General features: G+C 64.6%; 50 protein-coding genes. 22 read left to right on the plus strand and 28 right to left on the minus strand.

What is annotated here, in order from left to right; all coding sequences use genetic code 11:
- Window positions 1-338: 338 nt before the first annotated feature.
- Window positions 339-641, plus strand: coding sequence for an HU family DNA-binding protein (locus ACXJMY_RS31560; RefSeq protein ID WP_008139488.1), 303 nt, complete (start codon window positions 339-341; stop codon window positions 639-641).
- A gap of 230 nt (window positions 642-871) precedes the next feature.
- Here ACXJMY_RS31560 and lon read toward each other — a convergent pair whose 3' ends face one another.
- From lon to ACXJMY_RS31575, 3 genes are all read right to left on the minus strand, one after another.
- Entirely contained in the window at window positions 872-3,253 is a 2,382-nt protein-coding gene (gene lon, locus ACXJMY_RS31565; RefSeq protein WP_456623252.1) for an endopeptidase La, read from the minus strand.
- An 8-nt stretch (window positions 3,254-3,261) separates the two neighbouring features.
- On the minus strand, window positions 3,262-3,645 hold the full coding sequence (locus tag ACXJMY_RS31570; protein WP_456623253.1) for an Hsp20/alpha crystallin family protein: 384 nt from the start codon (window positions 3,643-3,645) through the stop codon (window positions 3,262-3,264).
- Between the two features lie 177 nt (window positions 3,646-3,822).
- On the minus strand, window positions 3,823-4,389 hold the full coding sequence (locus tag ACXJMY_RS31575; protein WP_456623254.1) for a YciE/YciF ferroxidase family protein: 567 nt from the start codon (window positions 4,387-4,389) through the stop codon (window positions 3,823-3,825).
- A gap of 143 nt (window positions 4,390-4,532) precedes the next feature.
- On the opposite strand from ACXJMY_RS31575, the gene ACXJMY_RS31580 reads away from it, so the two are divergent.
- From ACXJMY_RS31580 to ACXJMY_RS31595, 4 genes are all read left to right on the plus strand, one after another.
- Window positions 4,533-5,159 (plus strand): MarC family protein, encoded by a 627-nt coding sequence (locus tag ACXJMY_RS31580; RefSeq protein ID WP_456623255.1) that lies wholly within the window; start codon window positions 4,533-4,535, stop codon window positions 5,157-5,159.
- 158 nt (window positions 5,160-5,317) lie between these two features.
- Window positions 5,318-5,971: a class II aldolase/adducin family protein gene (locus ACXJMY_RS31585; RefSeq protein WP_456623256.1), complete on the plus strand. Its 654-nt coding sequence runs from the start codon at window positions 5,318-5,320 to the stop codon at window positions 5,969-5,971.
- A 12-nt stretch (window positions 5,972-5,983) separates the two neighbouring features.
- A complete protein-coding gene (locus ACXJMY_RS31590; protein ID WP_456623257.1) occupies window positions 5,984-7,771 on the plus strand; it encodes a chloride channel protein in 1,788 nt (595 codons plus the stop codon).
- Window positions 7,772-7,889: 118 nt separating this feature from the next.
- The gene (locus ACXJMY_RS31595) at window positions 7,890-9,209 is read left to right on the plus strand and encodes an alpha/beta hydrolase (RefSeq protein WP_456623258.1); all 1,320 of its coding nucleotides are present in this window, start codon (window positions 7,890-7,892) and stop codon (window positions 9,207-9,209) included.
- Window positions 9,210-9,272: 63 nt separating this feature from the next.
- On the opposite strand, the gene ACXJMY_RS31600 is transcribed toward ACXJMY_RS31595, so the two are convergent.
- Window positions 9,273-9,530, minus strand: a complete 258-nt coding sequence (locus tag ACXJMY_RS31600; RefSeq protein ID WP_456623259.1) for a DUF2798 domain-containing protein — start codon at window positions 9,528-9,530, stop codon at window positions 9,273-9,275.
- Window positions 9,531-9,835: 305 nt separating this feature from the next.
- On the opposite strand from ACXJMY_RS31600, the gene ACXJMY_RS31605 reads away from it, so the two are divergent.
- Window positions 9,836-10,276 carry a hypothetical protein gene (locus ACXJMY_RS31605; protein WP_456623260.1) on the plus strand — a complete coding sequence of 147 codons (441 nt, stop codon included), beginning with the start codon at window positions 9,836-9,838 and terminating at the stop codon, window positions 10,274-10,276.
- A 139-nt stretch (window positions 10,277-10,415) separates the two neighbouring features.
- On the opposite strand, the gene ACXJMY_RS31610 is transcribed toward ACXJMY_RS31605, so the two are convergent.
- Entirely contained in the window at window positions 10,416-10,835 is a 420-nt protein-coding gene (locus tag ACXJMY_RS31610) for a hypothetical protein (protein ID WP_456623261.1), read from the minus strand.
- 21 nt (window positions 10,836-10,856) lie between these two features.
- Here ACXJMY_RS31610 and ACXJMY_RS31615 point away from each other — a divergent pair, with 21 nt between their 5' ends.
- The 4 genes from ACXJMY_RS31615 to uraD all read left to right on the plus strand — a co-directional run bounded on the left by ACXJMY_RS31615 (window position 10,857) and on the right by uraD (window position 13,470).
- Window positions 10,857-11,135, plus strand: coding sequence for a hypothetical protein (locus ACXJMY_RS31615; RefSeq protein ID WP_456623262.1), 279 nt, complete (start codon window positions 10,857-10,859; stop codon window positions 11,133-11,135).
- A 90-nt stretch (window positions 11,136-11,225) separates the two neighbouring features.
- Window positions 11,226-11,639 (plus strand): DUF3830 family protein, encoded by a 414-nt coding sequence (locus tag ACXJMY_RS31620; protein ID WP_456623263.1) that lies wholly within the window; start codon window positions 11,226-11,228, stop codon window positions 11,637-11,639.
- Entirely contained in the window at window positions 11,640-12,575 is a 936-nt protein-coding gene (gene puuE / locus ACXJMY_RS31625; RefSeq protein ID WP_456623264.1) for an allantoinase PuuE, read from the plus strand. It begins immediately after the preceding gene.
- A 7-nt stretch (window positions 12,576-12,582) separates the two neighbouring features.
- Window positions 12,583-13,470: a 2-oxo-4-hydroxy-4-carboxy-5-ureidoimidazoline decarboxylase gene (gene uraD / locus ACXJMY_RS31630; protein ID WP_456623265.1), complete on the plus strand. Its 888-nt coding sequence runs from the start codon at window positions 12,583-12,585 to the stop codon at window positions 13,468-13,470.
- Here the strand turns inward: uraD and ACXJMY_RS31635 are convergent.
- Genes ACXJMY_RS31635 through ACXJMY_RS31645 form a run of 3 tightly spaced genes read right to left on the minus strand, consistent with a single transcriptional unit; the run spans window position 13,467 to window position 18,434 of the window.
- Window positions 13,467-14,864, minus strand: coding sequence for a nucleobase:cation symporter-2 family protein (locus ACXJMY_RS31635; RefSeq protein WP_456623266.1), 1,398 nt, complete (start codon window positions 14,862-14,864; stop codon window positions 13,467-13,469). The genes uraD and ACXJMY_RS31635 overlap by 4 nt on opposite strands.
- A gap of 22 nt (window positions 14,865-14,886) precedes the next feature.
- Window positions 14,887-17,610, minus strand: a complete 2,724-nt coding sequence (locus tag ACXJMY_RS31640; RefSeq protein WP_456623267.1) for a molybdopterin-dependent oxidoreductase — start codon at window positions 17,608-17,610, stop codon at window positions 14,887-14,889.
- Complete coding sequence (locus tag ACXJMY_RS31645) at window positions 17,607-18,434, minus strand: FAD binding domain-containing protein (RefSeq protein ID WP_456623268.1); 828 nt, start codon at window positions 18,432-18,434, stop codon at window positions 17,607-17,609. The genes ACXJMY_RS31640 and ACXJMY_RS31645 overlap by 4 nt, the downstream gene beginning before the upstream one ends.
- A 152-nt stretch (window positions 18,435-18,586) precedes the next feature.
- Here ACXJMY_RS31645 and ACXJMY_RS31650 point away from each other — a divergent pair, with 152 nt between their 5' ends.
- Window positions 18,587-19,936, plus strand: coding sequence for an 8-oxoguanine deaminase (locus ACXJMY_RS31650; protein WP_456623269.1), 1,350 nt, complete (start codon window positions 18,587-18,589; stop codon window positions 19,934-19,936).
- A 106-nt stretch (window positions 19,937-20,042) separates the two neighbouring features.
- On the opposite strand, the gene ACXJMY_RS31655 is transcribed toward ACXJMY_RS31650, so the two are convergent.
- From ACXJMY_RS31655 to ACXJMY_RS31670, 4 genes are all read right to left on the minus strand, one after another.
- Complete coding sequence (locus tag ACXJMY_RS31655; RefSeq protein ID WP_456623270.1) at window positions 20,043-21,119, minus strand: BMP family ABC transporter substrate-binding protein; 1,077 nt, start codon at window positions 21,117-21,119, stop codon at window positions 20,043-20,045.
- A gap of 78 nt (window positions 21,120-21,197) precedes the next feature.
- Window positions 21,198-22,115: an ABC transporter permease gene (locus tag ACXJMY_RS31660; RefSeq protein WP_456623271.1), complete on the minus strand. Its 918-nt coding sequence runs from the start codon at window positions 22,113-22,115 to the stop codon at window positions 21,198-21,200.
- The gene (locus ACXJMY_RS31665) at window positions 22,102-23,193 is read right to left on the minus strand and encodes an ABC transporter permease (RefSeq protein WP_456623272.1); all 1,092 of its coding nucleotides are present in this window, start codon (window positions 23,191-23,193) and stop codon (window positions 22,102-22,104) included. Before ACXJMY_RS31665 ends, ACXJMY_RS31660 begins: the two co-directional genes overlap by 14 nt.
- Window positions 23,177-24,748 carry an ABC transporter ATP-binding protein gene (locus ACXJMY_RS31670; protein ID WP_456623273.1) on the minus strand — a complete coding sequence of 524 codons (1,572 nt, stop codon included), beginning with the start codon at window positions 24,746-24,748 and terminating at the stop codon, window positions 23,177-23,179. The genes ACXJMY_RS31665 and ACXJMY_RS31670 overlap by 17 nt, the downstream gene beginning before the upstream one ends.
- Window positions 24,749-25,330: 582 nt before the next feature.
- Here ACXJMY_RS31670 and ACXJMY_RS31675 point away from each other — a divergent pair.
- Complete coding sequence (locus tag ACXJMY_RS31675) at window positions 25,331-26,437, plus strand: hypothetical protein (protein WP_456623274.1); 1,107 nt, start codon at window positions 25,331-25,333, stop codon at window positions 26,435-26,437.
- A gap of 190 nt (window positions 26,438-26,627) precedes the next feature.
- Here the strand turns inward: ACXJMY_RS31675 and ACXJMY_RS31680 are convergent, their stop codons facing one another.
- The 6 genes from ACXJMY_RS31680 to ACXJMY_RS31705 are packed head-to-tail and all read right to left on the minus strand — an operon-like array spanning window position 26,628 to window position 32,511.
- Complete coding sequence (locus ACXJMY_RS31680; protein WP_456623275.1) at window positions 26,628-27,113, minus strand: nucleoside deaminase; 486 nt, start codon at window positions 27,111-27,113, stop codon at window positions 26,628-26,630.
- Window positions 27,114-27,123: 10 nt separating this feature from the next.
- Window positions 27,124-28,656 carry an ABC transporter ATP-binding protein gene (locus ACXJMY_RS31685; RefSeq protein WP_456623276.1) on the minus strand — a complete coding sequence of 511 codons (1,533 nt, stop codon included), beginning with the start codon at window positions 28,654-28,656 and terminating at the stop codon, window positions 27,124-27,126.
- Complete coding sequence (biuH, locus tag ACXJMY_RS31690; RefSeq protein WP_456623277.1) at window positions 28,653-29,336, minus strand: biuret amidohydrolase; 684 nt, start codon at window positions 29,334-29,336, stop codon at window positions 28,653-28,655. Before biuH ends, ACXJMY_RS31685 begins: the two co-directional genes overlap by 4 nt.
- A gap of 25 nt (window positions 29,337-29,361) precedes the next feature.
- A complete protein-coding gene (locus tag ACXJMY_RS31695) occupies window positions 29,362-30,288 on the minus strand; it encodes an ABC transporter permease (protein WP_456623278.1) in 927 nt (308 codons plus the stop codon).
- Between the two features lies 1 nt (window position 30,289).
- Window positions 30,290-31,402, minus strand: a complete 1,113-nt coding sequence (locus ACXJMY_RS31700; protein ID WP_456623279.1) for an ABC transporter permease — start codon at window positions 31,400-31,402, stop codon at window positions 30,290-30,292.
- Window positions 31,399-32,511: a BMP family ABC transporter substrate-binding protein gene (locus ACXJMY_RS31705; protein WP_456623280.1), complete on the minus strand. Its 1,113-nt coding sequence runs from the start codon at window positions 32,509-32,511 to the stop codon at window positions 31,399-31,401. Before ACXJMY_RS31705 ends, ACXJMY_RS31700 begins: the two co-directional genes overlap by 4 nt.
- A gap of 400 nt (window positions 32,512-32,911) precedes the next feature.
- Here ACXJMY_RS31705 and ACXJMY_RS31710 point away from each other — a divergent pair, with 400 nt between their 5' ends.
- Window positions 32,912-34,186: an allantoate amidohydrolase gene (locus ACXJMY_RS31710; protein ID WP_456623281.1), complete on the plus strand. Its 1,275-nt coding sequence runs from the start codon at window positions 32,912-32,914 to the stop codon at window positions 34,184-34,186.
- Window positions 34,187-34,297: 111 nt separating this feature from the next.
- The gene (locus ACXJMY_RS31715; protein ID WP_456623282.1) at window positions 34,298-35,671 is read left to right on the plus strand and encodes a hypothetical protein; all 1,374 of its coding nucleotides are present in this window, start codon (window positions 34,298-34,300) and stop codon (window positions 35,669-35,671) included.
- 10 nt (window positions 35,672-35,681) lie between these two features.
- Here the strand turns inward: ACXJMY_RS31715 and ACXJMY_RS31720 are convergent, their stop codons facing one another.
- Together ACXJMY_RS31720 and ACXJMY_RS31725 are read right to left on the minus strand one after the other, a co-directional pair.
- Entirely contained in the window at window positions 35,682-37,001 is a 1,320-nt protein-coding gene (locus ACXJMY_RS31720; protein WP_456623283.1) for a dicarboxylate/amino acid:cation symporter, read from the minus strand.
- An 85-nt stretch (window positions 37,002-37,086) separates the two neighbouring features.
- Window positions 37,087-38,100, minus strand: a complete 1,014-nt coding sequence (locus ACXJMY_RS31725; protein WP_456623284.1) for a formamidase — start codon at window positions 38,098-38,100, stop codon at window positions 37,087-37,089.
- A gap of 239 nt (window positions 38,101-38,339) precedes the next feature.
- Between ACXJMY_RS31725 and ACXJMY_RS31730 the strand changes: the two genes are divergently transcribed.
- From ACXJMY_RS31730 to ACXJMY_RS31740, 3 genes are read left to right on the plus strand one after another with little or no spacing between them, the layout of a single operon-like run.
- Complete coding sequence (locus ACXJMY_RS31730; RefSeq protein WP_456623285.1) at window positions 38,340-39,002, plus strand: TetR/AcrR family transcriptional regulator; 663 nt, start codon at window positions 38,340-38,342, stop codon at window positions 39,000-39,002.
- Between the two features lie 13 nt (window positions 39,003-39,015).
- Window positions 39,016-40,881, plus strand: a complete 1,866-nt coding sequence (locus ACXJMY_RS31735) for an adenine deaminase (protein WP_456623286.1) — start codon at window positions 39,016-39,018, stop codon at window positions 40,879-40,881.
- 13 nt (window positions 40,882-40,894) lie between these two features.
- On the plus strand, window positions 40,895-42,286 hold the full coding sequence (locus ACXJMY_RS31740) for an NCS2 family permease (RefSeq protein ID WP_456623287.1): 1,392 nt from the start codon (window positions 40,895-40,897) through the stop codon (window positions 42,284-42,286).
- Between the two features lie 21 nt (window positions 42,287-42,307).
- Here ACXJMY_RS31740 and ACXJMY_RS31745 read toward each other — a convergent pair whose 3' ends face one another.
- The 4 genes from ACXJMY_RS31745 to ACXJMY_RS31760 form a co-directional block, all read right to left on the minus strand.
- A complete protein-coding gene (locus ACXJMY_RS31745) occupies window positions 42,308-42,529 on the minus strand; it encodes a hypothetical protein (RefSeq protein WP_456623288.1) in 222 nt (73 codons plus the stop codon).
- Window positions 42,530-43,072: 543 nt separating this feature from the next.
- Complete coding sequence (locus tag ACXJMY_RS31750) at window positions 43,073-44,449, minus strand: vWA domain-containing protein (protein ID WP_456623289.1); 1,377 nt, start codon at window positions 44,447-44,449, stop codon at window positions 43,073-43,075.
- A gap of 5 nt (window positions 44,450-44,454) precedes the next feature.
- Window positions 44,455-45,402 carry an AAA family ATPase gene (locus ACXJMY_RS31755; protein WP_456623290.1) on the minus strand — a complete coding sequence of 316 codons (948 nt, stop codon included), beginning with the start codon at window positions 45,400-45,402 and terminating at the stop codon, window positions 44,455-44,457.
- Window positions 45,403-45,548: 146 nt separating this feature from the next.
- Complete coding sequence (locus ACXJMY_RS31760) at window positions 45,549-45,749, minus strand: hypothetical protein (RefSeq protein WP_211384855.1); 201 nt, start codon at window positions 45,747-45,749, stop codon at window positions 45,549-45,551.
- Window positions 45,750-45,971: 222 nt separating this feature from the next.
- Between ACXJMY_RS31760 and ACXJMY_RS31765 the strand changes: the two genes are divergently transcribed.
- Window positions 45,972-46,946, plus strand: coding sequence for a quinone oxidoreductase family protein (locus ACXJMY_RS31765; protein WP_456623291.1), 975 nt, complete (start codon window positions 45,972-45,974; stop codon window positions 46,944-46,946).
- Between the two features lie 40 nt (window positions 46,947-46,986).
- Here the strand turns inward: ACXJMY_RS31765 and ACXJMY_RS31770 are convergent, their stop codons facing one another.
- Window positions 46,987-47,262, minus strand: a complete 276-nt coding sequence (locus ACXJMY_RS31770) for a hypothetical protein (protein WP_456623292.1) — start codon at window positions 47,260-47,262, stop codon at window positions 46,987-46,989.
- Between the two features lie 110 nt (window positions 47,263-47,372).
- Entirely contained in the window at window positions 47,373-47,981 is a 609-nt protein-coding gene (locus ACXJMY_RS31775) for a S24 family peptidase (RefSeq protein ID WP_018644790.1), read from the minus strand.
- Between the two features lie 168 nt (window positions 47,982-48,149).
- On the opposite strand from ACXJMY_RS31775, the gene ACXJMY_RS31780 reads away from it, so the two are divergent.
- Together ACXJMY_RS31780 and ACXJMY_RS31785 are read left to right on the plus strand one after the other, a co-directional pair.
- Window positions 48,150-48,683 carry a GcrA family cell cycle regulator gene (locus ACXJMY_RS31780; RefSeq protein WP_456623293.1) on the plus strand — a complete coding sequence of 178 codons (534 nt, stop codon included), beginning with the start codon at window positions 48,150-48,152 and terminating at the stop codon, window positions 48,681-48,683.
- Between the two features lie 47 nt (window positions 48,684-48,730).
- A complete protein-coding gene (locus ACXJMY_RS31785; RefSeq protein ID WP_456623294.1) occupies window positions 48,731-49,306 on the plus strand; it encodes a hypothetical protein in 576 nt (191 codons plus the stop codon).
- A gap of 43 nt (window positions 49,307-49,349) precedes the next feature.
- Here ACXJMY_RS31785 and ACXJMY_RS31790 read toward each other — a convergent pair whose 3' ends face one another.
- Window positions 49,350-49,706, minus strand: a complete 357-nt coding sequence (locus tag ACXJMY_RS31790; protein WP_456623295.1) for a hypothetical protein — start codon at window positions 49,704-49,706, stop codon at window positions 49,350-49,352.
- Window positions 49,707-50,626: 920 nt separating this feature from the next.
- Here ACXJMY_RS31790 and ACXJMY_RS31795 point away from each other — a divergent pair.
- Window positions 50,627-50,812 carry a hypothetical protein gene (locus ACXJMY_RS31795; RefSeq protein WP_456623296.1) on the plus strand — a complete coding sequence of 62 codons (186 nt, stop codon included), beginning with the start codon at window positions 50,627-50,629 and terminating at the stop codon, window positions 50,810-50,812.
- Window positions 50,813-50,962: 150 nt separating this feature from the next.
- Window positions 50,963-51,304 carry a phasin gene (locus ACXJMY_RS31800; RefSeq protein WP_456623297.1) on the plus strand — a complete coding sequence of 114 codons (342 nt, stop codon included), beginning with the start codon at window positions 50,963-50,965 and terminating at the stop codon, window positions 51,302-51,304.
- A gap of 210 nt (window positions 51,305-51,514) precedes the next feature.
- Here the strand turns inward: ACXJMY_RS31800 and ACXJMY_RS31805 are convergent.
- On the minus strand, window positions 51,515-51,657 hold a 143-nt coding region (locus ACXJMY_RS31805; protein WP_456623298.1), incomplete at its 5' end, for a transposase.

Consider the following 51,657-nt stretch of genomic DNA (forward strand, 5'->3'; position numbering starts at 1 on the left):
CCCCGTAAGAACGGGGAGAGGGAGAGCACCTGCAAACGCGGCGGCGATGCAATCTAGCCTTATTTTCCAGGGTGAATCGCGCTGCTCCTCGCACAAAGAGGCCGGTCGTCGCTTGTCGAAAGCATCGAATCAGCTTTAGCAAGGCTGCTTGCGGGCCTTTGAAACAAGGCAAAAACCGCTGACCCAGGCCTCTTCCGCTCAGGAAGTAGCTAAAAAGCAGGGTTTTTTGCCACAGGGGGCCAAAAAAGCCCGTAAAATCGCGACAAAACTGTGCAGAAGGCTATAGGCCTTCGCCGGTTGGTCTAATATGCAACCGGCAACGAATCAGAGGAGACACGATGCCAGCCCAAATGTCCAAATCGCAGTTGATCGAAAAGATTGCGACCGCCACCGAGCTTTCCAAGCGCGACGTCAAGAGCGTCATGGAGACGCTGACCGACGTCGGCCACAAGGAGCTCAAGAAGAACGGCCTGTTCCTGGTGCCGGGCTTCGCCAAGTTCGTGGTCATCAAGAAGCCCGCGACCAAGGCGCGCAAGGGCACCAACCCGTTCACGGGTGAAGAGATGATGTTCAAGGCCAAGCCGGCCCGGAAGATCGTCCGCGCCCGCCCCGTCAAGGCCGCCAAGGACGCTGTGGCCTGATAAAGCAAAGGCCCCCTCGCAGGAGGGGGCCTTTTGTCTTGAGCGACTGCGAGGGCTGAAACGGAGGGGTCAGCCCTTGCGGCGCTTCACCCGCACCGGAACCGGCTGAAGCCGCGGTCCCGGTGGCGCCAGTGCATCACGCACTTGGTCGATCACGCGATCGAGCAATTGGCGCAATCGCTGTGCCTTCCGCGATCTCTTCGCTCTTTCCAACAATCCACGCATTGCCGTCACTCCGCCGCTTCGACATTGGCTTCGGCCGGCTCGAGCGCTGCGGCGATGGCCTCGTCGACGCGTTCGAGCCAGATGAATTCGAGGTTGTCCCGCGCGCTCTGCGGGATGTCGTCGTAGTCCCGCTTGTTGCGCGCCGGCAGCATCACCCGCTTCAGTCCGGCAGCGGCCGCAGCCACCACCTTCTCCTTGATGCCACCGACCGGCAGCACCAGGCCGCGCAGGGAGATCTCGCCGGTCATCGCGGTGTCGCTGCGCACCGTGCGGTTGGTGAGCAGGGACGTCAGCGCCGTGAACATCGCGACCCCCGCGCTCGGCCCGTCCTTCGGGGTTGCGCCCGCCGGCACGTGAACGTGGATGTCGTTCTTCTCGAACAGCGATGGATCGATGCCGAGCTGCGTGGCCTTGCTCTTCACGAGCGTCATCGCAGCCTGCACGCTCTCGCGCATGACGTCGCCGAGCTGGCCGGTCAGGATCATGCCGCCCCGGCCGGGCACGCGCGAAGCCTCGATGAACAGGATGTCACCGCCGACCGGCGTCCAGGCGAGCCCGGTGGCGACGCCCGGAATGCTGGTGCGCTGCGCGATCTCGCCTTCGAAACGCGGCTGGCCGAGCACGGTGGCGACGTCTTTTGCCGTCACCACGACCTTGGCAGCCGTGCCCTCGGCGACCTGCACCGCGGCATGGCGGAATATCTTGCCGATCTCGCGCTCCAGGTTGCGCACGCCGGCTTCCCGGGTGTAGCCCTTGACGACCAGCTTCAACGCGTCCGGCTCGATCTCGGCCTGCTCGGCCGTCAGGCCGTTGGCCTCGAGTTGACGCCGCACCAGGTAGCGGCGTGCGATCTCCAGCTTCTCCTCCTCGGTGTAGCCGGCGAGGCTGATCAGCTCCATGCGATCCAGCAGCGGGCCCGGAATCTGGTCCAGCATGTTGGCGGTCGCGATGAACACCACGCGCGACAGGTCGAACGGCACGCCGAGATAGTTGTCCCGGAACGTTCCGTTCTGCTCGGGGTCGAGCACCTCCAGCATCGCAGCCGAGGGATCGCCCTGCACGCCGCGGCCCATCTTGTCGATCTCGTCCAGCATCATGACGCAGTTGCGCGTGCCCGCCTTCTTGATGCCCTGGATGATGTTGCCGGGCAGTGCGCCGATATAAGTGCGCCGGTGACCGCGGATCTCGGCCTCGTCATGCACGCCGCCGAGGCTGACGCGCACGAAGGGGCGATCCATCGCGCGTGCGATGGATTGGCCGAGCGAGGTCTTGCCGACGCCGGGCGGGCCGACGAAGCACAGGATCGGCGCCTTGCCCTGCGGAGCAAGCTTGCGCACCGCCAGATATTCGATGATCCGGCTCTTGATCTTTTCCAGGCCGAAATGGTCGGCATCCAGGATGCGGCGCGCCTCCTTGATGTCGATCGGCTTCTCCGCGGGCAACGCCCAGGGCAGCTCGATCAGCCAGTCGAGATAGGTGCGGACCATGCCGGATTCGCCGGCGGCATCGGGCATGCGCTCGTAGCGGCGCAGCTCCTTCTTGGCGTGCGCCTCCGCTTCCGGCGGCATGTTGGCCTTGGCAATGGCAGCCGTCAGCTCGGCGACCTCGGCCGCCTTGCCGTCGCCTTCGCCGAGCTGGCGCTGGATGGTCGCCATCTGCTCGCGCAGGATCGCCTCGCGCTGCCGCTCGTCGAAGCTGGCGCGGGTCTTCTGGCCGATCTCGTTGGAGATGCGCAGCACCTCCAGCCGCTCGGCCAGATGCTTCGACACCTTCTCGACCCGCAAGGCGAGATCGATGGTCTCCAAGACCTCCTGCTTGTCCTGCGGCTTGATGTCCATGAACGAGGTCGCGAGATCCGCCAGCGCGCCGGGCGCGGTGGTGCCCTGGAACATCGCGGCCAGTTCGGGCGGCGCCTGCGGCAGCAGCTCGATCGCCTCGATCGCCTGGCGCTGCAGGTTCAAGGCACGCGCCTCGATCTCGGGCGAGGTCGTGGTCGGCTCCGGAATCTGCTGGATCCGCGCAGCCGGGAACGGCGTGCCCGGCAGGAAGTCGAGGATCCGCGCACGCTGCACGCCCTGGCAGACGATGTGATGGGTGCCGTCGGGCGCGGTGATGTAGCGCACGATGTTGGCGATGGTCGCGACCCTATAGAGGTCGTCCGGCCCGGGTTCTTCGGTCTCCGGGCTGCGCTGCAGGACGATGCCGACCGGCCGCTGCTCGCGCAGCGCTTGCTGCGCCGCGGCGACCGACTTCGGCCGCGCGATAGCGATCGGCGCGATGGCGCCGGGGAACAGGACCATCTCGCGCACGGGGATGATGATCAGCGCATCTTCGGGGATCTTCACGTCGGAATTGTTTTGCGTGGCATTCATCTGTTCGGTGGCCATGATCGACCTCAGGATTTGGCGAGGCGCAGCGCGACGCAGCCGTCCATCACGAAGCGGCTGATGGCGTAGCGGCCAACGGGAAGCGCGATGCGCCGCTCAAAGCGGCCCTGCGGCAGCTCGAGCCGGTGGATGCGGGCGTTGCGCAGCTCCGGCGGCAGCGTGCGCTGGCCGGAGATGACGAGCACGCCGTCATGGATCACCGTCTCGACATTGTCGGGATTGACGCCGGGAAGGGCGACCAAAATCAGGAGCTCACGCTCGGTTTCGAGCACGTCGATCGGGGGTTCCCAGCAAGCTTCCTGGCGGCCGAACTGCTGGCGCAGCCGTTCGGCGCGGGTCAGCGAGTCCAGGGCTTCGGACAGCATCCAGTCGAGGGGATTTTTGGGTTGCATGGCAAACTCGGGGAAAGGCGCTGCGATTGGAAGATCAGCATATGGGGATGGTTCCCCGGAAATCCAGCAGCGCGCATTCGGAGCATGCCTGGCCCTCTGACTGGAGAGCATCCTCGCAGTCAAGCGTTTCGGCGCCGCGAATATGTTCCGCGGCGCCAACAGTTGGGCCGGCTCGGCTCAGGCCGCAGCGCGGTATTCCTCTTCCGCCTCAATGTTGATCACGGAGGTGGCGAGCTCGGTCAGGGTTTGATCGGTCGTTTTTTCCTCGTCGAGCGTCGCCTGGAGCAGCCTGGCGGCGTCCGGCATGCCGAGCTCTTCGGCCCAGGTGCGCAGCGTGCCGTAGCGGGAGATCTCGTAGTGCTCGACGGCCTGGGCTGCGGCGAGCAGGCCGGCGTCGAGGGCAGGGGCATTCTTGAAGTCCTTCATGATCTCAGCCCCCTCATCGGTGATGCCGTTGATGGCCTCGCACGGCTTGCCGCGCGCCGGCTTGCCCAGCATCTTGAAGATCTGGTCCAGCCGTTTGACCTGGCCCTGCGTCTCACGCAGATGCTTGGTGAAGGCCGCGGAGAGCTGCTTGGAGTGAGCCGCCTTCGCCATCTTCGGCAGCGTCTTGATGATCTTGTTCTCGGCGAAATAGATGTCCTTCAGCGTCTCGAGGAACAGGTCGCTCAACATCTTCGGCGCCTGACGCGTGCGGCGCGCCGCGGTCTTCTTGGTCGTACGTTTCTTTGCTCGTTTAGCCATAAATCCTCCTCTTGAGGGGCACGGGAAGGCGCTCCCGTCCTCAATCCTCGCGCGACCAAGACTCTGCGAGGGCAAATGTTCCTCGCGAAGGCCGCCTCGAGCCGTTATGGATTGCGGCTGCACCTCGCGTGAGACCGATCCGCATGCTCGATTTCGCCCTGTCCGCCTTCGTGACGCTGCTGCTGGTGGTCGATCCTGTCGGCCTTGCGCCGGCCTTCCTCGCCGCGACCGGAGGCATGCCCGACAAGGTCAAGCGGACCATCGCGCTGCGCGCGCCGCTGATTGCGGCGTCGATCCTGGTGGTGATCGCGCTGGTCGGAAACTGGCTGCTGCGCCAGCTCGGGATCGGCATCCCCGCGTTCCAGATCGCCGGCGGGCTTCTCCTGTTCGGCGTATCCTATCAGATGATCTTCGGCGATCGCCCGCATCGCGAGGCGCGCGAGGCTGACAAGGCGACCGCGGAGCACGCCTCCGACGTCGCGGTGTTTCCGCTGGCCATCCCCATGATGGCCGGCCCTGGCGCGATCGCGACCACACTGCTGTTGACGGGCGATGCCGGCTATGGGGCGAGACTCGCGATCATCATCGCGGTCGTCCTCTCGGTCTGCCTGCTCTGCATGCTCTGCTTTGCCTCCGCGAGCCTGATCGCGCGCACCCTCGGGCGCACCGGCAACGCCGTGCTTTCGCGCGTGCTCGGCATGCTGCTCGCAGCCTATTCGGTGCAGTTCGTGATTAACGGCATCGCGGCCGTCCGGATGAGCCTGTCATAGGGCTGCGACAATCTGTTAATTTATTGATTTTACGGTGGATTTCGTGGTCTGCCGGGGCGCCGGCAAGGCGGAGCGCGATCCGGCCCGCTTTCTCTTGCGCTGCCATATTGCTTTGACGTACTCCCCATCTCACAAACGCCCGTCGCCAGGAAATCGGGATGTCGATGACAGCGGACGAACTCGACAAGAGACAGGCCATCATCGACGCCTGCCGCCGCATGAATGCGCTCGGCATCAACCAGGGCACCTCGGGCAATATCAGCGTTCGGCACAAGGACGGGCTCCTGATCACCCCGACCAGCGTGCCCTATGACGCCATGACACCGGATCAGATCGTGTTCATGGCGATGGACGGCTCGCATGCCACCAACCAGAAGCCGTCGAGCGAGTGGCGCTTCCACCGCGACATCCTGAAGTCGCGCGACGACGTCAGCGCGATCGTGCACGCTCATCCGACCTATTCGACGATCCTGGCGATCATGGGCATGGAGATCCCGCCGGTGCACTACATGATCGCGGCCGCCGGCGGCGACAGCATCCGGTGCGCGCCCTATGCCACCTTCGGAACAGTGGAGCTGTCCGAGCACGCGGTACGGGCGCTGGAGGGGCGTCTCGCCTGCCTGCTCGACCATCACGGCATGATCGCTGTCGGCAAGACGCTGGACAAGGCGATGTGGCTCGCCGTCGAGGTCGAGACGCTGGCGCGGCAGTATCACGGCTGCCTCCAGATCGGAAAACCGCCGCTGCTGTCGAGCGCCGAGATCGAGCGGGTCCGCCAGCGCATGGCCGGCTACGGCATGTCGGACGGGTAGGGCAGGCAGGCGGTGTTCGCGCGGATCAGGCATATCGTCGATCGCAAGGGATCGAACCGCGTCATGGTTCGCCTGCGCGCGCTGCTGCGCAGCAACGAGTTCTACCTGATTCCGCTTGCGCTCGTGATCGGCACGCTTGCCGGCGCCATCGTGACGCTGATGGCCGAGATCGCGCAGATCGCCCACGTCGTGATCTACGGCATTCCCATCGATGTCCGCCTCTCCGCCAACGCCCGCATCAGTCCCTGGGCGGCGCTGATCGCGCCCGCGCTCGGCGGGCTGGCGCTCGGCATCATGGAATGGTCGCGGCGGCGGCTGAAGATCTCGAACGCAGTCGACCCGATCGAGGCCAACGCGCTGCGCGGCGGCAATCTGTCGATGCGCGACAGCATGGTGGTGTCGAGCCAGACGCTGATCTCGAACGGCTGCGGCGCTTCGGTCGGCCTCGAGGCCGGCTATACCCAGATCGGTTCGGGCATCGCCTCGCTGCTCGGCAAGTTCTTCAATCTTCGCCGCACCGATCTCCGTCTGATCGTCGGCTGTGGTGCCGCCGCGGCGATCGCAGCAGCCTTCGGCGCGCCGATTACCGGCGCCTTCTACGCCTGCGAGCTCATCGTCGGTGTCTATTCGGTCGGCAGCGCGGCGCCGATCCTGGCGGCCTCGCTTGCCGGCGCCCTGACTGCGCAATGGCTCGGCGGCGCGCCGTACTCCATCGAAATACCCAAGGTCAGCGCCGTCGGCGTCGAGCAATATCTGGCGTTGATCGGGCTTGCGCTCGTCACCAGCGGCGTCGGCATCGCGGTGATGCGGTCGTCTTCGATGTTCGAGCGCCTGTTTGCCTGGCTGCCGGTCTGGCTGCGCCCGGTGATTGGCGGCCTCATCGTCGGCAGCTTTGCCATCGTCACGCCGCAGGTGCTGGCGGCCGGCCACGGTGCCATGGTGCTCGATCTCTTTCACGACATGACGATCGGCCTGATCGCGGTGATCATCGCTTTGAAGCTGACGGCCTGCCTGATCTCGCTGGCCTCGGGGTTTCGCGGCGGTCTGTTCTTTGCCTCGTTGTTCGTCGGCAGCCTGATCGGAAAGTTCTTCGCCGCGGTCCTTTTGCTCATCAGTCCGGAATTCGTGATCGATCCGCTGGTCGCAATGCTGACGGGCATGGCGACGCTTGGCGTCGCCATCGTCGGCGGTCCCTTGACCATGTCGTTCCTCGTGCTCGAGATGACCCGCAACGTCGACGTTACCGCGGTGGTGCTGGCCGGCTGCATCGTCACCTCGATCTGCGTCCGCTTCATGTTCGGCCACTCCTTTTCGACCTGGCGCCTGCATCTGCGCGGCGAGACCATCCGTAGCGCCAACGACGTCGGCTGGCTGCGCAACCTCACCGTCGAGCGCCTGATGCGCTCGGATGTCGGCAAGGTCCCGTCGACCACGACGATCGCCACGGTCCGCCGCGAATTCGCGCTGGGATCGCGGCCCGGAATCGTCATTGTCAACAATGCGGACGAATATGTCGGCCTCGTCCTGCTGCCCGACCTGTTCTCAGGCGACCTCGACACCATTGCCGACGACATCCAGGTGATCGAGCTGGCGCGCCTGACCGAAATCGTGCTGATCCCGGAAATGAACGTGAAGTCGGCGATGGCGGTGTTCGACGAGGCGGAGGCCGAAATGCTGGCGGTGGTCGATTCCACCGATAGCCGCAAGGTGGTCGGCTTCCTCACCGAGAACTTCGCCCGCCGCCGCTATGTCGAGGAGATCGACAAGGCGACGCGCGGCGTGCTGGGCGCGCTGTCGTAAGGACATCCGCCGGGCCGTTCGCACGCGCGACGGACTTGCCAGATCGCCCACAACCTCTAGTCTGGAGACAGGCGGCGGGGCGACCGCCCTGGCCGCGCTCAGCGACGAGGGACGTGCGATGTCCGACACGCTTCGCCTGTTGCTTGCCTTGCTCGACCTTGGGCCGCAGTTGAAGTCCCTGCTCGGCGAAAGCTGGCCCACCTACAGCGACGAATTGCTAGAGCTGGCCGGCCGTGCCGGCCGGGGCGATGACCCCGATGAGGTCCGCCGCGCGCTCGACGCCCTGGTTCAGCGTCTGCTCGCGGAGGCCCCGGCCGCGGAGCTCGTGCGGCGCGCCGTGCAGCAGACAGCGCCGGCTGCCGCCAAGGAGGTCGTGATCCGCCGCGGCCGCGTTACGCCGCCGCCCATTGCCTCGGAGATTGTACGGCCGACCACAGACGAGGCGACCGGGATCGTCGCGATCCCCATCTTCTACGGCACGGACCGGGCACGCGGAGACAATACGCCGGCGAGGTACTTTGGCGGCGCGCGCGGCGCTCTCGCGTTCGGGATCGCGGAGGTCAGCGTGCCCACGCGCGGGCGCACTCTCGGCGAGCTGACCGGTCCGAGCTGGTGGCGCCTCTCATTTTCGGCCAATCCGGAAAAGCATGTGATCCTCAAGAGCGTCGGGCCGCTCGGTCGGGATGTTTTCGTCACGCGCCTTGCGGACTCGCTTGCCGCGGCCGACGAACGCGACGTTCTCGTCTTCGTGCACGGCTACAACGTGTCTTTCGAGGATGCGGCGCGGCGGGCCGCGCAGATCTCCGTCGACCTGAAATTCGCCGGCAGAACGCTGCTGTATAGCTGGGCGTCGGCGGCGGACGCGAAGCAGTACACCGTCGACGAGAGCACGATCGACTGGTCGCGCGATTATTTCGAGGCATTTCTCCAGCTTGCGCTGAACGAAATCGGCGCCCGCGAGGTTCATGTCATCGCTCACAGCATGGGCAACCGGGCTCTGGTCAACACGCTCGAACGCATGGCGTCATGGCAACTGCCGGCGGGCGCCGCAAAGCTCGGTCAGGTCATCTTTGCCGCCCCCGACGTCGACCGCGACCGCTTCGTCCAGCTCGCCGCGAAATTCAAGGGCTGCGCCAGGCGCTGCACGCTCTATGCCTCGTCACGCGACGTCGCGCTGCTGGCCTCGAAATTCGTGCACGGCTATCCGCGGGCGGGCGAGGCCGGCGAAGCGCTGCTGGTCGTCGACGGCGTCGATACCATCGATGCATCGCTCGTCGACACCAGCCTGGTCGGTTTGCGCCATTCCTATTTCGGCGACAAGCGCTCGATCCTGAACGATATGTTCAACCTGATCATGCAGCAACTCGCGCCTGACCAGCGCTTCGACCTTCAGGCCGCGGGCGATGCGCTGAAAAAATACTGGAGGTATCGGGCCTAGCGGTCACGCAGCCACGTTCATGGAAGCGGGACGGCGAGCGCCATGCGCCGCCGCCCACGCCGGCTACTGGCCTGGTTGAGAGGGTGACGCGACGAGGCAGGCGACGATCCGGCGGACCATCGGTAGCACCACGAGCAGCGTCGGAAAGGCGACGAGCCATGACAGCCCCCAGGCGCCCGGCCATGTCGCGAGGAATGCCGGCGTTGCGCCGAGGCTCCTGAGTGTCGAAATGACCGACACCACGGCCGTCATGAGAATGGAAAGCACGAATGGCATGACGATCGGCGCATAGCGCGCCGGCAGTTTGCGAACCGCAATCATCTGATTTCTCTTGGGGAAAAAGACGCGTCAGTCACGTTGAACCTGCGAAAATGGCATCGATCCCGACGACGTCGGTTGATGCGTTGGTTCACGTGAAACGCTTACGGCGACCGAAAAACGGCGCGGCTGTTCACTAACCGCTCAGGTTGAATGGATCAAGCTGGATCTGGAAGTTCGGTTTACAATCGTTCAAAGCGTGGCAGATTGCCGCGATCATGAAACCATTTCAGTGGTTTGCGCATTATAGATCGTTTGCATATCTCTTTTTTGGGCGAGAACAGAGGAAGATTGAGATGATTGGACCTATGACTTCGGCAGCCGGCCGCAATGCGGTGCTGGCCGCGTTCGCAAGCCTCGCCCTGGTCGCGGCCTCCGCGACGCCGTCCGCTGCAGCCTCGTCCGGGACTCCTTCCAGGGCGGCCGTCGCTGGCCAGGCTGCGTCCGACGCCACCGATTTCAGCGCGGCCAAGCGCCGTTACTATCGCCGCGGACCGAATGCTGCAGCCCTCGCCATCATGGGCGCGGCGACCGGCCTGGCCGTCGGCGCGATCGCCGAAAGCCGGCGCCGCGACTATTACGAGGACCAGTACTATTACGATCGCGGCCCAGGCTATTACGGTGGTCCAGCCTATTACGGCGGTTCCCACTATTACCGGGGGCCGAACCGTCCTTCGGCCCCTTACATCCCTGGAGGCTATTGTGCCGGCGGAGGCCCCTCGGCCGTCTGCGGCAATTACGACCATTGAGTTCGGACGCAGCTGTCGGGCCCGACAGCTTCGCAGGTATTGCCATGGAGTGGGTTAGCGAAAGCGTAACCCACTCCTTTTTGTTTGCCGCTTCGCAGTCGTGTCGCGAAGCCAGGTCCGCAGCATTCCCACTTTCACATCATCGTCCTGCAGGCGCCGACAATGCGCCGTTGGCATAACGCGACCAGTCCGGCTCGGTCGGCTGCGACGGCCAGATGGCGGCGTTGGAGTCGCGCACCGATTGGGTGATGTGGGCGGGGTGCGCCTTGCGGACGTGACGGCGGTCGCTTGCGGCGGCGGCCTGAATCGTGATGGCGGCAATCAGCGTGACGCCGAGAATGGTGAGGGCCTTTTGCATTGTTGTTTCTCCCGTGACGACGGCCAGGTTGTGAGACATGTGTTCGTCGTCTCGGCTGACATGGCGACACGCCCCGCCCAATATCAGCCACGCTCGCATCACGATGGGGCGAGCAAATTTTTTGGTCTCGGCTAAATATTCGGCAATCGCCCGGTTGGCCCCGATGGACTTGACCGGCGCAATCCGGTTGAATGGAGCCAATTGAGGTTTTAGGCGACAACGATGTCGAGATATCTGCTGGTCCTTCTGCTGATCGCCTCGCCGGCTGCGGCGCAGGTCAAGCTGGCCCCAAAAACCTCGGCGGCTCATCCCGATCCCTGCGCCCCGATCGGGCGGACCGCGGACGGCAAGCTGGTCTATTCCATGAAATGCGAGAACCTGCCCGCACCGCCTCCGCCGCCGCCGCAGGCGGAACTGAAGGAGGCGCCGCAGCCTGCCGCCGAGCCGGAGCCGGAGGTGCGCCGGAGCGGCATTTTCGGCTGGTCCTACGACCGCAGGTGACGGGCCGCGCCACTTGCGCGAAGCCCTCTGGAATGCTCTTTGCTTGAAAGTTCCCCGTGGGGCCTTTAGCCCCCGATCCAGAGAGATGAGATGAGCAAACTCGTTATCCGCGCCGGTGATTTCACCTTCGATGCCCGCTTCGAGGAGCAGCTGGCGCCCAAGACTGTCGCTGCGTTCCGTAAAGCGCTGCCGTTCGAAAGCCACATCATCCACGTGCGCTGGAGCGGCGAGGCGGTGTGGATGCCGCTCGGCGACCTCGATTTCGGCGTCGGCTATGAGAACCACACCAGCTATCCCGCGCCGGGCCAGATCATCCTCTATCCCGGCGGCATCAGCGAGACCGAGATCCTGATGGCCTATGGCGGCGTGAGCTTCGCGAGCAAGATGGGCCAGCTCGCCGGCAATCACTTCATCACGGTGACCTCGGGGTTGGAGAATCTGGCGACGCTGGGCAAGAGCGTGCTGTGGAAGGGCGCGCTGCCGATCCGCTTCGAGGAAGTCTGAGTGACTGATACCCGCTACCCGCGCGATCTCCGCGGCTACGGCCGCAACCCGCCGCATCCGCAATGGCCGGGCAACGCGCGGGTTGCGGTGCAGTTCGTCGTCAATTTCGAGGAGGGCGGCGAGAACAACATCCTGCACGGCGACCGCGCCTCGGAAGCCTTCCTGTCCGACGTGCTCGGCGCGCAGCCCTGGCCGGGCCAGCGCCACGCCAATATCGAATCGATGTTCGAATATGGCTCGCGCGCCGGCTTCTGGCGGCTGTGGCGGATGTTCAACGAGCGCAAATGGCCGACCACCGTGTTCGGCGTCGCCACTGCGCTGAAGCGCAATCCGGAAATCGTTGCGGCGATGAAGGAGTCCGGCTGGGACATCGCCAGCCACAGCCTGAAATGGATCGAGCACAAGGACATGACCGAGGCGCAGGAGCGCGCCGAGATCGCCGAGTCGATCCGCGTCCACTTTGAGGCGACCGGATCGCGGCCGCTCGGCTGGTACACCGGGCGCTCCTCGATCAACACCAACCGCCTCCTGATGGAGGAGGGCGGCTTCCTCTATCTCTGCGACTCCTATGCCGACGACCTGCCCTATTGGGTCAAGGGCGCGAACGGCAAGCAGCTCATTATTCCCTACACGCTCGACGCCAACGACATGCGCTTCATCAACCCACAAGGGTTTGCCGAGGGCGAGCAGTTCTACACCTATCTGAAGGATGCGTTCGACGTGCTCTATGCCGAGGGCGAGACCGCGCCGAAGATGATGTCGGTGGGGTTGCACTGCCGTCTCGCCGGCCGGCCCGGCCGCGCCGCGGGGCTGATCCGCTTCCTGGATTACATCGGCAAGCACGAACGCGTCTGGGTGCCGACGCGGCTCCAGATCGCGCAGCACTGGCACGACAAGCACGCGCATCTTGCCGCCGACGCCTTCGAGATCGGGTGAAGACGTGATGTCGCAAATCTCGCTCGCCGATCTCAACGCCGCCGACAAAGCCGACTTCGTCGCGGCCCTCGCCAATGTCGTCGAATATTCGCCGTGGATTGCGGAGAAGCTCGCCGGGCAGCGGCCGTTCACCGGCATCAACCCATTGCACACCGCGCTGATGGCCGCGATCCAGAGTGCCGAGCCCGATGTCCAGATGGCGCTGATCCGGGCGCATCCCGATCTCGCCAACAAGACCCAGCGCGCCGCGGGCCTGACGGCGGAATCGACCGACGAGCAGAACAGTGCCGGCCTCGACCGGCTGTCGGACGCCGAATATGCCGCGTTCGAGCGCGTCAACAATGCGTACCGTGAAAAGTTCGGCTTCCCCTACATCGTCTGCGTGCGCCGCCACACCAGGGATTCCGTGCTGGCCGACTTCGAGACGCGGCTGCTCAATATTGCCAAGACCGAGACGCGACGTGCGATCGAGGAGATCGGCCGCATCTCGGCGCTGCGGCTCGACCAGCTCGTTGTCGCCGACGACAAGCTCAAGGTGCACGGCCGGCTCTCGACCCATGTGCTGGACAATCACGCCGGCAAGCCCGCGCCGGGCATTCCGGTCGAGCTGATTGAGCTTGCGAATCTCGGCGAGAGCCGCGTCGTCGCGCGCACCGTCACCAATGCGGATGGGCGTACCGATCAACCGTTGATCGGCGGCCGTCCGCTTCCGATCGGCCGCTACGAGCTTCGCTTCCGCGTCGCCAAATATTACGCCGAGCGCAACGTGCCGCTGTCGGAGCCGCCGTTCCTCGACGAGATCCCGCTGCGCTTTGCGATCAGCGAGCCGGAAAGCCACTACCACGTGCCGCTGCTGGTCACGCCCTGGAGCTATTCGACCTATCGCGGCAGCTAGACATGCTGCGCGGATGACGCGACTGCCGCTGCATCTGCCTCAGCCGCAGCACCGCCGCTCAAGCCGTTGAAGAAGGCGTTGAGCAGCACCGAGACCACCGCACAAAGCAAAATGCCGGACTCCAGCAGCGGCTGGAGATCATGCGGCAGGTTCCGGAAGAAGCCGGGCGCGGCGAGCGGGATCAGGCCGAAGCCGATCGAGATCGCGACGATGAAGAGATTGTAGCGGTTGGTGCGGAAATCGACCGAGGTGAGGATGCGCGCGCCTGTTGCCGCGACCATGCCGAACATCACGAGGCCCGCGCCACCGAGCACGACCAGCGGCACCGCCTCGACCAGCGCGGCGAGCTTCGGCAGCAGGCCGAGCCCGAGCATGATGCAGCCGCCCGTCACCGTCACCCAGCGCGACCGCACGCCGGTGACCGAGACCAGGCCGACATTCTGCGAGAACGAGGTGTAGGGAAAGGTGTTGAAGATGCCGCCGAGCAGCGTGCCGACGCCGTCGGCGCGCAAGCCCCGGCTCAGGGCTTCGCGGTCGATCGCCTTGCCGGTGATGTCGCCGAGCGCGAGGAACATGCCGAGCGATTCGATCATCACCACGATCATGACGACACTCATCGTGATAACCGGCACGAGGTGGAATTGCGGCATGCCGAAGCGGAAGGGGATCACCAGCGCGCCCCAGGAGGCGGCAGTGACCTTGTCGAAATGCATCACGCCCAGAATGGTTGCGAGTACGGCGCCGGCGACGATGCCGAGCAGCACGGAAACGTTGGCGAGGAAGCCGGTGCCCCATTTGATCAGGCCGAGGATGAAGAGCAGCACGAACAGCGAAATGCCGAGCCCCTGCAATTGCCCATAGGCCGGATTGGGAAAGCTGCCGGCGACGCCGTCAACTACCTTCGTCAGCGTCGGCAGGCCGCCGCCGGCCCAGTTGATGCCGACCCGCATCAAGGAGATGCCGATGACGAGAATGATGCTGCCGGTGACCACTGGCGGAAACAGCGGCAGCAGCCGGCTGACGAAGGGCGCGGCGACGATGCCGAAGATGCCGGCGGCGATGACGGAGCCGTAGATGCCGAGCAGGCCGATATCGGGCGCGGCCGCCATCGAGAGCATCGGTCCGACTGAGGCAAACGTCACACCCATCATCACCGGCAGGCGGATGCCGACGCCGGGAAAGCCGAGGCATTGCACCAGCGTCGCAATCCCGCAGGCGAACAGGTCGGCGCTGATCAGGAAGGCGACGTCCTCCGGCGGCAGCTTCAGCGCGCGTCCGATGATCAGCGGCACCGCGACCGCGCCGGCATACATCACCAGCACGTGCTGGAGCCCGAGCGCGAGCAGGCGCGGGACCGGCAGGACCTCGTCGACGGGATGGACCTCGCTGCTCATGAATGAATCCCCCGAAATAGGCCTAACCAAATTTGTCGTGCAGGGCCGGAAACAGCCGGTCCGGCTTGAAAGGCGGCGCCGTGAAGCGGATGCCGGTGGCGTCTGCAATCGCGTTGCCGAGTGCGGCGGCGACGGGATTGTACGGGCTCTCGCTCATCGACTTCGCGCCCAGCGGCCCGATCGTGTCGGAGGTATCGGCGAAGAAGACCTCGCTGCGCGGCACGTCGGCGAAGGAGGGCAGGTGATAGTCGCGGAATTTCGGGTTGGTGACGCGGCCGTCCGCGTCGATCACCATCTCCTCGTAGAGCGCTGCACCAAGCGCCTGCGCCACGCCGCCCTCGACCTGGCCGCGGCACTGCATGGGGTTGGCGACGACGCCGGCGTCCGCCGCCTGAACGCTCCTGAGAATCTTGAGCTCACCCGTGCCCTTGTTCACCGCGACGCGAAAGCCATGGACGTTGAAGCCGACCGAGCGCGGCGTGCCGCCGGAATTGCCGCTGGCGGTGAGCGGCTGCCCGCGCTCGCGCGCGAGTTTCGCCAGTTCCGTGAATGACATTCGCCGGACACCGCTGACGACGAATTCGCCTTCGAGCACACAAGTCGCGACATCGCAAAGCCAGGCGGCAGCGGCCGCTGCCTTCAGTTCGGCCGCAAGCCGCACGGCCGCCGCGTGCGTCGCCTTGCCGGCAACAAAGATTCCCGCGCTGCCATAGGCGCCGGTGTCGTGGCCGCCATGGGCGGTGTCGGACTGGCGCAGGCAAATCCTGTCCACCGTCGTCGCCAGCGTCGTCGCTGCGATCTGCCGGTGCACGGTGCTGGTGCCGTTGCCGAACTCGGCGGTACCGACGGTGAGGTCGAAGCCGCCGTCGTCGTTGAGCGCGATCATGGCATCCGCGATGTGGCCGGCCGGCGGCACCGTGTCGATCATGGTCAGCGCGATGCCTTCGCCGATCAGCCACTCCGGCGACAGCTCGGGCTGCGGCGTGTCGGCTTGCATCGCGCGTTCGACGAGGTCGAGGCACTGGTCGAGCCCGTAAGAGCCATAGAGCACATCATGGTATTCGGACGGCGGCGGTGACAGCATGGGATCGCCGGGCTTGACGATGTTGCGGCGGCGCATGTCGTAGGGACTGATGCCGAGCTGCCTTGCCAGTTCATCGATTGCGGCCTCCACCGCGATCAGCGTTTGCGGCAGGCCATAGCCCCGAAATGCGCCCGCCGGCACCGTGTTGGTGTAGACGGCGACGCCGTCGACCTTTTTGTTGGGGCAGTTGTAGACACTGATGGACTCGGACACCGCGTGAAACATCACGGGGCCGGCGTGATTGCCGTAGGCGCCCGTGTTGGAGAGCACGTCGAGCTGGAGTGCGGTGAGCTTGCCGTCCGCATCAGCGCCCGCCTTGATGTGAACCCGCATCGGGTGCCGGGTCGAGGTCGCGATGAACTGCTCTTCGCGGGTGAGTTCGAGCTTCACGGGGCGTCCAGTCTTCAGCGCAGCGAGCGCCAGAATGTCCTCGACGAACATCTCCTGCTTGCCGCCAAAACCGCCGCCGACGCGCTCGCAGAACACGCGGACCTTGTCCATGGGAAGCGCGAAGATGCCCGACAGCGCACGCCGGGTCAGGAACGGCACCTGTGTCGAGCAGCGGACGTTGAGCACGCCGGAATCGTCGAGCCAGGCAAGGCCGCCATGGGTCTCCAGCGCGGCGTGCTGCACGCGGTGGCTGTGGAAGGTGCCTTCGAAGGTGACGGCGGACGTCGCGAGCGCGGCGGCCACGTCGCCGAACTCGCCATGTGTCTCCGCGACGAGGTTGCGCCGGGCGTCGGCAACGCGGTTCTCGGTGGTTCGATCGGGATGAACGATGGAGGCCCCCGGCTCCATTGCCCGCTCGGGGTCCACCAGCGCGGGCAGGATCTCATATTCGACCTTCAGCCTGCGACATGCTTCCTCGGCGGCGGCTTCGCTCTCGGCGACGACCGCGGCGACCCTCTGGCCGATGAAGCGGACGACGTCATCGAGGATGCGGGTGTCCTCGGGATCCATCCAGTCCTTCTCGTGCCGCGCGGTCGAGAACAGCACCGGCGGCCCGTCTTCATGGGTCAGCACCGCTTGCACGCCGGGGACGGCCAGCGCCGCCGCTTTGTCGATCGCGACGATTTTCGCGTGTGTGTGCGGCGAGCGAAGCAGCTTGATGTGCAGCAGGCCGTCGATGGCGGTGTCGAAGGTGTAACGCGCCTTGCCGCAGACAATGTCAGCGCCCGCGGGCGCCGGCAGACTGCGGCCGAACGCAGCGCCGGCCTCGATGCTCTCCTCGACATTGGTCTTGCCGAGGATCGCGTCCTCGATCGCACGATAGCCGGTGCAGCGGCAGATGTTGCCCTTCAGCGCAACTCCGAGATCCGTGCGCTGGGCCTGGTTCAGCGAGGCGCAGGTCAGGATCATGCCGGCGGTGCAGAAGCCGCATTGGAACCCTTGCGCGTCGAGAAAGGCCTGCTGCATCGGGTGCGTGCCACTGTCCCCGCCAAGCCCTTCGATCGTGGTAATGGCGCGGCCCTCGGCGCGGAAGGCAGGGATCAGGCAGCTATGCACCGGCTCGCCGTCGAGCAGTACCGTGCAGGCGCCGCAATCGCCGGCGTCGCAGCCCTTCTTGACGCCAAAATGGCCGAGCTCACGCAGGAACGTGCGCAGGCACTGGCCTGCGCGCGGCTCTTGCGAAAACGGCTTGCCGTCGATCTCGAAGCTCATGGCCGTGCCGTATCCAGCAATTCGCCGCGGATTTCCTCGGCCAGCCGCAGCGTCATGTGCTTGCGCCAGAGCGGCTTGCCGTGGATGTCGGTGTGGTACAGGTCGTCGGTGATCTCGTCCGAGACGGCTGCGCGGAGCGCGCTCGCATCGGGCAGCCCGGGAAATGACAGTTGGATCGGCCGCACGGTCGACGCGGTCACCGTCAGCGTCAGCGCACCGTCGCCATCGAGGCTCCCGATCAGAAGCGCCCCGGAGCGGCCGACCGGCGCGAGCGAGATCTGGCGAAACGCCGAGCGACGCTTCAGTGCAGCGATGGGAATATCGATCTGTCGCAAGAGGTCGCCCGGCGCCAGGCGGTTGCGCTGGTTGCCGGTGACGAAGTCGGCGACGGGGATCTTCTGCTCGCCGCCACCGGCCTTCCAGATGGTGCAGACGCCATTGAGCGCGGAGGTGAGCGAGATCATCGGTCCCGCCGGCAGCGACATGCAGAGATTGCCGCCGACCGTCGCGGTCTTCCAGATCTTGAAGGAGGCGAGGAAGGCGCGGCAACACTGGCTGATCAGCGGAGCTGCGAGCCAGTCGGCCGGGCAGGCGAGGCCATCGAGCTGCGCGATGGTGCAGGTCGCGGCAACGCTGAGATGGCTTTCGGTGATCGTCAGTGCGGGCCATTTCAGATCGGTGAGATCGACCAGCCGCGTCAGGTGCGCCTGTGGTTCTGAGAACAGCCAGGTGCCGCCCGCGAGCCAAGCATCACCTGGCGTCCAAACGGGCAGTTGGGAACGCGTTTGCGGATGCGCCACCGCCGTGATGGTATTCAAGTCCATGGCTGCGCCAGTGCCTCGATCGGAGGAACTACTCTACCGGAAAGTCTTGCAAGAGGGGCGCCAAGTCGCAACAACAAGTCGCACAAGAGTGCGATTGGGCTGGCCCCTGCCTTGCAGGCGTGTCGCCAGAGAATGTGAGGAGACGCGGCATCATGAGCGACGCAAAGCCGATCTGGATCAGGGATCCCCTGGCCATCCTCGCCGACAGCGCCGAGCGCGGGATCGTGGTGAAAGACGGCCGCATCATCGAGATCGTCCCGGCCGGCGGCACGCCCGCGACCGCGGATGCCGTGGTATTCGACGCCGGCGAGCATGTCGTGCTGCCGGGCCTCATCAACACGCATCATCATTTCTACCAAACGCTGACGCGGGCATTGCCGGCGGCGATGGATCGCGAGCTGTTTCCCTGGCTCCAGGCGCTGTACCCGGTGTGGGCGAAGCTGACGCCGGAATCGCTCGAGCTCGGCGTCACGGTGGCGATGTCCGAGCTGCTGCTCTCGGGTTGCACCACCACGACGGATCATCACTACGTATTCCCGGCGGGGCTCGAGGAGTCCGTCGATATCGAGGTTGCGGTTGCAAGACGGCTCGGTGTTCGTGTGCTGCTCACGCGCGGCTCCATGAACCTGTCGCAGCGCGACGGCGGCTTGCCGCCGGACAGCGTTGTGCAGGACGAGGACACGATTCTCGCCGACAGTACGCGGGTGGTCGCCAAGTATCACCAGCGCGGTGCGGATGCGATGGTGCAGATCGCGCTGGCGCCATGCTCGCCCTTTTCGGTAACGACGTCGTTGATGCGCGCCACCGCCGATCTCGCCGGGAAGCTCGACGTGCGTCTGCACACCCATCTGGCGGAGACCGAGGACGAGAACAGGTTTTGCCAGCAGATGTATGGCTGCCGTCCGCTCGACTATCTCGAACAGTGCGGCTGGCTCAATGCGCGGACCTGGCTCGCCCACGGCATCTTCTTCAACGCCGACGAGATCAAGCGTCTCGGCAAGGCGAAGACGACCATCAGCCATTGTGCCTGTAGCAACCAGCTCCTGGCGTCGGGCTGCTGTCCGGTATGCGAGATGGAGGAGGCCGGCGTTGGCATCGGGATCGGTGTCGACGGCTCGGCCTCGAACGACGGATCGAACCTGATGCAGGAGGTGCGGGCGGCCTTCCTGCTGCAACGGGCGCGCTACGGCGTAACGAAGGTCAGCCACAAGGATGCGCTGCGCTGGGCTACCAGGGGATCGGCGGCCTGTGTCGGCCGTCCGGAGCTCGGCGAGATCGCCGTCGGCAAGGCGGCCGATCTGGCGCTGTTCAAGCTCGACGAACTGCGCTTCTCCGGCCATGGCGACCCACTGGCCGCGCTGGTGCTGTGCGGGGCGCAGCGGGCGGATCGGGTGATGGTGGCAGGAAAATGGGCCGTGGTCGACGGCGCGATCCCGGGACTGGACGTCGCTGACCTCATCCGCCGCCACAGTTCCGCGGCGCGGGCGATGCAGGCGGGATAGGGGCGGAATAAAAAGAGGGGGCAACCACAAGTGCCGGGTGCTTGTGGCTACCCCCTCCGAACCTCCTCCGGGAGGAGCAGGTGTTTTCAGCAATGCAAGAAGCGTGCTACTTGCCCGGCAGCTTGTCGTCGATGCCCTTGACGTAGAAATTCATGCCGAGGATCTGGCCGTCAGCAAGATTGGCGCCGCCCTTGCACTCGACCTCCTTGCCGTCCTGCCCAATGACCGGGCACTTGAACGGGTGGAGTTTGCCCGCCGTGATCGCGGCCTGGGCATCCTCGGCGATCTTCTTCACGTCGTCAGGCATGTTGGTATAGGGCGCCATCGCGAACATGTGGCTGTCGAGGCCGCCCCAGGTGTCCTCTGACTTCCAGGTGCCGGCGAGCTCCGCCTTGACGCGTTCGATGTAGTAGGGGCCCCAGGTGTCGAGGATCGAGGTCAATTGGGTCTTCGGTCCGAACTTGATCATCTCGGAATCCTGGCCGAAGGCGAGCTTGCCGCGTTCGCTGGCGATCTGCATCGCTGCCGGCGAATCCGTGTGCTGCATGATGACGTCGGCGCCCTGGTCGATCAGCGCCTTGGCGGCGTCGGCTTCCTTGCCCGGGTCGAACCAGGTGTTGGCCCAGATGATCTTGACCTTGATGTTCGGGTTGATGGTCTGTGCCGCGAGGATCGTCGCGTTGATGCCGGAGACGACCTCGGGGATCGGGAACGAGCCGATATAGCCGAGCACACCGGACTTCGACATCTTGGCCGCGATCAGGCCCTGGATGTAGCGGCCCTGGTACCACTTGGCCGAATAGGTCGACATGTTCTTGTCGCGCTTGTAGCCGGTGGAATGCTCGAAATGCACGTTCGGATACTTCTTCGCGACCTTTAGCGTCGGATCCATGTAGCCGAACGAGGTGGTGAAGATCAGCTTGTTGCCGGCGCGGACGAGCTGCTCGATGGCGCGTTCGGCGTCGGGACCTTCAGGCACGTTCTCGAGATAGGTGGTCTCGATCTTGTCGCCCAATTCCTTCACCAGCGCCTGGCGCCCGACATCGTGCTGGTAGGTCCACCCGAGGTCTCCGATCGGGCCCAAATAGATGAAACCGACTTTCAGCTTGTCGGCGGCGGAGGCTGCACTGACGCTTCCGGCAAGTAAAAGCCCTGCAGCCAGCACAAGAAGTGTTTTCCTCATCATCAATCTCCAAACAGTCGGGGAAAGCCACGATCCGCAACATGCGCGCCCCATCGCGCACGCCGCGGAAATGAAACGTTAGCGGTCAGGCACGAACACGGTGCCGAGCGCGGCCGGCGCGGTCGAGCCGCCGGTGCGCGCACGGGAGAGCAGGACCAGGACGATGACGGTCGCGAGATAAGGCAGCGCCGACATGAACTGCGAGGGAATGCCGACGCCCCAGCCTTGCGCGTGCAGTTGCAGGATCGTCACCGCGCCGAACAGGTAAGCGCCGACGACGAGCCGGCCCGGCCGCCACGACGAGAACACCACCAGCGCCAGCGCGATCCAGCCGCGGCCTGCGGTCATGCCGGGAATGAAGAACGGTGTATAGGCGAGCGGAAGATAGGCGCCGGCAAGCCCGGCGCAGGCGCCGCCGAACATCACGGCGAAGGTGCGGATGCGCAGCACGGGATAGCCGAGCGCATGCGCGGAGACGTGATTATCGCCGCAGGCGCGCAGGATCAGCCCCGGCCGGGTGCGGTACAGGAACCACCAGACGCCGACGATCAGTGCCAGCGAGAAATAGACGAAGGCGTCCTCGCCGAACAGCACGCGGCCGATCAGCGGGATGTCGGTGAGGCCGGGAATGTAGAGATGCACCGCAGGCGTGATGCGTTCGCCGACGAAGCCGGCACCGATCAGGCCGGAGAGTCCGACGCCCAGGATGGTCAGTGCGAGCCCCGTCGCAACCTGGTTGACGGCGAGCCCAAGCGCCATCAGCGCGAAGATCAGCGACATCAGCGTGCCCGCGACGATGCCGAACAGCGCGCCGACGAAGATCGAGCCGGTCAGCCACGCGCCGGCGAAGCCGCAGGCCGCGCCGACGATCATCATGCCCTCGACGCCGAGATTGAGCACGCCGGAGCGTTCGGTCACGAGCTCGCCGGTCGCCGCGATCAGCAACGGCGTCGACGCGGCGAGCACCGCCAGGATGATGGCTTCAACCAGTTCCACCGGCCACCTGACGGTTCGGGAAGACCAGCTTGAAGCGGTAGAGGATGAGGGAATCGCAGGCGAGCACGTAGAACAGCAGGATGCCCTGAAATACCTTGGTGACGTCCAACGGGATCTTCATCGCGATCTGCGCCTGCTCGCCGCCGATAAAGGTCAACGCGAGAAAAAGGCCTGCAATTAATATTCCAAGCGGGTTCAACCGGCCGAGGAAGGCAACGATGATCGCGGTAAAACCGTAGCCCGGCGAAATGCCGGGCTGGAGATGGCCCACGGGACCCGCGACCTCGATGATGCCGGCAAGACCTGCGAGCGCGCCCGACACCGCGAAGGTCAGGATGATCAGCTGGTTGGCGTTGAAGCCGCCGAACCGTGCGGCGCGGGGCGCAGCGCCGACCACGCGGATCTCAAATCCCTTGATGGTTCGCCCGAGCAGGATCGCCGCTGCCGCGACGACCAGCAGCGCGATGATCGAACCGAGATGCAGCCGGCCACCTTCGATCAGCAGGGGCACGGTTGCGACCGGATCGAATTCTGCCGTGGTCGGAAAGTTGAAGCCGTGCGGATCGCGCCAGGGCCCGCGCACGAGATAGTCGAGGAAGAGGTCGGCGACATAGACCAGCATCAGGCTGGTCAGGATTTCGCTGGCGCCGAACTTCACCTTGCAGATCGCGGGGATCAGCGCATAGAGCGCGCCTGCGGCTGCCGCGAGCACGAACATCGCCGGCAGCACCCAGGCACCGGCATCGGTGCCTTGAGTCTTCACCGCGATCCAGCTTCCGGCGACGGCGCCGATCAGGAATTGCCCCTCGGCGCCGATGTTCCAGGCATTGGCGAGGTAGCAGAGCGACAGCCCGATCGCGATCATCACCAGCGGCGTCGCCTTCACCGCGATCTCCTGGAGCGAATAGCCGTCGGTCAAGGGCGCGATGAAATAGGCATGCAGGGCCAGAAGCGGATTCTTGCCGAGGATCGCGAACAGGATGGTCATGGTCACGATCGTCAAGCCGATCGCGATCAGCGGCGAGACCAGCGCGATCGTGTTGGAGCGTTCGGACCGCTTCTCAAGCACCAACTGCATGCGCGGCCTCCTTCGGCTCCAGGCTGCTGCCGCCCATCAGAAGGCCGAGCTTCTCGCGGGTCGCTTCGCTGGTCGCGAGCGGTGCCGACAGCCGGCCGTGGAACATCACGGCGATGCGGTCAGCGATCTCGGCGAGCTCGTCGAGGTCTTGGCTGGTCACGAGCACGGCGGCGCCTGCGGTTGCCAGATCGAGCAGCGCCTGGCGGATGACCGCGGCGGCACCGGCGTCGACGCCCCAGGTCGGCTGGCTCACCACCAGCACCGCCGGGTTGCGCAGGATCTCGCGGCCGACGATGAATTTCTGCAGATTGCCGCCCGACAGGGATGCTGCTTCCGGATCGCGCTTGGCCTTGCGGACGTCGAAGGTTTCGGTCGCGCGGTCCACGGTCTTCAGCGTGGCCGCGGTGTCGATGAAGCCATGATTGACCATGCCGCTGGCGGCGTGCCCGGTGAGCAGCGCGTTCTCCGACAGCTTCATGCGCGGCGCGGTGCCGTGGCCGAGACGTTCCTCGGGAACGAAGGCGGCACCCAGCTTGCGCCGCTGCGTGATCGAGAGATGGCCGGCGGCGATGCCTTCGATCACCACCGTGCCGGGGTCCTTGGACAGGCGCTCGCCGGAGAGCGCGGCGAACAGCTCGTCCTGGCCGTTGCCGGCGACGCCGGCGATGCCCAGAATCTCGCCGCCCTTCAGCTCGAACGCGATGTGCTCGAGCCGCACGCCGTGCGCTTCGCTAGGCGCGAGCGAGAGATCGTTGACGACTAGCCGCGGCACCGTGATCTGCCGGCCGGCCGCAGCTTTCACCTCCTTGATCTCAGCGCCCACCATCATGCGCGCGAGCGAGGCCGCGGTCTCGAGTCTCGGATTGCAGGTTTGCACCTTCTTGCCGCCGCGCAGGATCGTGGCGGTGTCGCAGAGCCGCTTCACCTCGTCGAGCTTGTGGCTGATGTAGAGAATGGCGCGGCCTTCGGCTTTGAGCCGCTCCAGCACGATGAAGAGCTGATCGGCCTCCTGCGGCGTCAGCACGGCCGTAGGCTCGTCCAGGATCAGGAATTTGGGGTCCTGCATCAGCGCGCGGACGATCTCGATGCGCTGGCGCTCGCCGACCGACAATTGCCAGACCTCGCGCCTGGGATCGAGCGGCAGTCCATAGGTCTTCGACACCTGCTCCAGCCGCGCCGACATGTCCTTGAAGGACTCTTTGCCGTCGAGCCCGAGCGCGACGTTCTCGGCGACGGTGAGATTGTCGAACAGCGAAAAATGCTGGAACACCATGCCGATGCCGCGACTGCGCGCCTCCGACGGGCCCGACAGCAAGATCGGCTCGCCCTGCCAGCGAATCTCGCCGGCACTGGGCTGGATCAGCCCGTAGATCGCCTTGACCAGCGTCGACTTGCCGGCGCCGTTCTCGCCGAGCAGGGCGTGGATTTCCTTCGGCCAGATGTCGATGTCGATGGAGTCGTTGGCGAGGAAATCACCATAGCGCTTGGTGAGTCCGATCGTCCTCAGCAGAGGGGACTCGCCGGAATGCAGGCCGCTAGGCGTCGGATCTAACATTCGCTGATGCGCTTGCATGGGGTGAAGTGCCTCAATTGTGGGCCAGTTTGAACCGGCGCGTAAGGTGTGAAAAAGCGTCATCCCTTGCTCAACGCTTCGGCAGGTGGGCAGGCATCGCGAGTCGTCCTTCTCACCGGGGGCCGGTCGCTCCCCACTGCACTCCGGACAGCCGTCGCGGCCGCGTCTCGGGAGCAACGTCTGTTGCAAATTTGTGACGGTCCAAGCCAATTCGGAACCCGCTATGCAGGCCTGACGTGAAGTTGAGCAAACTCGCACCATCACGCGTATGCAATGACGGACCGCAATGACGATCGTCGCGGACGATCGTGTCCGTGCCGTTTGATCGACGCAAAAGACGAACGAAATCAAACGGGGATGTTCAGCAATAGCCGTCGTCGCCTTGCCGCTTGCACCTGAGGGCAACGCGAAAAAACCTCGAAATCCCGCGGCGAAGTGCCGCCCGCTGCCGAAACAAGCGGCATGCCTTGAAAAAAGTTGAGGCTTCTCACTCCGGGAGATCGGCGCAAGTGTCGCACCCAAGGGACGTTCATTTTTACGTGTCCAAACTTGGGGGTATTCAGGATGTCGTTTCGTTTCAGGGCAATTGCAGCGGCGGCGCTGTCACTTGCTACGCTCGCCACCGTTGGCCTGGCTCAGGCAGCAGATTTGCCCGTCAAGGCCGCGAAGAAGGCGGCTGATCTCCCGTTTTTCCTGGTGATCGACAACCGCGTCACGTTCTCCTGGATGCCCAAGGGCACCGACCCCGGCATGTGGAGCGTCCGTCCCGACGGCAGCATCAACGGCACCACCGCCAAGCAGGTCTACTCCTTCACCCATTTCGACCTCTGGGCCTACGGCACCAACTTCTTCACCATCTCGATGTTCAAGTCGGGTCATAACGACCCTGCCAGCCCTTGCGTCGCGCCGGGCGTGAACATCGGCGGCACCGCCAGCGACTGCGCGGGTGCGACCGAGATCTACGGCCTGTTCCGCTCGACCTTCGGCTGGAACGAGATCTTCAACACCAAGGCCTTCACCATGGGGCCKCTGCACAACATCTCGTTCGAAGTCGGCATGGATGCCAACACCGAGAACAACTTCCTGGCGCCCGCCAAGCGCGACGTTGTCGCCGGTCTGCAGTTCGCCTTCGACCTTCCCTACAAGGGCTACATCAACGTCGCGCCCTTGGTGTACTACGAGTTCCTGAACCACAATGCCTTCACCCAGTGCGGCCTGTTTGGACCGGGCTTGCCGGGCGTCACCTGTAACTCGGACGGCAACGTCAGCTACAAGCCGACCTGGGCCGTCGAAATCAACTACTACATGGACCTCGGCTTCCTGCCGCCGAACATGCAGTTCTGGTCGATCAGCGGCCGCGCCGGCTGGTATGGAGCGAAGGGCGACTCGAACGGCCTTCCCGCACTCTCCGGCCCTGGCCGGTTCTCTACTGCTTCCAAGGTCGAGTTGAACAGCGAACCGATCCGATTGACCTTCGACGCTTCGAAGGCCGCTTGGGGTGACAAGTACTCGCACTTCGTCGATCTCTGGGTCGCCTACCGCTACTGGCAGAACAAGTTCGGCCTCGACCACAACGCCATGCCCGGCGTCTGCACCATCGCCGCGACTGGCCAAAGCACCAACAGCTGCACCGAATCCACGGTCTACGGCGGTGTCACTGTGAAGTTCTGATCGATCGAGGTCTCCAAGCTACAGCAATGGCGCCGCGCATGTCCCGCGGCGCCATTGGCGTTTGTGAACGTGTAGGGTGTAGGGTGGGCAAAGGCGCAATGCGCCGTGCCCACCATCTCTGCAGACGGTCGGCTATTGGTGGGCACGCTTCGCTTTGCCCGCCCTACGCGTCTGAATTCTTGGAGCGCGCCTACCTCGTCCAGACGCCGTCGTGCAGCGCTTCGGCCTCGTCTTCGAGCAGCGGCCCGACCACCTCCGTCGGCCGCTGGCCGCTGGCAAAGACCTCGCGGCAGGGCAGGTCGAGGGTCGGGTTCTCCGGGTGGTTGCCGGTGACGCCGCGCAGGCGGTGTTCGCTGAGGCCGTAGACCACGCGGCCGATGCCCGCCCAGTAGATCGCGCCGGCGCACATCGCGCAGGGCTCGGCGGAGGAATAGAGCGTCGATCCGGCGAGCGCTTCGCGGCTCAGCGTACGGCAGGCCTGCGTTGCCGCGAGGCGCTCGGCATGCGCGGTGCCGTCATGATCCGGCATGTAGCCGTTCTCGGTCTCGATCAGCACCTTGCCGGCCGCATCGACGACGATGCAGCCGAAGGGATGATTGCCATGGGTGAGGGAACGGCGGGCAACCGCGAAGGACAGGCGCAGGAAGTGTTCGTCGCGTTCGGTTCCGCCGTCCATCAGGATGCGCTCAATGGCCCGCCATGTGCCGGCCGACCACGGTGAGATCGGCGTCGCTGGTCCGTGCTTCATACACGAATTCACCGTGGAACATCACCACCAGCCGATCGGAGAGTTCGAGCAGTTCGTCGAGGTCCTCACTAACCAGCAGTACCGCCGCGCCGCGGTTGCGCGCGGCCATGATCTCGGCGTGGATCTGCGCCACCGCCGCGAAGTCGAGGCCGAAGCAGGGATTGGCCGCTATCAGCACCTCGACGTCGCCGCCAAGCTCGCGCGCCAGCACAGCGCGCTGGACGTTGCCGCCTGACAGCGCCGAGATCGGCGTATCCGGCGTGCGGGTCTTGATCTTGTACTGCCCGATCTTCTTCTTCGCGTCGTCGCGGAAGGCGCTGCGGTTGAGCCACCAGCCGCCGCTGGCAAAGGGCGCGCGATCGAACTCGCGGAAGGCGATGTTGTCGGCGACGCTCATGCCGCCGACACAGGCGTTCTTCAGCGGCTCCTCGGGCAGCAGCGACATTTTGTGGCGCCGCATCTGCTCGCGTCTGGCGTGATAGGGGTCACCAGCGACGCGGATCTCGCCACTCTCGGCCTCGCGCTGGCCGGCCAGCACTTCGACGAGCTGGCGCTGGCCGTTGCCGGAGACGCCGGCAATGCCGACGATCTCGCCGGCGCGCACCGTGAGCGAGACGCCATGCACGGCGACCGCGCCGGCATCGTCGAGCGCGCGGATCTTGCTCAGTTCCAGCTTGGCCGGGCCGGCTTCGCCGGTGCGGGGCGGCTGGATCGTCAACTCCTCGGCGCCGATCATGGTGCGTGCCATCGCGTCCGGCGTGAGTTCCGCGACCTTGCCGGCGCCGGCGAGCTTGCCGCGGCGCAGGATGGTGACGTCGTCGGCGAACGCCATGACCTCGCGGAACTTGTGGGTGATCATCAGGATGGTCAGCTCGCCTCTGACGACCATGTCGCGGAGCATGCCGAGCACCTCGTCGGCCTCCGCCGGCGTCAGCACCGAGGTCGGTTCGTCCAGGATCAGGAAGCGGCGCTTCAGATAGAGCTGTTTGAGGATCTCGCATTTCTGCCGTTCTCCGGCCGAGATGTCGGAGACTTTTGCAGAGAGCGGCACCTTGAACGGCATCCGCGCCAGGAACGCCTCGAGCTCTTTCATCTCCTTCGACCAGTCCACGACAGCCGGCACGTCGTCGCGGGCGAGCACCAGGTTCTCGGCGACCGTCATGGCCGGCACCAGCGTAAAATGTTGGTAGACCATGCCGAGGCCGAGCGCGTGAGCGTCCTTCGGATTGCCGATCGCCTGCTCGCGCCCGCCGACGATGATGTCGCCCTCGGTCGCGTGATAGTAGCCCATGATGCACTTGACCAGCGTCGACTTGCCGGCGCCGTTCTCGCCGAGCAGCGCATGGAACGACCCCGGACGCACCTTCAACTCGACATTGTCCAGCGCCAGGAAGTCGCCGAAGCGCATGGTCATGGCGATGGCGTCGACGCCGAAGGCGCCCGACGGTGGTGGCGTCTCGCCGATGATCACGAAATCGCTCCGATGAAGGCCTCGGAGGTCGAGACCGCGCCGAATACGCCGCCCTGCATCTTGATCATCTTCAGCGCGTGGTCGTGATTGCTCCTGTCGGTCGCGCCGCAACAGTCGTGCAGCAGCACGCATTCGAAACCGCGATCGTTGGCCTCGCGCATTGTGGTGTGGACGCAGACGTCGGTGGTGATGCCGGTCAGCACGATGTTCTCGATGCCGCGCACGCGCAGGATCAGCTCCATGTCGGTGGCGCAGAACGAGCCCTTGCCGGGCTTGTCGATGATGGGCTCGCCGGGGAGTGGCGCCAGCTCAGGGATGATGTCCCAGCCGGGCTCGCCGCGCACCAGGATGCGGCCGCAAGGGCCGGGATCGCCGATCCCGGCGCCGATCTGCCGCGAGCGCCAGCGCTTGTTGGCGGGAAGATCGGACAGATCGGGGCGATGGCCCTCGCGGGTATGGATGATGTGAAAACCTTGGGCGCGCATCGCGGTGAGCAGCTTCTTGATCGGCTCGATCGGCGCCCGCGTCAAAGAGAGGTCATAGCCCATCTTGTCGACATAGCCGCCGACGCCGCAGAAATCGGTCTGCATGTCGATGATGACGAGCGCGGTATTCTCCGGACGGAGATCGCCATTATAGGGCCAGGCATAGGGCTCGGACTTGATGGTGCGCTCGGGCATGGACGACCTCGTTGCGTGCCGCGTGTTACCGTGTGATCGAGAGTTCGGCGGGCGCACCGGTCAGCGTCCGCTTCGGCGAGCAGGTGATGATCATGATCGCCAGCGTCAGGATATAGGGCGCGGCGTTGAAGAGGTGATAGCCGGAGGTGACGCCGACCGATTGCAGTGCCGGCCCGAGCGCTGCGGCGCCGCCAAAGGCGAGGGAAGCCCACAGGCAGAGCAGGGGATCCCAGCGGGCGAAGATCACGAGCGCCACGGCGGTGATGCCCTGGCCCGATGACAGGCCCTCGTTCCAGCTTCCCGGATAGAACAGCGACAGGAAGGAGCCGCCGATGCCGGCGAGGAAACCGCCGACCATGGTCGCTCGCAGGCGGATCAGCAGCACCGAGTAGCCCATGGCACGCGCGGCATCCGAGCTTTCACCGGCGGTGCGGATCAACAGACCCCAGCGCGTGGTGCGGAAGGCCCAGTACAGGATCGGGGCCAGCGCCATGCCGATCAGGAACATCACATTGATGCGTAGCGCCGCGCGAAGCTGCGGGATATCGCTCCACCAGCCGAAATCGATCGCGGGCAGCCGCGGCGCGGTCGGTTCGATCAGCGGCTTGCCGAGATAGAAGGCGAGCCCGGTGCCGAACAGCATCAAGGCGATGCCGACGGCAATGTCGTTGACGCGCGGCAGCGAACAGATGCCGGCATGCAGCGCGCCCAGCAGCGCGCCGGTGACACCGGCGGCAAGTACACCCAGCCATGGCGAGCCGGTGAGATAGGAGATGCCATACGCGCTCATCGCGCCCATCACCAGCGTGCCTTCAAGGCCAAGATTGATGCGGCCGGAGCGCTCGGTAATGCATTCGCCGAGACTCACGAACAGGAACGGCGTGGAGACGCGAATGGCGCCGCCGAGCACGGCGAGCGGAACGGTCCAGAGTCCGATCGATCCGTCTGCCATCTCAGGATTTTCCCTTCAAAAATCCGATGCGGCCATAGAGCGCATCGCTGGCCAGCACGAAGACGAAGATGATGCCCTGGAGCACCAGCACGGACGCGTCGGGCAATCCCAGGCGGCGCTGCAACAGGCCGCCGCTGGCGCTGATGCCACCCAGCAGGATCGCGACGGGGATGATGGCGAGCGGGTTTTGCCGCGCCAGGAAGGCGACGAGAATGCCGGTGAAGCCATAGCCGGCGGCGAGGTTGGCGTTGGTGCGCCCCTGCACGGCTGCAACCTCGACCATGCCCGCGAGGCCAGCGGCGCCGCCGGCGAGGAAGCAGATGGTCAGGATCAGCTTGCTGACGCCGAGGCCGACGATCTTCGCGGCGCGGATGTTGCCGCCGGCCACCCGCGCGGCGAAGCCGAACACGGTGTGATAGATCAGGATGTAGGCGGCAATCGCGGCGATCAGGCCGAAGACGAGGCCCCAATGCACGTCGGTGCCGGGGATGGAGCCGATCATGTTGGCGGCGCCGATCTCGCGCGTCGACGGCTTGTTGAGGCTCGCGGGATCCCGCATCGCGCCTTCGACGAGATGGTTGAGGACGGCGAGTGCGATGTAGACGAGCAGCAGGCTGGATATCGTCTCGTTGACGCCGCGGTACTGCCGCAGCGCGCCCGACAGCATGATCCAGAGGCCGCCGCCGATCACGCCGGCGCAGACCATGGCGATCTGGACGATGAGCGGCGGCATGCCCTGGAGCGCCAGCGCCGCACTCGTCGCCGTCAGCGCTCCGATCAGGAGCGCACCTTCGCCGCCGATGATGACCATGCCGAGCTGCGCGGGCAGCGCGGTGCAGAGCGCGGTGAGGATCAGCGGCGCAGCACGCGTCAGCGTGTTCTGCCAGGAGAACCAGGTGCCGAAGGCGCCGTAGTACATATAGAAATAGAGATCGAGCGGGTTCTTGCCGAACATCGCGACGAAGATGCCGAAGACCACGAGCGCGCCGGCCAGCGCCGCGCCCGGGATCAGGATATACTCAATTGTCGCGCCGTGGCGCTGGAGAAATCCCGGATCGGCGGCCGGGGCAATCGCCCCGACCGCCTCAGTGGGATCCGCCGCTTCCGTTGTCACGAAGTCGCTCCGATCACGCCCTCCACGAGATAGTCCATCTTCTCCAGTTCGGGATCCTTCTGGCCGCGATCGGTGCCTGCCGCGATCACCGTCTTGCCCTTGTTGTCGACCAGCCCTCCCTTGAAGATGGCGTAGCCTTCCGCGGACAGGAATTTGGCCTTGACGTCGTCGGCATGCTTGCGCGCCTCGGCYGAGACCGCCTCGCCATAGGGCGAGGTCTTGACGATCTCTTCCTTGAGGCCGCCGCGATAGAAATTCGGGATGCTCTCGCCGGCGCCGATCATCTTGACGAATTTCGGATAGAGCGCTTCCCAGTTCCATTCGGCGCCTGTGAGATAGGCCTTCGGCGCGAGTGGCGACTGGTTGACGTGGTAGCCGCAGACAAACGCGCCCCGGCGCGCAGCGTTCTCGACCATGGTCTTCGGACCGTCGACATGACAGGTGAGCACATCGACGCCCTGGTCGATCAGGCTGTTGGTCGCTTCGGCTTCCTTGACCGGCATCGACCAGTCGCCGGTGAAGATCACCTGCGTGGTGGCCTTGGGATTGGCGAGCTTGGCGCCGAGCGCAAAGGCATTGATGTTGCGCAGCACCTGCGGGATCGGCTTCGCGGCGACGAAGCCGAGCTTGCCGCTCTTGGAAGTATAGCCGGCGACGATGCCCGAGATGTACTGGGCCTCGTCGATATAGCCAAAATAGCTGCCGGCGTTCTTTGGATCCTTGTCCGACCAGAGGCCGCCGCAGTGCTCGAAGCGCAGCTTCGGGTACTTGTTGGCCATCTTGATCATGTGCGGATTGTAGTAGCCGAACGAGGTCGGGAAGAGCAGGGCGGCGCCGTCGAGATTGATCATGGACTCGATCGTCTTCTCGACCGCGTCCGTCTCCGGCACCTTCTCTTCCTCGACGACCTTGAGGCCGGGAATCTTCTTCAGCGCTGCGGCGCCCTGCGCATGCGCCTGATTGTAGCCGTAGTCATCGCGCGAGCCGACATAGATGAAACCGATGGTCGTCTCGGCCGCGAAAGCCGGGCGGGCGCCGACCGCCGCCCCGAGGGTGAGGGCTGCGCTGCCTTGCAACAAATGCCGTCGTGAAATCCTGCCAAAATCCATTGGTTGCTCCCTTGGCGGGTGAACCGCCTTAATCTCGCGGCTGCGCCGGTCTGGCGGAGCCCGGAACAAGATGTCGCAATCTTCGTGCCAGAGGCTACGAAGCAGTCATTCCGATTTAAGCTATTGAAATATAATTATTATATAGAGATCAAGAATCTTGATTAGGAAATCAGCAGATTAAAGCGTGGGCAGCATTTCCTGATTGTATGCAATCGAGTTAAGCAGTCTTAACCGCTCACGCATGTGCATGACGAGGGCTGGACGATCTGCCGGCTACCCGCATTCATGCTAACCACGCGCCGGTCCGAGGGGGCGCTGGCCTCGTGATTTGCTGGCACCGAACTTGTATCGATTGTAGCCGGGCCGCCGCTGCCGCGGCCCTAGAGGAAAGCTCGCCGAGATGGATGCTCGTAACGCCGTTCAGAAGGGGTCGCTCGGCGAAGAGATCGTGCGTCGGATCAATGAGCTTGGTGGAATCTCGGAAGACGCCGACAAGCTGACCCGCATCTATCTCAGCAAGGAATTGCGCAAAGCTGCGGACCTCATTCTGAGCTGGATGCGCGAGGCCGGCATGAGCGCGCACCTCGATGCGATCGGCAATGTCTGCGGCCGCTACGAAGGCGAGCGGCCGGGGGCGCCCTGCCTGATGCTCGGTTCACACTACGACACCGTGCGCGACGCCGGAAAGTGGGATGGGCCGCTGGGCGTGATCACGGCGATCTCCTGCGTCGCCGATCTCAACCGTCGCGGTAAGCGCCTGCCGTTTGCCATTGAGGTGATCGGTTTTGCCGACGAGGAGGGGGTGCGCTTCGCCTCGACCTTGCTCGGCAGCCGCGCGGTGGCAGGCACGTTTGATGAGAGCGTCCTGGCTGCGCGCGACCGGGACGGCGTCGCGATGCGCGATGCGCTCGTGCAATTCGGCCTCGATCCCGATCATGTGGGGGCGGCCGCGCGGGCACGGCGCGAGCTGCTGGCCTATCTCGAGCTGCATATCGAGCAGGGACCGGTGCTGGAGGCACAGAGCCTGCCCGTCGGCGTGGTCACCGCAATCGCGGGCGCCACGCGGCTCGCGGCACGGCTGACCGGCATGGCCGGTCATGCCGGCACGGTTCCGATGGCGCTCCGGCGCGACGCGCTCGCCGGCGCGGCCGAGTGCATCGGTGCAATCGAGCAGTTCTGCCGGACCGACCAGAGCGGGCTGGTCGGTACCGTCGGCTATATCCACGCCAAGCCCGGCGCGACCAACGTCATTCCGGGCGAGGTGTCGTTCACGATCGACATGCGCGCGCCGACCGACATGCACCGCAAGCGTGCGGTCGCCGACGTCGTCAGGCAGATCGAGGCAATCGCAAAACGCCGCCAATTGGCACTCCAGCTCGACGTCACCCATGAGAACCGCACCGCGCCCTGTGCGCCCTGGTTCAAGGAGCAGATCGCGCAGGCGATCGCCAGGGAAGGCTTTTCCGTGTTCGAACTACCGAGCGGGGCCGGGCACGACGGCATGGCGATGATCGACATCGCAGATGTCGGCATGATCTTCGTCCGCTGCCGCGGCGGCATCAGCCATCACCCGGACGAGCACGTGGAGCTGGCAGACGCCGACGCCGGCGCACGTGTGCTGCTCGGGGTGGTCGAGAATTTCAGGCCGCGGGAGGTCCGGGCCGGCGCGGATTGAAGATGCCTCCCGTCAGGAGCCCGCAAGTCACCGGGTAGAGATACGAATCAGACACCATTAGAATGGTGACTGCCATCACCGGGATCACCAGACATTCGCCGATTGACGCATATGAACAGCGACATCTCCTTTCCATCGCATCGTGAGAACCGATTTTACCAGGGTAGGGCTGCGACCTTTGTCGCCAACGCCCTTCAGGCGGTCAATTTTCTCGGTGATCGATTCCTGCGACAATCGCATCATTCGTTGTCGGCGATCGAGGACCTTTACCGTCATTCGATGGACAGTGCGTTTTCGGTGACGGAGTCCTTCCTGGTCACGGGCGCGCCGCATGCCTCAGCCTATTACCCGCGCGATTTCGCCTGGTTCTACCCTGATGTCCTCGACCCCGAAACCATCATGGATGCGCAGGACGCGGTGCGTCGGGCTCGGTTGCTCGAAAAGAGCGTCCGTCTCTTACTAGAAGCGGTTCGTGCCGACGTCGTCACGACGACCATTGTTCCTGCGGGACGCGGACGGTATCTCGGCGTGAACTACTTCTCGCGCCCATCGGACACGCTGCTCGGCATTCTCGYCGGTCTCCAGCAAATGCTCTCTGCCGAGGAGAGGGCATCGTCCTATCTGGCGATGTCGCAATGCGCGCATGCCGGCCGCCTGTTGCTGGCCGAATACGGCGCCGATCTGAAGCGCGCGATCCTGAAGCTCGCAAGCGAGCTCGAGTCGTTCGACGCTGACGGCACCAGATATTTGCTATGCGACGCCAGCGGGCCCCGCTCGGCGGCAACGGACACGCGGGCCGAGCGCCGGCGTTTCGTCACCAATGCCTGCGTCTACACAACGTTTGTTTGGGGCGTGCAGCTCGGGATCGTCGGCGAGAGCGAGCTGAAGCGGCTGCTCGGACGCGAGCTTGCGCAGTACAAGAGAGACCTGCTCCGTTTGTTCGGCAAGGACGGCTATATCAGGCATTCGCTTGACGGCCCGGCGGGTGCACCGGTGTCCTTGGTGGCCCTGGATTTCGTCAGCGTGCATCGCGGCTTCTGGGATATGAACGATGCCAGCGAGCGTGCGCTGTTTGCGACTACGACGGATCTGGTCATCGCGGAGCCGCGCTTCCGCATCCCCAGCACGTTTCACTTCCTGGTCTCCGCGGATAATCCACGGAACAAGATGATCCACAAGATCGCGGCGCCGGCCTATCAGGGGCGTTCGTCGTGGCCGACGTTCAATGTCGAATTCGCCGATCGCATGCTGGATTTTGATGAAGCCTCAGGGAGCGATATCTATCGGGCCTGCGCCCAGGGGATCTTGAAGGACATTCGGACCGCGACTGAGGTCCACGGCGGATATCAAGAACTGCTATCGGAACAGGGCCTGAAGTACCGCACCTGGGCCTACAAGGGCGCCGTGGCGCACTCCTGGTTTCCGCGCTTCCTGTCGGTCTGGAGCAGGGCGTTCGGAACGCCCTTGCTCCATTGGAACGGCTGACCGGCGGACGCTATCCCGCCGTCACGTCCACCAGCTCGCCGCCGTCGAGCACCTTGGCTGCCTTGGCGCGGTCGAGGTCGCCTTCCCAGGCGGCGACCACGACGGTCGCGACGCAATTGCCGGTGAGGTTGCCGACCGCGCGGGCCATGCCGATGAACCAGTCGACCGACAGAACCAGCACGAGGCCGATCGCAGGGATGCTCGGCACCGCGTTCAGCGTCGCCGCCAGGATCACGATCGCCGAGCCAGGCACGCCATGCGCGCCCTTTGAGGTGATCAGGGAGACGCCGAGCACGAGCAGGAGATCGCCGAAGGACAGCGGCGTGTTGGTCGCCTGCGCGATGAAGACGACGGCGAGCGTGAGGTAGATCGAGAAGGCGTCGAGGTTGAAGGAATAGCCGGTCGGGATGACGAGGCCGACCACGGAATCCTTCACGCCCATACGCTCCAGCTTCTTCATGATCTGGGGCAGCACCGCGTCGGAAGAAGCGGTCGCGAGCACGATGGTCAGCTCCTCGCGCAGGTAGGCGAGGAATTTGAGGATGTTGATTCCGGCCAGCGCCATCACGCCGCCGAGCACGCCGAGCACGAAGATGCCGACCGAGACATAGAACAGCATCACCAGCGAGACCAGCTGCTTCAGCGAGCCGACGCCGTATTTGCCGACCGTGTAGGCGACCGCACCGAGCACGCCAAGTGGAGCAACTCGAACAATAAGCCCCATGACCCGGAACAGCACGGTAGAGGCGGCGTCGATGATCGAGGTGACGAGCTTGCCCTTTTCGCCGCCGACCAGCGCGAGGCCGACGCCGAACAGGACCGCGAAGAACAGCACCTGGAGGACGTCGTTGCGCGACAACGCGTCGAAGGAGGTGGTCGGGATCACGTTGAGCAGGAAGGACCCGATTCCGCCGCCCTGAAGCTTGTGGGCGTTGTCGGCATAGGTGTTGAGTGCCTTGGCATCCAGCGTCGAGGGATCGATGTTCATGCCGTGGCCGGGACCGAAGATGTAGGCCAGGATGAGCCCGACCACGAGGGCCACCGTGGTCATCACCTCGAAATAAACCAGCGCCTTGACGCCGACCCGGCCGACCTTCTTGAGATCGCCGGCGCCGGCAATGCCGTGTACGACGACGCAGAACACGATCGGGGCCACGATCATCGAGATCAGCTTCAGGAAGGCGTCGCTGAGGATCTTGAGGCTGATAGCGAAGTCCGGCACGGCCACGCCGAGGATGATGCCGAGGATCAGCGCGGCGAGGACCTGGACGAACAGCGAGGTGTAGAGCGGCTTGCGCTCGGCGGCCGGGGCCGCGGCAATGGTCGACATGGTGACTCCCCCGTTTTGACGACGTCCTGATCGTCAAAAGGAGCAACAACCGTGCCAGAATGTCGCGGCTTTTGCCGAAATCGGCCTATTCGGCCGCTTTGGCCGTCCTGCCGAACATCCGTGTCGGCGCCGGGAAGCCGCAGGAGGTGCCGTCGGTGATCTTGACCTCATCCTCCCAGGGCAGGCGGAAGGTGCCTGCGACCATGTCCTGCATGAACGTATAGGGACAGTCCATCGCGCCGCCCTTCACCGCGACATAACCGCGGTGCCAGAGCTGGTAGATGTTGTTCTCGACGCCCCAATTGATCCGGGCTTCGCGCACCAGGTCCGGYCGCACCTCGGCGGTGATGATCTCGTCGGCCCGCCCGGTGGTGCCATGCGCCAGCACGCTGCCGTCGAAATTGACGATCATGCCTTCGCCCATGGAATCGAACGAGCCGTCAGAGCCGCACATGCAGACATTCGCCGTCACCATCAGGTTCTGGAACGAATTGGCCCGGTTGGTGAAGCGCCAGGCTTCGCGGATCGGTGCGGTATAGCCGGCGGTGCGGATCATGATCTCCGCGCCCTTGTAGGCGCATTCGCGCGCCATCTCCGGGAACATGCCGTCATGGCAGATGATCAGCGCGATCTTGGCGCCGTTCGGGCCTTCGATCACGGGGATGCCGACGTCGCCGGGCTCCCATGGCTCGACTGGAATCCAGGGATGGAGCTTGCGGTAATAGAGCTTGATCTCGCCGTGGTCGTCGATGATCAGGCCGGAATTGTAGGGGTTGCCGTGCGGGTTGAACTCCATGATGGAGAAGCAGCCCCAGATCCGGTTGTCGATGCAGGCCTTCTTGAAAGCCGCAACCTCAGGCCCGTCGAGCCGGCACATGATCTCGGGATTGGTGTCCATCGAAAGCCCGTGCAGCGAGTATTCGGGGAAGACCACCAGATCCATGGTGGAGAGATTGCGGCGGGCCTTGCCGACCATCCAGACGATGCGTTCGGTCTGCTTCGCCAGATCGGACCGGGTCACGACGTTGGGCAGTTGCAACTGCACCAGGCCGATGACGACGCCGTTCGGAGATTTGTTCAGCCCGCCAAGCCCGTTCATGATTGAAGCCCGTTCATGATCAGCTCCCTTGCCGTCCGCGCTGCGCCGTTGCACGCGGTTCTCGACAGAGCAAATCCGATTTTGGCGACGCGCAAAAGTCCATTTTTCAGGCGACGGGCGCAAGTCGTACTCGTGAGGATCGCCGGCCGTGCCAGGGCGCACCGACGCCCATTGTTGCGGCGCGGAGTGCCTCAAGTCTCGGCTTGACCCTCCAATTCGCCAAATGTCAGACTTATGACATGAGTACAGCAAAGCGACATATCGCCAGCCTTCGTGACGAGTATGCCGAGATGACGCGGCAGCGCATCGTTGCGGCCTTCGTCGAGACACTGGAGGACGAGTCGGCCGACGACATTTCCATGGCCGCGGTGGCCAAGCGTGCGAAGGTGGCCGAGCGAACCATCTATCGGCACTTCAGGACGCGCGCAGAGCTGTTTGCGGCGGCCGGCGAGTGGATCGAGGACAACGTCTTCAGCTACATTCCCTTCACCTCGCCCGACGAGCTGCCGGACATCTTCCGTAAACTGTGCAAGCGGTTTGACCGTCATCCGCATCTGGCGCGCGCCATTGCCATGACGCGCGCGGGCCGCCGGGTGCGCGCAGGCTTCCGGCGGCACCTGATCGACCAGCATCGCAAGGCGATGGAGCCGCTGGTGCGGCATCTCCCCCCGAAGGAGATTCGCCAGGCGGAGGCGCTCGCGTCTTATCTCAACAACGTGCTGGCCTGGAACGCGATGCGCGAGGACTTTGGCATGACCAGCAGCGAGATCGCCGATGCCATCGAGTGGGCGCTCACGACTCTCCTGAAGGACGTCCGGCAGCGCGATGCCGCCGCGGCGCGCAGCGGCAAGGCCGGCAAAGCGCCGCGGAAGCGAAGCACGGCCCCGAAAGAGCCGGCGTAGAGTGAGGCAGGCCATGAATGCGATACCCGACGATCTCCTGATCAACGCCGCCGATGAGGTTCGCATCCGCCAGGATCTTGTGCTGACGTCGCTCGGGCGCCGCCCGGCCGATCGCAGCTTGCGGGTCGGCCGGCTGCTCGACGTGCACACCCGCACATGGAGCGAAGATCAGGAGATCGTGTTCAAGGGGCGACGGATCGCATGGGTCGGGCCCGCCGGAAGCTATCCCGGTGAAGTCCGCGAGCGCGTGCATCGCCCCCATCTCGCCGCCGTTCCCGGCTTTGGCGAGGTCCACAAGCATATCGAAAGCTCGCATCTGACGCCGGAATGGGAAGCGGCGCTGGTGCTGCCGCATGGCAATACCTGGACCTGCGAGGCGAGCCACGAATTCTCCAATGTCAACGGCGCACGCAATCTCGAATTCTGGTTCGAGGCTCGCCGTCGCGGATCGCCGCTGAAAATCTTTCCGCAACCTGGATCGGCGGTGCCGCCCACGGCCTATGAATGGGGTGGCGGCTGGTATGGCCGCGACGAGCAGGCGGGCTTCATGGCCGAGAGTCTGATGGTCACCGGGCTCGACGAGGTGATGGACTGGCCTGCGGTCTGGAATCCCGACAACCCCTCCTACAAGCGGCTGTGGGGCATGATCGAGGCCACGTTCGCCGCCCGCGGCGTTGTCGAAGGCCACGCCTCCGGTCTGCGGGACCTGCCATCGATCAACGCCTTTGCCGCCGCCGGGCTCGCCTCCGACCACGAAGTGCAGACGCCGGAGGAGACCTGGGACAAGCTGACCCGCGGTCTCTTCATCGAGTTGCGCGTCTACGCGATGCCCGAGATCGTCGCCTGGCTGCTCGCCAAGGGTTTGCAGGACTGGTCGCAGATCGCCTTCACCACCGACGACCGCAGCGCCAGCCACACGCTCGAGCTCGGCGCCAGCGACCACAATGCGCGGGTGGCGATCGAAGCCGGTCTCGCGCCGGAAGTCGCGATCCAGTGTCTTACCATCAATCCTGCGCGGCACATGCGGCTCACGCCGTTCGTCGGCAGCCTCGCCCCGGGGCGCTTCGGCGATGTCGTGCTGCTCTCGGATGTCGCCAAGCTGACCATCGCCGAGGTCTGGGCCGACGGCGCACAGGTGTCCGAAGGCAAGCGCTACCTGGGCAAGGTTCCTGAAATCTCCTGGCCCGATTGGGCGACCAGGACGGTGAATATCAAGCGCGCGATCCAACCGAAGGACTTCGAACTGCCGGCCGAACCCGGCCGTGCCACGATGAAAGCCGCCGTGATCCGCCCGTTCCATTGGCATCCGGAGTTCTACACCCTCGATTTGCCGGTGCGTGACGGCGCCGTGCAGCGCGATGAGAGCGAGGCCATCACCAAGTTTGCCATCGTCGATCGCTTCTCCGGCGACGGCCGGGTTGCAAAGATGTTCTGGCGCGGCTGCGGACCGCGCACGCCGGATACCGCGGTTGCCTGCTCGGTCGCGCACGACAAGCACAACATCTGGGTGGTCGGCTCGTCCGACGCCGCGATGGCCAAGGCCGTGAACGCGCTGGTCGAACGTCAAGGCGGATGGGCGCTGGTGCGGGAAGGCGAGCTCGTCGCCACTGTGCGGTTCGAAGTTGGCGGATTGATGAGCTGTCGCTCGGCGCAGGCGCTCGATGCCGAGATGCAGGCGCTCTATGCCGAGGGCCGCAAGGTGGACTGGATGTATGAGCCGACCTTCCGTCCGCGTTGGTATCCCGGATTTCCGGAGCGGCTGATGTTCGCGACGCTGACCTGCGCGCCCTGGAGCTGGGTGCTGGTCGCGCCCTGCGAGCAGGCGCCGCTCGGATTCATCAACGTGCAGACCGGCGAAGCGCACCCGGTGGTCTGGTAGAGGAGCGACTGCGATGAACGAGATGACGCCGCCGCAATCGGCTTCCGCAGAGACGACGTCGAACCCGGCCGCAGGCCTGCTCGACCGCATCTTCCGCCTCAACGAGCGCGACACCAGCGTTGGCCGTGAGGTGATGGCGGGCGCGACCACGTTCGCGGCGATGGCCTATATCATCGCGGTGAACCCCGCGATCATGTCCAATGCCGGAATGGATCGCGCCGATCTTGTCAGCGCCACCGCACTCGCCGCCATCTTCGGTTCGGCGATGATGGGACTCTGGGCCAATCTGCCGCTCGCCGTTGCGCCGGCCATGGGCTCGAACGTCATCTTCACCTATGTGATCGTCAAGCAGATGGGGATGCCATGGCAAGGCGCGCTTGCCATGGTCGCTTTCACCGGCGTCCTGTTCCTGATCCTCAGCCTGTCGAAGCTGCGCGAGCGTGTTGCCAGGGACGTTCCCGAGGCCTTGAAGATCGGCATCCAGGCGGCCGTCGGCACGCTCATTGTTTTTATTGCACTCCGTGGCGCCGGTTTCGTGGTGCAGAACCCCTCGACCTATATCGCGATGGGATCGCTGCGCAGCCCGCCGGTGCTGCTGACGCTCTTCGGTCTCCTGCTCACGCCGGTGCTGGTGGTGCGCCGGGTACCGGCGGCGTTGATCCTGTCGATCGCGGTGCTGACGCTGATCGGCTTTTTCGTCCCCGGCGCGAACGGCAAGATGGTAACATCGGTGCCCTCGGCCATCATGTCGTGGCCGCGCTGGCCCACGAGCACCTTCATGGCGCTCGATGTCGGCTATCTCTTCAGCCATTTCATCGTGGCGCTGCCGCTCCTGTTCTACTTCCTCTGCGCCGAATTCTTCTCGACCCTGGGCACGCTGATCGGCGTGACCGGCGCCGCCAATCTGCGCCGGCCCGATGGCTCGATCCCCAACGCCACCGCCGCATTTGCGACGGATGCGACGGCGTCCATCGTGGGACCGCTGCTCGGCACCTCCGTCGTCACGGCCTATATCGAGTCCATCACCGGCGTGCAGGCCGGCGGTCGCACCGGCCTGACCTCGCTGACCGTCGCAGCATTCTTCTGCCTCGCGCTGTTCTTCTGGCCGGTCTTCGTCATCATCCCGCCGCAAGCCACCGCGCCGGCGCTGGTGCTCGTCGGCGTCTTGATGATGCAGGGGCTCGCCCGCATCGACATGACCGATCTCGTCAATGCGGTGCCGATCGTGCTGACGTTGCTCGTCACCGTGCTGACCAACAATCTCATCAACGGCATGGCGCTGGGTACGTTGAGCCATATCGCGCTGGAGGTCACGATGGGCCGGCGGTCGCAGATTCCCGCGATGGTCTGGGGCCTTGGTGTGGTGTTCGTTGCCTACGCGATCGTGATCGCGCAGATATTCTAGATGCATCGACGTTGCGGATGCCTATGCGGCGAGATCCAGTAGCCGACACGACCCGCGCACCAGCACCTTGCGTCCATTCGGCGTCATGACAGGTACGCCGTCGCTGACGACGACAAGACCAAGCTTGACGAGGCCTTCGACGACATAGGCCTTCGTGAGGCGACCGTTCGGCACCGGATTGCGAAGCGCGCGCAGCGCCTCCCACTGGTCCGGTGAAAGATCGAAGTCGACGTCGTTGCTCATGTTGCCTCAAGCGATGGTACCGTTGGCGCCCCTGTTAACGGCGCTCCATGAAGACCATGCGACGACAATGAGTCCGGAATTCGGTGGGCTGTTTGGAACGTCTCTTCACAAATTGCCGCACATCGTTGCGTCACAAGAGTTAAGATCGCTTGCGGACGAAGATCGTCCCGATTTCCGATCACTTGTTGATGATTTGCTCTTGATGCGGCGCCGCAAGCTTCCGCACTGCACGGGAAGTATGGCTGTCCCATTGCGCGCTGCGATGTGCACAGGAAAGTGAGGTCGAGGGTTCAAGACTCTGTTACCCTGATTCGCGGGGAATGACTTCACGTCGCAGGAGTGGAGTGCATGAAGAGGCTGGCGGAAATTCGCAGTGCCGTGAGCGCGCCGCGCTCGATTCGGAGCGACGCGTTTTCTGGCTCGCGCAGGCGGAAGAGTGGGAGCAGCGCGCCCTCGACGAAATCGCATATCACTTTCGGGAGTGTAATCTCACCCAGGCCAGGCTGATCGCGGCCTGACGCCAGAGGCGCACGCGATCGCCGCCTACTGATACGTGGCTACAATATCGGACACCGCACGCTCGAGCTGTTGGGCGGTGGCGCATTGGCGCACGAGGCTGCAAAAGGTCGCGTAGCGCGGCATTTCCGAGTCGCCAAAGCCCCAGGCGAGCCGTCCTTCGGGATTGAGCCAGACCAGCCGCTTCGAGCGCTCGGAGACGCGGCGCAGAATGTCGGCGCGCGGGTCGAGGTTGTTGCTGCGGGCATCGCCGAGCACGATCACCGTGGTCTGCGGCGTCAGCGTGCTCATCCAATCCTTCTCGAAATCGACGAGGGAGGAACCATAGTCGGACGAGCCGAATCCGACCTTGGACATGATCTCGGCCATGGCCTCTTCCGGTGACTTCGATTCCAGGATGTCGCTGACCTCGATCAGGTGCGAGGAGAAAGCGAAGGAGCGGACGTCGTCGACCACCTCGTGCAGCGAGTGGATCAGAAGCAGGAAGAAATCGGACACCTGTGCGACCGAGCCGGAGACGTCGCAGAGCGCAACGATCTTGGGTCGGTCGCGGTGCTTGCGCTTCCACGCCGTGAGGAAGGGGACGCCGCCCCAGGCGGCGTTGCGGCGCAGCGTGCGGCGTACGTCGAGATGGCCGCGGCGCTGGCGCTTGCGCGGCTTCGAATAGCGCTCGCGCAGGCGCCGTGCGATCTTGCGGATCAGCGCGCGCATTTCCTCGACTTGCCGCCGTTCGATGCGCGCGAGCGGCGCGTTCCGCAGGATCTCGTTGCGGAGGTTTTCGGCCTCCTCGCGGGCATAGAGCGCGAGCCCCTGCGCGACGGTGTCGCGCACGGCCTCGCGCAAGCCGTCGAGCGCGGCACGCAGCCGCTCGGCCAGCGCCGGGTTGGTCGCGGTCAACTCATCGAGGTCGTCGCGCAGACGCTGGAGGCCCATGGCGTCGAGGATACGGCTGGAGAATATCCCGCGCTGCGTGGAGTAGCGGATGTCGGACAGGGACGCAGTGCCGGCCGCACTGGCCATCGCGGCCGCGATCGCGTTACGATCCTGCGACAACAGCATCTGCGCAAGCGGGCCCAAAGCTTCGGGAGGCTGACCTTGGCCCACATCGCGGGTTGCACCCGGGGAAGGAGATTGATCCGTGTCCTGCGGAGTGTCGTCGCTGTTGGCCTCAGGCTGCTCCTGCCGCGGTTCTGGTTGGCTGAAGAACAGATCAAAGCAGTCGCCGAGCGCGAGCTTCTCGTCTTGCGACTTGGCGAGGGTCAGAAGGAGGGTGTCGCGCAGGATGGCGCGGTCTGACACGCCGACCTCTGCGACCGCGCGCATCGCATCGATGCTTTCGGCAGGCGAGACATGGACGCCGGCGCCGCGTGCCGCCCGAAAGAAACGATGGATGTTCTCGCGCATCGGCGTCAACCGAAGACGTTGGACCGCGCCGCCTTGGCAATGAAGGTCGTGATCTGTGGCGCCGCGGCTTCGATGTCGGCTTCATATTTCAGAAGCACGTTGAGCGTGTCCTTGACGATTTCGGTGTCGAGCTCGGCGGCCTGAAGTAGCACCAGCACCCGCGCCCAGTCGATGGTCTCGCTGACCGAGGGCAGTTTCTTGAGGTCGAGCGAGCGGATTTCGTGGATGAAGCCGACCATCTGCCGGCGCAGCGTCTGCGAGATGCCGGGCACGCGGCTCTCGACGATGCGCTCCTCCAGCCGCTGCTCGGGGAAGCCGATATGCAGATGCAGGCAGCGCCGCTTCAGCGCGTCGCCCAGGTCGCGTTCGCTGTTGGAGGTGAGGATCACGGTCGGCGGCGTGATCGCGGAGACGGTGCCGAGCTCGGGGATCGTGACCTGGAAGTCGGAGAGGATCTCCAGCAGCAGCGATTCGAATTCCGCATCCGACTTGTCGATCTCGTCGATCAGGAGAACGCAGCCGCCCGGCTGCTCGAGCGCCTGGAGCAGCGGTCGTGGCTCGACGAATTCCTTGGAGAAGAACACGTCACCGAAGTCGTGAAGCTGGTCGAGCGCGGCGTGCAGCGTCTGCGCGCCGCCGAGCACTTCGCCGAGCTTGTCCTTCAGGATCTGGGTATAGAGAAGCTGCTTGGCGTACTTCCACTCATAGAGCGCCTTGGCCTCGTCGAGACCCTCGTAGCATTGCAGGCGGATCATCTTCATGCCGCGCCAGGCGGCGATCGCCTTGGCAAGTTCGGTCTTGCCGACGCCCGCGGGGCCTTCGACCAGGATCGGCTTCTCGATCTGTTGCGACAAATAGACTGCGGTCGCGATCTGCCGGCTCGCGATGTAGCCTTGCGCGGCGAGGCCGCTCTCCACTGCCTCGATCGCGGTCGAGGCCTTCTGTTCAGCCACGAACGGCGCTCCCAAAGGTCTTGCTTGAGGCTTGTTCTGCCTGCGTTCCCGGCAAAGAACAAGCCTCGTTTGGGAGGGGCCAGACCCGCGCGAACGGCCGTTTTTCCGCTTAGCGCAAATACGCGAGCGGCTGGCCGATCCCGCGGTCAGTGCCGCAGCAGCTCCGGCTTTCGGATCGTCTGCCGGACCTCGGCGCCGCAATCGGCGCACTCGTAGACGAAGTCGATCTTCGCAAGGCTCCAATGCGGCTCGACCTCGCGCACATACATCGGCAGGAACCCCATGCAGCTGGGGCAGATTACAGGCGCGATTTCGATGTCCTGATGATGCTGTACATAAGCTGGCATCTCGGCTCTCCTTCGCAGGCGACCACCAAACCCCGCGCAAAAGCTACCGCCGGTCGCGCCGGCGCCGTCATCAACTCTTTCGAACAGAGGAGGAACAGCGGAGGTTTGCCGCTCGCTGTGACATTCTTGTTACGGCTCTGTACTGTAACGGGACTACCAAATGCCTATTTCACAGGCCGATCCGGTTCTCGGACCTTCACTGCAACGATAAGGGAGCAACCCATGACGCATGCCATTCGCTTTCACAAGACCGGCGGCCCTGAAGTCCTGGTCTGGGAGGAGGTCAGTGTCGGCAAGCCCGGACCGGGCGAGGCGCGCATCCGCCACACCGCCGTCGGTCTCAACTTCGTCGATATCTACAACCGGTCGGGTCTTTATCCGGCGCAGCTGCCAAGTGGTCTCGGCAGCGAGGCGGCCGGCGTCGTCGAGGAGGTCGGGCCCGGTGTCAGCGACCTCAAGCCGGGCGATCGCGTCGCCTACGGCGCCTCGCCACTCGGCGCCTATTCCGAGGCGCGGCTGATCCCCGCCGACCGGCTGTTGAAGCTGCCCGACGGCGTCGACGACAAGACCGCGGCGGCGATGATGCTGAAGGGACTGACGACGCAATATCTGATCCGGCAGACCTATCGGGTGAAGGCCGGCGACACCATCCTGCTCCACGCGGCGGCCGGCGGCGTCGGCCTGATTCTGAGCCAGTGGGCGAAGCATCTCGGTGCGACCGTGATCGGCACCGTCAGCAGTGACGAGAAGGCCAAGCTCGCCAAGGCCCATGGCTGCGACCATGTCATCATCTACAGCCGCGAGGATTTCGTGAAGCGTGTCGACGAGATCACCGGCGGCAAGAAGGTGCCGGTGGTCTACGATTCCGTCGGCAAGGACACGTTCCTGAAGTCGCTGGACTGCCTGGCGCCGCTCGGCGTTGCCGCGCTGTTCGGCCAGTCCTCCGGCGCCGTCGAGCCGCTCAATCTTGGTCTGCTGGCGCAGAAGGGCTCGCTCTACGTCACGAGACCGACGCTCTTCACCTACGCCGCCAAGCGCGAGAGCCTGGTCGCGATGGCAAACGAGCTGTTTGACGTCGTCAAGTCGGGCGCGGTCAAGATCGAAGTGCACCAGACCTATCCGCTGAAGGATGCGGCCAAGGCGCACGCCGACCTCGCCGCGCGCAAGACCACGGGCTCGACCGTGCTCACGGTGTGATCTCCGACCGGGCGGTGGCGCAGGCCCGCCCGGGCCCGCGTCACGTCCGTTCGTGCTTGCGCAGATCGCGAGCGTGATCGAGCTGGGCGGCCTGAAGATCGATATCCTCAGGCGGAATAGTGGGGAGGGCGGCCTCGGCCAGGACGGACTCGGTCACATCCTCGACCGATCTGTCCACGATCTCGTGAACGAAAGAGATGTTGCCGTACTCCCCCGAGGCGATGCGGGAAATGACCTCGCGCCGGGTGATCTCGGGATCGACGATCGCCTCGCGGCCGCGCCGCCCATAGTCGATCATCACGACGAAATACTGCATGGAAAGATCCTGCCGCGCTCCCATGGTCGGGCGCGCGACAGAGTATTTCCGAAAAACGGAATCAAGTCAAGCTTGATTTCATAAAATCCGAAGCTGGTCCGGGCCTGCGGCTACTTGCCCTTCTTGCGCGGGCGCGCCGACTTGGCGCGCAGCCGCTCGAGCTGGCCCTTGGGCATCGACAGGCAAATTTCCCCGACCCAATCGAGCTTCACGCCGACGATCGGCTTGGCATTGAAACTGGTGAGATTGACGACGGAGGGGGATTTGCCCCGCTCGATGGTCTTCAGGTAGCGCTCCCCGGTCTTGAGCCGAACCACGGCCTCCTCGCCGTAGAAGCTCGACAGCGGATGGCGCTGGTCCTTGTAGACCACGATCACGTCGCCGCTCTCGTATTTGGGCAGCATCGAATCGCCGACGATCTCGAAGGCGACGGTCTCTTCCATGATCGGGAAGGGCAACGCGATATCGCCGAGCCCCTCCGGCGGAACCTGTTCATAGTCCGGCTCGATCACCGCGCCGGCGCCAACCCGACCCATGATCGGGGCAAGATTGAGCTCGAGATATTCCATGATCGGAATGATTTCCGAGGCCTTCACCAGACGCTCGCCGCCAAGGATTTCCGACACCGCGCCCGGGCGCACGCCCATGGCCGCGGCCAGGCCGCCCTTGCTCTTGCCTGTCTTTTCCAGGCCCCGCTCGATCATTGCAACGTCCAACATGGTGATTCCCTCGCTTACCCATCGCCTTGCCTCTTGTAATTCGAAATTCGGAATTATTGCAATTATGAATATCAGAATTTCTGGTTGACTTTGGTTTCGGAATACCGGAATGTGAGTTCCGTCATCCGGCCGTGAGGGTCGGCACATGGCGCATCACAGGACTGCAGCATGGAACCGGGCCATTGGTCGTCGGAGCACTCCGACGCGCTTCGCGACTATTTTCTCAAGGGGATGTCCTATGCGGAGATCGGAAGGGAGATTAACGCAAGGTTTGGAACGGCTTACACGCGCAATGCGGTGGTCGGTCGCGCCAAGCGGCTCGGACTTGCGGTGCCAACACGGATGACAAGTCCGTCGATCGTGCCGTCCTCGACCGGCGTGCACTGTCTGCTCTCGCCGCGTCATGCAACGTTGCCGTATCTTAGCTCGCCGCCGGAATCCGCGCTGAAGCCGTCCGCGCCTGTCAAGTTGCGCTGTGTCGGCGTCCGGCCGCGCCTGATCTCTCTGGTTGAGCTCGAACCGGGCGACTGCCGCTATCCCTATGGCGGCGACCGGGACGGGGAGGAGATCGCCTTCTGCGGTCATCCGCGCCAGTCAGGCTGCAGCTATTGCGCGGCCCATCTCCGCCTGGCTCGCAGACCTGGAAACGCCTCCGCGCGCAACACGGGTCCTGTCGTGCTGAGGCTCGTCTCCGCCGCCTGACGGATCGGCCACCCGTTCAATCGTCTACTTTTGCAGGGAGTATCCGAGTGGCACGTGCTCGACGCAACAAATCCTACAAGTTGGCAAATATCTACGACCGGCGATCGCGCGAACTGCCGTTCAATGGCGAGGTGGCGGAGATCGAGGTCGACAATCCCCTGGCGCTCGATCCAGGCGAGAGGATCGTCGCTCTGCGCTCCGTCCGCGGTGATCCGCTCGGCCGGTTGCATTCGCATCACCAGATCGACGAGGCGCAATACCGCGGCGGCCGCGCATTCCAGAGCGACTGGGAAAGAGCGGAGCGGGGGCCTCAGGCGGTGGATCCGACCCGCGAATATGTCGACGGCGCGGGCACGCGCGAGCCCGTCACCGAAAGCCAGCGCCAGGCGGTGCTGCGGCTGAACCGGGTCGAGCGCGAGCTTGGCACCGACGGCGCCGCGCTGGTGCACGACGTGCTGGTGCTGGGCCTGACCATGGACCAGATCGGACAGCGCCGCGCCGTCCGCACCCAGCGCTGGAATGACTATTTTGCGCGGCGCTTTCGCGAATGCCTCGATCGGCTGGCGCTGATCTACGGTCTCGCGACGGAAGCCACGGTACAGCGCCCCGTGTCGCGTCGATGATCGGGGGCGCCGGCGGCTTTCGTCGCCGGCGCGCCGCCGCCCCTTACGGGTGCGGGACGATCTGGTAGGGCGTCGTGTACGGCTCGACGCGGAGCGAGGCGTTGGCGAGGAGGCCGATCTTGGCGCTCGGCGCCTGCTGCAATTCGCCGCTCGGGCCGCGATGCACGTTGTATTGCCAGACGGTGAGATCGCCCTTCTGCGCCAGCGCGTGCGCAACCGCGCTCGCATCGTTGCCGCCGAGCGCCTGAAGCTCTTCCGCCGACAATCCAATGATGATCTCGTCCTTGATGGTCACGATCTTGAAGAGGTTCATCTTGGTCTCCTGCGCCCATGCGCCCTGTATCGAGAAGGTGAGAAGCGCGACCGCGGCGCCCTTGATGAGATCGCAGCGAGAAAGCATGCCGTCGTCCTTTGGTGCTGACGCGCGCCCGAATCGAAGAGTCCGTCAGCCATGGCGCCCGTGGTCTGCGTGGCCGTTTCGCAACAGCTTGGTCGCTCGATCTTGAACAACGGTTCATGGGCGGAAATATACCGGACACGATGAACCTTGATGCGGAGCGCCTCGTTCGAGCCCGACAGCTCAAGGGACCCGTCAGATGAAATTTGCCGGCGCCTTTTGCTTTCTCGTGTTGCTGGGCACGGGAGGCACCGCGGTGGCCGCGATCCGTTCTACCGATACCGGCCGATGGGCAAGGCGGTCGTCCTGAAAGCGCGAGAGATATCAGGCCCGCGCCCCCTTTGCCTGCGCAAAGCTGCGAGATGCGGCGTGCCGGCAAGAAAGTCGATCCCAAGGTGCTTGCCCTGTCGCTCGGCTTCGGCGGCGCCCCCAATCAAGGCGGTGGAGACCGGCTGCGCGAGCGACTTTCACTTTGTCGACGATACAACCGCCGAGGCCGGACTCAACAATTACGTGTATAAGCTGAAGAAGGGCTAGTTCTGCCAATCTCCGTTCACGGCGGAAACACGGCGAAACGCTGTGCCGATTGACAGCGGTCAAGGCCGTGTGCGTGATTGATGCCGCTTCTTGACGCAGGTGGGTGACGGCGGTCCATATTCCTGTTATCCGGAATTGCCATGGTGCGATGCAGATGAAGCATCGCTGCGCCGACGGTTGGGCTTGCCGAAGGGGTTGTTCCTTGTCATAATTGCAACCTCTCGGGTTGAGCCCGTCCGCTCGGATGTGCAGTTCAGCGTGCTAACCCGCCGGGGTGCCCTGGCCGAAAGCTCGCCGTCGCCATGGTGCCCGGTTATGGCGTTCGGTTCTCGAGCGGGGGTTCTACGTCAGATCGCGAAAGCCGATCCTTGTCATAGGTGCGAGAGATGAAAAACATCAATTTCGCGGCTGAACTGCACCTCAAGCTCGGCGCGCCTGCAAGCAGCACCGTCGAAAGTCTGCGCCTGCTGCGCGCGTTTCTGAAGCTCGCGCCTCGGCAGCGTTTCGAGGTCATCAAGCTGGTCGAAGACCTCTCTACTGACGAATCCATCCCCGAACATCCCCTGTCGTGAGGTCGGCCGGCGCACCGCCGCCATACCGCTCCCCAAGCGCTGGTCCTGCTGCACTGCGGTCCATCCGGTTGCGTCTGCCGCCTGGTCTGACCGCTGGAAGCCGGTCCGGCAAATGTGATAGTCAGTAGAAAAAAGGGGAGGACAGCGACCATGATCGAACCGAAGCTCGAAGTTCCGGCCGAACTGCGCGACTTGGCCGAGAAGACGATCGACCAAGCGGAAAAGGCGTTCGGCATGTTTTTCGATGCCGCCACCAAATCGATGACGTCGGTTCCAGGAGCGGGCACGGACGTGTCGAAACAGGCGCTCGCCTTTACCGAGCAGAACATGAAGGCTGCGTTCGAGCACGCCCGCAAGCTCGTTCACGCCACCGACCTTCAGGAAGCCATGCGGATCCAGTCCGAATTCCTGCGCAGCCAGTTCACCAATGCCGGGGATCACATGCGGCAGATGACCGGCAACTTCATGCAACCCGGCAAAGGCAAGTCCTGATCGTCGCGGAGCTGCCGCCTGCTCACAAATTGGCCTTGCTTGGCGGCGAGATACGCATTTCAATTCCGGGGCAGGTCCATGATGGGCCACCGGGTGAGTTCCATTCGCCGTCCATCATCCTTTCTGCTGATCCCTGTCGGTTCTCCGGCAGGGATTTGCATTTTGTGGGGCAAGCGTCGCGATTGGTCGGCGCCGGACTAGGGTCCGGACTCAATTGATCCACCAAGTGATTGCAGCGGCCAGAAGGATTGCGGACAGGAAGATGTCTGCGCGCTTGTCGTATCGGGTTGCGATGCGGCGGAAGTCCTTGAGACGGCAGAACATCCGCTCGATAACGTTGCGACCTTTGTAAG

Source organism: Bradyrhizobium sp. P5_C12 (assembly GCF_054049735.1).

Excerpts from the sequence above, each read along its gene's own strand:
- ACXJMY_RS31560 (WP_008139488.1), top strand. The coding sequence starts at position 339 with ATGCCAGCCCAAATGTCCAAATCGCAGTTGATCGAAAAGATTGCGACC.
- lon (WP_456623252.1), bottom strand. The coding sequence starts at position 3,253 with ATGGCCACCGAACAGATGAATGCCACGCAAAACAATTCCGACGTGAAG.
- ACXJMY_RS31570 (WP_456623253.1), bottom strand. The coding sequence starts at position 3,645 with ATGCAACCCAAAAATCCCCTCGACTGGATGCTGTCCGAAGCCCTGGAC.
- ACXJMY_RS31575 (WP_456623254.1), bottom strand. The coding sequence starts at position 4,389 with ATGGCTAAACGAGCAAAGAAACGTACGACCAAGAAGACCGCGGCGCGC.
- ACXJMY_RS31580 (WP_456623255.1), top strand. The coding sequence starts at position 4,533 with ATGCTCGATTTCGCCCTGTCCGCCTTCGTGACGCTGCTGCTGGTGGTC.
- ACXJMY_RS31585 (WP_456623256.1), top strand. The coding sequence starts at position 5,318 with ATGTCGATGACAGCGGACGAACTCGACAAGAGACAGGCCATCATCGAC.
- ACXJMY_RS31595 (WP_456623258.1), top strand. The coding sequence starts at position 7,890 with ATGTCCGACACGCTTCGCCTGTTGCTTGCCTTGCTCGACCTTGGGCCG.
- ACXJMY_RS31600 (WP_456623259.1), bottom strand. The coding sequence starts at position 9,530 with ATGATTGCGGTTCGCAAACTGCCGGCGCGCTATGCGCCGATCGTCATG.
- ACXJMY_RS31605 (WP_456623260.1), top strand. The coding sequence starts at position 9,836 with ATGACTTCGGCAGCCGGCCGCAATGCGGTGCTGGCCGCGTTCGCAAGC.
- ACXJMY_RS31615 (WP_456623262.1), top strand. The coding sequence starts at position 10,857 with ATGTCGAGATATCTGCTGGTCCTTCTGCTGATCGCCTCGCCGGCTGCG.
- ACXJMY_RS31620 (WP_456623263.1), top strand. The coding sequence starts at position 11,226 with ATGAGCAAACTCGTTATCCGCGCCGGTGATTTCACCTTCGATGCCCGC.
- uraD (WP_456623265.1), top strand. The coding sequence starts at position 12,583 with ATGTCGCAAATCTCGCTCGCCGATCTCAACGCCGCCGACAAAGCCGAC.
- ACXJMY_RS31635 (WP_456623266.1), bottom strand. The coding sequence starts at position 14,864 with ATGAGCAGCGAGGTCCATCCCGTCGACGAGGTCCTGCCGGTCCCGCGC.
- ACXJMY_RS31640 (WP_456623267.1), bottom strand. The coding sequence starts at position 17,610 with ATGAGCTTCGAGATCGACGGCAAGCCGTTTTCGCAAGAGCCGCGCGCA.
- ACXJMY_RS31645 (WP_456623268.1), bottom strand. The coding sequence starts at position 18,434 with ATGGACTTGAATACCATCACGGCGGTGGCGCATCCGCAAACGCGTTCC.
- ACXJMY_RS31650 (WP_456623269.1), top strand. The coding sequence starts at position 18,587 with ATGAGCGACGCAAAGCCGATCTGGATCAGGGATCCCCTGGCCATCCTC.
- ACXJMY_RS31655 (WP_456623270.1), bottom strand. The coding sequence starts at position 21,119 with ATGAGGAAAACACTTCTTGTGCTGGCTGCAGGGCTTTTACTTGCCGGA.
- ACXJMY_RS31665 (WP_456623272.1), bottom strand. The coding sequence starts at position 23,193 with ATGCAGTTGGTGCTTGAGAAGCGGTCCGAACGCTCCAACACGATCGCG.
- ACXJMY_RS31670 (WP_456623273.1), bottom strand. The coding sequence starts at position 24,748 with ATGTTAGATCCGACGCCTAGCGGCCTGCATTCCGGCGAGTCCCCTCTG.
- ACXJMY_RS31680 (WP_456623275.1), bottom strand. The coding sequence starts at position 27,113 with ATGGACGGCGGAACCGAACGCGACGAACACTTCCTGCGCCTGTCCTTC.
- biuH (WP_456623277.1), bottom strand. The coding sequence starts at position 29,336 with ATGCCCGAGCGCACCATCAAGTCCGAGCCCTATGCCTGGCCCTATAAT.
- ACXJMY_RS31695 (WP_456623278.1), bottom strand. The coding sequence starts at position 30,288 with ATGGCAGACGGATCGATCGGACTCTGGACCGTTCCGCTCGCCGTGCTC.
- ACXJMY_RS31710 (WP_456623281.1), top strand. The coding sequence starts at position 32,912 with ATGGATGCTCGTAACGCCGTTCAGAAGGGGTCGCTCGGCGAAGAGATC.
- ACXJMY_RS31720 (WP_456623283.1), bottom strand. The coding sequence starts at position 37,001 with ATGTCGACCATTGCCGCGGCCCCGGCCGCCGAGCGCAAGCCGCTCTAC.
- ACXJMY_RS31730 (WP_456623285.1), top strand. The coding sequence starts at position 38,340 with ATGAGTACAGCAAAGCGACATATCGCCAGCCTTCGTGACGAGTATGCC.
- ACXJMY_RS31735 (WP_456623286.1), top strand. The coding sequence starts at position 39,016 with ATGAATGCGATACCCGACGATCTCCTGATCAACGCCGCCGATGAGGTT.
- ACXJMY_RS31740 (WP_456623287.1), top strand. The coding sequence starts at position 40,895 with ATGAACGAGATGACGCCGCCGCAATCGGCTTCCGCAGAGACGACGTCG.
- ACXJMY_RS31745 (WP_456623288.1), bottom strand. The coding sequence starts at position 42,529 with ATGAGCAACGACGTCGACTTCGATCTTTCACCGGACCAGTGGGAGGCG.
- ACXJMY_RS31750 (WP_456623289.1), bottom strand. The coding sequence starts at position 44,449 with ATGCGCGAGAACATCCATCGTTTCTTTCGGGCGGCACGCGGCGCCGGC.
- ACXJMY_RS31760 (WP_211384855.1), bottom strand. The coding sequence starts at position 45,749 with ATGCCAGCTTATGTACAGCATCATCAGGACATCGAAATCGCGCCTGTA.
- ACXJMY_RS31765 (WP_456623291.1), top strand. The coding sequence starts at position 45,972 with ATGACGCATGCCATTCGCTTTCACAAGACCGGCGGCCCTGAAGTCCTG.
- ACXJMY_RS31770 (WP_456623292.1), bottom strand. The coding sequence starts at position 47,262 with ATGCAGTATTTCGTCGTGATGATCGACTATGGGCGGCGCGGCCGCGAG.
- ACXJMY_RS31775 (WP_018644790.1), bottom strand. The coding sequence starts at position 47,981 with ATGTTGGACGTTGCAATGATCGAGCGGGGCCTGGAAAAGACAGGCAAG.
- ACXJMY_RS31780 (WP_456623293.1), top strand. The coding sequence starts at position 48,150 with ATGGAACCGGGCCATTGGTCGTCGGAGCACTCCGACGCGCTTCGCGAC.
- ACXJMY_RS31790 (WP_456623295.1), bottom strand. The coding sequence starts at position 49,706 with ATGCTTTCTCGCTGCGATCTCATCAAGGGCGCCGCGGTCGCGCTTCTC.
- ACXJMY_RS31795 (WP_456623296.1), top strand. The coding sequence starts at position 50,627 with ATGAAAAACATCAATTTCGCGGCTGAACTGCACCTCAAGCTCGGCGCG.
- ACXJMY_RS31800 (WP_456623297.1), top strand. The coding sequence starts at position 50,963 with ATGATCGAACCGAAGCTCGAAGTTCCGGCCGAACTGCGCGACTTGGCC.